The organism is Pseudophaeobacter sp., assembly GCF_048267565.1.
GTDB classification, from domain to species: Bacteria; Pseudomonadota; Alphaproteobacteria; order Rhodobacterales; family Rhodobacteraceae; genus Pseudophaeobacter; species Pseudophaeobacter profundi.
This window is the reverse complement of the sequence record NZ_JBLWXG010000001.1, coordinates 1,136,754-1,192,116: the sequence shown is the minus strand read 5'-3', so window position 1 is coordinate 1,192,116 and position 55,363 is coordinate 1,136,754. Positions and strand designations below refer to the sequence as shown.

57 protein-coding genes and 1 tRNA gene (2 of these 58 only partly in view) are annotated in these 55,363 nt (G+C 60.5%); 24 read left to right on the top strand and 34 right to left on the bottom strand.

All coding sequences use genetic code 11. From position 1 onward, the window contains the following. Together ACN0VH_RS05610 and ACN0VH_RS05605 are read right to left on the bottom strand one after the other, a co-directional pair. Positions 1-670, bottom strand: the 5' portion of a protein-coding gene (locus ACN0VH_RS05610; protein WP_278921145.1) for an O-acetylhomoserine aminocarboxypropyltransferase/cysteine synthase family protein. It extends 623 nt beyond the left edge of the window; the window shows 670 of its 1,293 coding nt (coding positions 1-670); it begins with the start codon at positions 668-670; its stop codon lies off the left edge, out of view. 194 nt (positions 671-864) lie between these two features. Further along, positions 865-1,854, bottom strand: a complete 990-nt coding sequence (locus tag ACN0VH_RS05605; RefSeq protein ID WP_417699841.1) for a GT-B fold glycosyltransferase domain-containing protein — start codon at positions 1,852-1,854, stop codon at positions 865-867. A 158-nt stretch (positions 1,855-2,012) separates the two neighbouring features. Between ACN0VH_RS05605 and ACN0VH_RS05600 the strand changes: the two genes are divergently transcribed. After that, complete coding sequence (locus ACN0VH_RS05600; RefSeq protein WP_278921143.1) at positions 2,013-2,438, top strand: hypothetical protein; 426 nt, start codon at positions 2,013-2,015, stop codon at positions 2,436-2,438. An 18-nt stretch (positions 2,439-2,456) separates the two neighbouring features. Here ACN0VH_RS05600 and ACN0VH_RS05595 read toward each other — a convergent pair whose 3' ends face one another. Then, on the bottom strand, positions 2,457-3,332 hold the full coding sequence (locus ACN0VH_RS05595; protein ID WP_278921142.1) for a hypothetical protein: 876 nt from the start codon (positions 3,330-3,332) through the stop codon (positions 2,457-2,459). Between the two features lie 280 nt (positions 3,333-3,612). On the opposite strand from ACN0VH_RS05595, the gene ACN0VH_RS05590 reads away from it, so the two are divergent. Then, positions 3,613-3,688 (top strand) — tRNA-Thr (locus tag ACN0VH_RS05590). 80 nt (positions 3,689-3,768) lie between these two features. Here the strand turns inward: ACN0VH_RS05590 and ACN0VH_RS05585 are convergent. The 12 genes from ACN0VH_RS05585 to ACN0VH_RS05530 all read right to left on the bottom strand — a co-directional run bounded on the left by ACN0VH_RS05585 (position 3,769) and on the right by ACN0VH_RS05530 (position 13,542). Then, positions 3,769-3,963 carry a hypothetical protein gene (locus ACN0VH_RS05585; RefSeq protein WP_417699840.1) on the bottom strand — a complete coding sequence of 65 codons (195 nt, stop codon included), beginning with the start codon at positions 3,961-3,963 and terminating at the stop codon, positions 3,769-3,771. Between the two features lie 289 nt (positions 3,964-4,252). Beyond that, positions 4,253-5,098 (bottom strand): DUF4394 domain-containing protein, encoded by an 846-nt coding sequence (locus ACN0VH_RS05580; RefSeq protein ID WP_417699839.1) that lies wholly within the window; start codon positions 5,096-5,098, stop codon positions 4,253-4,255. A 64-nt stretch (positions 5,099-5,162) separates the two neighbouring features. Continuing rightward, on the bottom strand, positions 5,163-5,618 hold the full coding sequence (gene msrB / locus ACN0VH_RS05575; RefSeq protein ID WP_417699838.1) for a peptide-methionine (R)-S-oxide reductase MsrB: 456 nt from the start codon (positions 5,616-5,618) through the stop codon (positions 5,163-5,165). A 71-nt stretch (positions 5,619-5,689) separates the two neighbouring features. After that, positions 5,690-6,241: a fasciclin domain-containing protein gene (locus ACN0VH_RS05570; RefSeq protein ID WP_417699837.1), complete on the bottom strand. Its 552-nt coding sequence runs from the start codon at positions 6,239-6,241 to the stop codon at positions 5,690-5,692. A 121-nt stretch (positions 6,242-6,362) separates the two neighbouring features. Continuing rightward, a complete protein-coding gene (locus ACN0VH_RS05565) occupies positions 6,363-7,049 on the bottom strand; it encodes an anti-sigma factor (protein WP_417699836.1) in 687 nt (228 codons plus the stop codon). Then, positions 7,046-7,561: a sigma-70 family RNA polymerase sigma factor gene (locus tag ACN0VH_RS05560; protein ID WP_278921448.1), complete on the bottom strand. Its 516-nt coding sequence runs from the start codon at positions 7,559-7,561 to the stop codon at positions 7,046-7,048. Before ACN0VH_RS05560 ends, ACN0VH_RS05565 begins: the two co-directional genes overlap by 4 nt. A 291-nt stretch (positions 7,562-7,852) precedes the next feature. Then, complete coding sequence (queF, locus tag ACN0VH_RS05555) at positions 7,853-8,320, bottom strand: preQ(1) synthase (RefSeq protein WP_278921138.1); 468 nt, start codon at positions 8,318-8,320, stop codon at positions 7,853-7,855. A gap of 12 nt (positions 8,321-8,332) precedes the next feature. Then, on the bottom strand, positions 8,333-9,052 hold the full coding sequence (queE, locus tag ACN0VH_RS05550) for a 7-carboxy-7-deazaguanine synthase QueE (protein WP_417699834.1): 720 nt from the start codon (positions 9,050-9,052) through the stop codon (positions 8,333-8,335). After that, the gene (locus ACN0VH_RS05545; RefSeq protein ID WP_278921136.1) at positions 9,049-9,405 is read right to left on the bottom strand and encodes a 6-pyruvoyl trahydropterin synthase family protein; all 357 of its coding nucleotides are present in this window, start codon (positions 9,403-9,405) and stop codon (positions 9,049-9,051) included. The genes queE and ACN0VH_RS05545 overlap by 4 nt, the downstream gene beginning before the upstream one ends. Next, positions 9,405-10,097, bottom strand: coding sequence for a 7-cyano-7-deazaguanine synthase QueC (queC, locus tag ACN0VH_RS05540; protein WP_278921135.1), 693 nt, complete (start codon positions 10,095-10,097; stop codon positions 9,405-9,407). Before queC ends, ACN0VH_RS05545 begins: the two co-directional genes overlap by 1 nt. Positions 10,098-10,313: 216 nt before the next feature. Further along, entirely contained in the window at positions 10,314-12,812 is a 2,499-nt protein-coding gene (locus tag ACN0VH_RS05535) for an ATP-binding protein (protein ID WP_417699832.1), read from the bottom strand. Between the two features lie 7 nt (positions 12,813-12,819). Then, entirely contained in the window at positions 12,820-13,542 is a 723-nt protein-coding gene (locus ACN0VH_RS05530; protein WP_417699830.1) for a response regulator, read from the bottom strand. 278 nt (positions 13,543-13,820) lie between these two features. On the opposite strand from ACN0VH_RS05530, the gene phnD reads away from it, so the two are divergent. The 5 genes from phnD to ACN0VH_RS05505 all read left to right on the top strand — a co-directional run bounded on the left by phnD (position 13,821) and on the right by ACN0VH_RS05505 (position 18,399). After that, a complete protein-coding gene (gene phnD, locus ACN0VH_RS05525) occupies positions 13,821-14,804 on the top strand; it encodes a phosphate/phosphite/phosphonate ABC transporter substrate-binding protein (protein WP_417699829.1) in 984 nt (327 codons plus the stop codon). Positions 14,805-14,960: 156 nt separating this feature from the next. Next, entirely contained in the window at positions 14,961-15,746 is a 786-nt protein-coding gene (gene phnC, locus ACN0VH_RS05520; RefSeq protein ID WP_278921131.1) for a phosphonate ABC transporter ATP-binding protein, read from the top strand. Then, the gene (gene phnE, locus ACN0VH_RS05515) at positions 15,743-16,537 is read left to right on the top strand and encodes a phosphonate ABC transporter, permease protein PhnE (RefSeq protein WP_417699827.1); all 795 of its coding nucleotides are present in this window, start codon (positions 15,743-15,745) and stop codon (positions 16,535-16,537) included. Before phnC ends, phnE (ACN0VH_RS05515) begins: the two co-directional genes overlap by 4 nt. Continuing rightward, the gene (gene phnE / locus ACN0VH_RS05510; RefSeq protein WP_417699826.1) at positions 16,534-17,346 is read left to right on the top strand and encodes a phosphonate ABC transporter, permease protein PhnE; all 813 of its coding nucleotides are present in this window, start codon (positions 16,534-16,536) and stop codon (positions 17,344-17,346) included. The genes phnE (ACN0VH_RS05515) and phnE (ACN0VH_RS05510) overlap by 4 nt, the downstream gene beginning before the upstream one ends. Before the next feature lie 150 nt (positions 17,347-17,496). Further along, positions 17,497-18,399 (top strand): HAD-IIA family hydrolase, encoded by a 903-nt coding sequence (locus ACN0VH_RS05505; protein WP_417700002.1) that lies wholly within the window; start codon positions 17,497-17,499, stop codon positions 18,397-18,399. 29 nt (positions 18,400-18,428) lie between these two features. On the opposite strand, the gene ACN0VH_RS05500 is transcribed toward ACN0VH_RS05505, so the two are convergent. Continuing rightward, positions 18,429-20,207 (bottom strand): carboxyl transferase domain-containing protein, encoded by a 1,779-nt coding sequence (locus ACN0VH_RS05500; RefSeq protein WP_417699825.1) that lies wholly within the window; start codon positions 20,205-20,207, stop codon positions 18,429-18,431. A gap of 185 nt (positions 20,208-20,392) precedes the next feature. Between ACN0VH_RS05500 and ACN0VH_RS05495 the strand changes: the two genes are divergently transcribed. Both ACN0VH_RS05495 and ACN0VH_RS05490 read left to right on the top strand, forming a co-directional pair. After that, positions 20,393-21,952: an acyl-CoA synthetase gene (locus ACN0VH_RS05495; RefSeq protein ID WP_417699823.1), complete on the top strand. Its 1,560-nt coding sequence runs from the start codon at positions 20,393-20,395 to the stop codon at positions 21,950-21,952. Between the two features lie 185 nt (positions 21,953-22,137). Next, on the top strand, positions 22,138-24,237 hold the full coding sequence (locus ACN0VH_RS05490) for a TonB-dependent siderophore receptor (RefSeq protein ID WP_278921127.1): 2,100 nt from the start codon (positions 22,138-22,140) through the stop codon (positions 24,235-24,237). A 204-nt stretch (positions 24,238-24,441) separates the two neighbouring features. Here ACN0VH_RS05490 and ACN0VH_RS05485 read toward each other — a convergent pair whose 3' ends face one another. The 17 genes from ACN0VH_RS05485 to ACN0VH_RS05405 all read right to left on the bottom strand — a co-directional run bounded on the left by ACN0VH_RS05485 (position 24,442) and on the right by ACN0VH_RS05405 (position 37,919). After that, the gene (locus tag ACN0VH_RS05485; protein ID WP_417699821.1) at positions 24,442-25,293 is read right to left on the bottom strand and encodes an energy transducer TonB; all 852 of its coding nucleotides are present in this window, start codon (positions 25,291-25,293) and stop codon (positions 24,442-24,444) included. Continuing rightward, complete coding sequence (locus tag ACN0VH_RS05480; protein WP_417699819.1) at positions 25,290-25,673, bottom strand: ExbD/TolR family protein; 384 nt, start codon at positions 25,671-25,673, stop codon at positions 25,290-25,292. The genes ACN0VH_RS05485 and ACN0VH_RS05480 overlap by 4 nt, the downstream gene beginning before the upstream one ends. Positions 25,674-25,681: 8 nt before the next feature. Beyond that, positions 25,682-26,059, bottom strand: coding sequence for an ExbD/TolR family protein (locus ACN0VH_RS05475; RefSeq protein ID WP_278921124.1), 378 nt, complete (start codon positions 26,057-26,059; stop codon positions 25,682-25,684). Between the two features lie 4 nt (positions 26,060-26,063). Beyond that, the gene (locus ACN0VH_RS05470) at positions 26,064-27,068 is read right to left on the bottom strand and encodes a MotA/TolQ/ExbB proton channel family protein (protein WP_417699817.1); all 1,005 of its coding nucleotides are present in this window, start codon (positions 27,066-27,068) and stop codon (positions 26,064-26,066) included. Beyond that, positions 27,065-28,165 (bottom strand): siderophore-interacting protein, encoded by a 1,101-nt coding sequence (locus tag ACN0VH_RS05465; RefSeq protein ID WP_417699815.1) that lies wholly within the window; start codon positions 28,163-28,165, stop codon positions 27,065-27,067. The genes ACN0VH_RS05470 and ACN0VH_RS05465 overlap by 4 nt, the downstream gene beginning before the upstream one ends. Before the next feature lie 9 nt (positions 28,166-28,174). Next, positions 28,175-29,005 (bottom strand): ABC transporter ATP-binding protein, encoded by an 831-nt coding sequence (locus tag ACN0VH_RS05460; RefSeq protein ID WP_417699813.1) that lies wholly within the window; start codon positions 29,003-29,005, stop codon positions 28,175-28,177. Continuing rightward, positions 29,006-30,040 carry a FecCD family ABC transporter permease gene (locus ACN0VH_RS05455; RefSeq protein ID WP_278921120.1) on the bottom strand — a complete coding sequence of 345 codons (1,035 nt, stop codon included), beginning with the start codon at positions 30,038-30,040 and terminating at the stop codon, positions 29,006-29,008. It abuts the gene before it with no gap. Then, a complete protein-coding gene (locus ACN0VH_RS05450; RefSeq protein WP_417699811.1) occupies positions 30,037-31,071 on the bottom strand; it encodes a FecCD family ABC transporter permease in 1,035 nt (344 codons plus the stop codon). Before ACN0VH_RS05450 ends, ACN0VH_RS05455 begins: the two co-directional genes overlap by 4 nt. Position 31,072: 1 nt before the next feature. Next, positions 31,073-32,062, bottom strand: a complete 990-nt coding sequence (locus tag ACN0VH_RS05445; RefSeq protein WP_313790313.1) for an ABC transporter substrate-binding protein — start codon at positions 32,060-32,062, stop codon at positions 31,073-31,075. Between the two features lie 267 nt (positions 32,063-32,329). Further along, positions 32,330-32,953 (bottom strand): urease accessory protein UreG, encoded by a 624-nt coding sequence (gene ureG, locus ACN0VH_RS05440; protein WP_278921118.1) that lies wholly within the window; start codon positions 32,951-32,953, stop codon positions 32,330-32,332. Further along, entirely contained in the window at positions 32,950-33,630 is a 681-nt protein-coding gene (locus tag ACN0VH_RS05435) for an urease accessory protein UreF (protein WP_417699808.1), read from the bottom strand. The genes ureG and ACN0VH_RS05435 overlap by 4 nt, the downstream gene beginning before the upstream one ends. Further along, on the bottom strand, positions 33,614-34,051 hold the full coding sequence (locus tag ACN0VH_RS05430; RefSeq protein ID WP_232400312.1) for an urease accessory protein UreE: 438 nt from the start codon (positions 34,049-34,051) through the stop codon (positions 33,614-33,616). The genes ACN0VH_RS05435 and ACN0VH_RS05430 overlap by 17 nt, the downstream gene beginning before the upstream one ends. 10 nt (positions 34,052-34,061) lie before the next feature. Next, positions 34,062-35,774, bottom strand: coding sequence for an urease subunit alpha (gene ureC / locus ACN0VH_RS05425; protein WP_417699806.1), 1,713 nt, complete (start codon positions 35,772-35,774; stop codon positions 34,062-34,064). 110 nt (positions 35,775-35,884) lie between these two features. Continuing rightward, a complete protein-coding gene (locus ACN0VH_RS05420; protein WP_417699804.1) occupies positions 35,885-36,190 on the bottom strand; it encodes an urease subunit beta in 306 nt (101 codons plus the stop codon). A gap of 13 nt (positions 36,191-36,203) precedes the next feature. Beyond that, positions 36,204-36,791, bottom strand: a complete 588-nt coding sequence (locus ACN0VH_RS05415) for a HupE/UreJ family protein (RefSeq protein ID WP_417699802.1) — start codon at positions 36,789-36,791, stop codon at positions 36,204-36,206. A gap of 23 nt (positions 36,792-36,814) precedes the next feature. Continuing rightward, the gene (locus tag ACN0VH_RS05410) at positions 36,815-37,117 is read right to left on the bottom strand and encodes an urease subunit gamma (protein ID WP_278921113.1); all 303 of its coding nucleotides are present in this window, start codon (positions 37,115-37,117) and stop codon (positions 36,815-36,817) included. Position 37,118: 1 nt separating this feature from the next. Continuing rightward, positions 37,119-37,919, bottom strand: a complete 801-nt coding sequence (locus ACN0VH_RS05405) for an urease accessory protein UreD (protein WP_490362982.1) — start codon at positions 37,917-37,919, stop codon at positions 37,119-37,121. 441 nt (positions 37,920-38,360) lie between these two features. Between ACN0VH_RS05405 and urtA the strand changes: the two genes are divergently transcribed. The 12 genes from urtA to ACN0VH_RS05345 all read left to right on the top strand — a co-directional run bounded on the left by urtA (position 38,361) and on the right by ACN0VH_RS05345 (position 51,302). Continuing rightward, positions 38,361-39,641: an urea ABC transporter substrate-binding protein gene (urtA, locus tag ACN0VH_RS05400; RefSeq protein WP_417699799.1), complete on the top strand. Its 1,281-nt coding sequence runs from the start codon at positions 38,361-38,363 to the stop codon at positions 39,639-39,641. Between the two features lie 54 nt (positions 39,642-39,695). Beyond that, complete coding sequence (urtB, locus tag ACN0VH_RS05395) at positions 39,696-41,663, top strand: urea ABC transporter permease subunit UrtB (RefSeq protein ID WP_417699798.1); 1,968 nt, start codon at positions 39,696-39,698, stop codon at positions 41,661-41,663. Between the two features lie 4 nt (positions 41,664-41,667). Next, positions 41,668-42,900, top strand: a complete 1,233-nt coding sequence (urtC, locus tag ACN0VH_RS05390) for an urea ABC transporter permease subunit UrtC (RefSeq protein ID WP_417699797.1) — start codon at positions 41,668-41,670, stop codon at positions 42,898-42,900. Then, entirely contained in the window at positions 42,897-43,637 is a 741-nt protein-coding gene (gene urtD, locus ACN0VH_RS05385; protein ID WP_417699796.1) for an urea ABC transporter ATP-binding protein UrtD, read from the top strand. Before urtC ends, urtD begins: the two co-directional genes overlap by 4 nt. 3 nt (positions 43,638-43,640) lie before the next feature. Then, on the top strand, positions 43,641-44,336 hold the full coding sequence (urtE, locus tag ACN0VH_RS05380; protein ID WP_417699794.1) for an urea ABC transporter ATP-binding subunit UrtE: 696 nt from the start codon (positions 43,641-43,643) through the stop codon (positions 44,334-44,336). A gap of 48 nt (positions 44,337-44,384) precedes the next feature. Then, the gene (locus ACN0VH_RS05375; RefSeq protein WP_417699792.1) at positions 44,385-44,585 is read left to right on the top strand and encodes a hypothetical protein; all 201 of its coding nucleotides are present in this window, start codon (positions 44,385-44,387) and stop codon (positions 44,583-44,585) included. A gap of 50 nt (positions 44,586-44,635) precedes the next feature. After that, the gene (locus ACN0VH_RS05370) at positions 44,636-46,192 is read left to right on the top strand and encodes an ABC transporter substrate-binding protein (protein ID WP_278921107.1); all 1,557 of its coding nucleotides are present in this window, start codon (positions 44,636-44,638) and stop codon (positions 46,190-46,192) included. A 205-nt stretch (positions 46,193-46,397) separates the two neighbouring features. Continuing rightward, a complete protein-coding gene (locus ACN0VH_RS05365) occupies positions 46,398-47,378 on the top strand; it encodes an ABC transporter permease (RefSeq protein ID WP_278921106.1) in 981 nt (326 codons plus the stop codon). Further along, positions 47,375-48,319 carry an ABC transporter permease gene (locus ACN0VH_RS05360; protein WP_278921105.1) on the top strand — a complete coding sequence of 315 codons (945 nt, stop codon included), beginning with the start codon at positions 47,375-47,377 and terminating at the stop codon, positions 48,317-48,319. The genes ACN0VH_RS05365 and ACN0VH_RS05360 overlap by 4 nt, the downstream gene beginning before the upstream one ends. 5 nt (positions 48,320-48,324) lie before the next feature. Beyond that, positions 48,325-49,317, top strand: coding sequence for an ABC transporter ATP-binding protein (locus ACN0VH_RS05355; RefSeq protein ID WP_278921104.1), 993 nt, complete (start codon positions 48,325-48,327; stop codon positions 49,315-49,317). Next, positions 49,314-50,336 carry an ABC transporter ATP-binding protein gene (locus ACN0VH_RS05350; RefSeq protein ID WP_417699789.1) on the top strand — a complete coding sequence of 341 codons (1,023 nt, stop codon included), beginning with the start codon at positions 49,314-49,316 and terminating at the stop codon, positions 50,334-50,336. Before ACN0VH_RS05355 ends, ACN0VH_RS05350 begins: the two co-directional genes overlap by 4 nt. Before the next feature lie 30 nt (positions 50,337-50,366). Continuing rightward, positions 50,367-51,302, top strand: a complete 936-nt coding sequence (locus tag ACN0VH_RS05345) for a LysR family transcriptional regulator (protein ID WP_417699787.1) — start codon at positions 50,367-50,369, stop codon at positions 51,300-51,302. Here the strand turns inward: ACN0VH_RS05345 and ACN0VH_RS05340 are convergent. Beyond that, complete coding sequence (locus tag ACN0VH_RS05340) at positions 51,299-52,216, bottom strand: LysR substrate-binding domain-containing protein (RefSeq protein WP_278921101.1); 918 nt, start codon at positions 52,214-52,216, stop codon at positions 51,299-51,301. The two genes, ACN0VH_RS05345 and ACN0VH_RS05340, sit on opposite strands and share 4 nt — an antisense overlap. 135 nt (positions 52,217-52,351) lie before the next feature. Between ACN0VH_RS05340 and ugpB the strand changes: the two genes are divergently transcribed. The 3 genes from ugpB to ugpE all read left to right on the top strand — a co-directional run. Next, positions 52,352-53,653, top strand: a complete 1,302-nt coding sequence (gene ugpB / locus ACN0VH_RS05335; protein ID WP_278921100.1) for a sn-glycerol-3-phosphate ABC transporter substrate-binding protein UgpB — start codon at positions 52,352-52,354, stop codon at positions 53,651-53,653. A gap of 81 nt (positions 53,654-53,734) precedes the next feature. Next, a complete protein-coding gene (ugpA, locus tag ACN0VH_RS05330; protein WP_417699785.1) occupies positions 53,735-54,616 on the top strand; it encodes a sn-glycerol-3-phosphate ABC transporter permease UgpA in 882 nt (293 codons plus the stop codon). Then, positions 54,616-55,363 carry the 5' portion of a sn-glycerol-3-phosphate ABC transporter permease UgpE gene (gene ugpE, locus ACN0VH_RS05325; RefSeq protein WP_278921098.1) on the top strand. It continues 104 nt past the right edge of the window, so only the first 748 of its 852 coding nucleotides appear in the window; the start codon lies at positions 54,616-54,618; its stop codon lies beyond the right edge, outside the window. Before ugpA ends, ugpE begins: the two co-directional genes overlap by 1 nt.

Genomic DNA, 55,363 nt, shown 5'->3' with positions numbered 1-55,363 from the left:
TCACTGCGCCACCGGTCACTGTGCCATTGCCGGTCAGATATTTGGTGGTTGAATGCACCACCAAGGTCGCGCCCTGGGCAATGGGGTTGCACAGGTAGGGTGTGGCGGTGGTGTTGTCGACAATCAGCGGCACACCTGCGGCATCAGCCACATCGGCAATGGCGCGTACATCGGTGACATAGCCGCCGGGGTTGGCGATTGATTCGCAGAATACCGCGCGGGTGTTTTCATCAATTGCCGCCGCAACCGCGGCTAGATCATCGGTATCAACAAATTTGGCCGACCAGCCAAAGCGTTTGATTGTTTGGCTGAACTGGGTAACCGTGCCGCCATAAAGACGGGTCGAGGCAATGACATTGCAGCCTGGGGCCATCAACGGGAATAGCGCCATGATCTGCGCTGCGTGACCAGAAGAGCAGCATACCGCCCCAACGCCGCCCTCAAGCGTCGCCAGGCGTTCTTGCAACACCGCAACCGTGGGGTTGGTCAGACGGGAATAGATGAAGCCGACTTCCTGCAGATTGAACAGGGCAGCGGCATGATCGGCATCGCGAAAGACATAGCCGGTTGTCTGGTAGATTGGTGTCTGCCGGGCCCCGGTTGCCGGGTCGGGCTTGGCGCCTGCATGGATCTGCAAGGTATCAAAGCCATAGGCTGGTGCATCGCTCATTCTGGTCTCTCCCTGATCAATACTGTTGGCGAATGTCTAGGACAGCTTGCCGCGTAGTACAACGCAGGCGTTGCAGTTTGGAACGCTTCGGCGTCTTTTGCTGCCACAGGAAGAATATTGTTCCAGGACCCTGCCTGGGTGCCCGATGGCTGCTGTAAAACCCGCATGGCGCGGCTGCTGCGGGGCAGCCGACCTTAGCGCAGCCAGTGCCCTGCAGATTTGATCTTGTTGCGGATGGCCTGTTCGCGCCGGGGCAGGTTGTCCTGATCAAACAGGGCCCGCACCCTTGCGCCCCGGTTTTGATAGACCAGCCGCTTGATCGGCTCATAGGTTTTCAGCACTTTTTTCAACCAGTTTGGCGCTGCGATCTCTTCGAGCAGCGCAATGACCGCATCGCTTTCACGGGCATAGAGCAGCGGGAAAAGGCGGTAGTGGCAGCTGGTGTCCCCATCAAGATAACCCACAGGCAGCGTGTCGCGCCCACCACCAAAGGAGTGGATCACCAGTGGCAGAGCCACCTGATCCAGCCAGGGATCCAGCGACTGGCCAACCAGTTCGATGGGCGGATCAGTCAGGATAGACTGCGCGTAGCTGGCAAACCTTGCGCCAAAGGCCTGGGGGCAGGCACCATAAAAGAACCCGGCATTGAAATAGAGATAGCGTTTCCAATATTCATCAGGTTGGCTGTGATCCAGCGTTGGTTCGATATCAAGATCAAAACGCCGATACAGGGCGCGCCAGATCGCATCATAGCCAGGCCCGTACAGGGTTGGCTTGGGCCAGGTGCCTTCGCGCCGCAAAGACGCCGATGGGCGGCAAAAATCGAACGGCACTGCCTGCAGGTCGCCGGTGATCAGGGTGTCGCTGTCAAAGAAGACAAAGGGCTCTCCCTCGGGCATGGCCTGCAGGGCCTCGATCTTGTTGCCATAGGGGTAACTTTCGCCAAAGAGCTTGCTCTCAAACGGGAGCAATTCAACATCCAGACGGGTCAGCGCCGCCAGCACCGCCGCATTGCGCAGGCTGGGGTCTTTCTGCCAGAGCGGGCCGGGCTGCGGCACGGCGACAAACAGGCGTCCCGAAAAATCAGGGCAGCTGTGGCGCAGAGAGGCGGCAAAAAGCAGTGCCTCATATTGCAAACGGCCGGACTGGCCGATGATCATGACGTTGAAAGATTGCTGCGCCATCGCTGTTCCTGTCTGCTGCATGCTGTGCGCGGTTGGGGAGTGGGGGTCTTTTGCTCTATAGTGCAACTTGGACCTGGCCAAAACCCACTCTGCGAAGGGGGGCGTCTCATGGTGCCGGTCCGCGACTTGTTTGTATCAGTTTCAGCGAGGGATTGAGAATGTTGAGAGGTTTATTTGCGGCACCTATCTGCCTGGTCCTGGGCATGGTGCCAGCCCTGGCGCAGGCAGCGCCCTTTACCACTGCCGCCGAAGTAAAACCGATACTGGCGGCAACCAAGGCAAACTGGATCTCTGTACGGGAATTTCAGGGGCAGGATCTGCTCTATGTGACGCATCTGTGGTCCTGGCGCTGTGGGCTGTCGGGGATCCGCATCAGCATCAATGGCGCGGCGCCTGAAAACTGGCCCTTGCCGCCATGCCACGAAGACCAGCCCGCACCCAATGCGATCCTGGAAGAAGACGGGATGCCCTATAAAAGCTATCCTTTACAATCGATCGAGCAGGTTTCTATTGATCTGTTTTACGATGACCAAACGGTAGAGAGCCTGACCGTTGACCGCGCAGGCCAGCCCATCGCGCGCTAGGGCCGCCAGACTGGGCCATCAGGGCGTGAGCAGAGTAACACCGGGAATGCCGCGAACTCTCTCCATGTCCGCTTCATATAGCGCAGTCACCTCCTCAACCAGGGTTTCGCTCCAGCCGGGCAGATCGATTTCCTCTACCAGCGCGTCTTCATCGACGTATTTGTCCAGAAAGGCAGCAAAGACGCGATGGCGCTGGGGCTGGGACAGGTCGGGATGCTGCGCCAGATATTGACGCAGGCGTCGCATGCCTTCGCGGTCCATGATCGCCGCGAGCAGATCCATGCCACCATTCAGGCGTTCATCCGCAGGTATTGCGGACATGTCGCGGATGATTTCGGCCCAGATAAGCGGCATGTCCTCAAAGCACCAGGTGGTGATCTTTACCTCGGGCACCGCCTGGCGCAGCCGATACAGCAGATCAGACCAGCGCAGGCCATAGGGATCTAGCGCCTGCAGCACCTGCGTCTTGCGATCCGGGTGGGCGTTTTCCAGTAGAACAGGCAGCAGTGTGGCGGGGTTGCGCAACCCGATGAACAGTTCAATCTGATCCTGTGCAAACAGCTGCTGCAGTGAGCGCAGGCGCTCCTCGGCCTCGGGGTAAAAGCGACTGCCGTCAATGGATTGCCGTTGCGAACCAAAGAAATGGGCATTCGACAGCAGGACACGCCTGGCCTCTTCCTCCTCCAGAATAGCGTCCCACAAAACATCGCGTGATCCTGGCGCGGCAGTGCCATCCTGCAGCGCGGCGATACAGTCCTTAAGCAGATAGCGATATTTCCCCGGCGCCGGCACAGCCGTCCCATGGGCGCGAAACCGTTCCTGGTTGCGCTGCAATGTCTTGACCAGGCGATCCTCTTCGGTGCCATGTGCTCCGCAGTGAAAAATGACCTGCATGTGGGGTCTCCGGGCGTCTTGGATGCGTCAGGCTTACTCTGCTAACCGACCTGGGTCAAACCAGCTGGATCGGGGCACCGGGTCCACCTTGGAATATTGCGCGCGCGGCACACCCTTTGTAGGCGCGCTCACTCCCGATATGGGGCCAAGCAGCAGCCGCAGAAATTCCGCGCATTTTCTTCCTCGGGGGTCTTGCAAACAGTTTCTGTTGGTGTAGAAGGACGCTGCAACCGCGAAGCACCGATCTGATCCGGTCTAAACGCGGTCCTGCAGTAAGAGTGCCCCTATAGCTCAGCTGGTAGAGCAACTGATTTGTAATCAGTAGGTCCGCGGTTCGAGTCCGTGTGGGGGCACCATTTAAATCAATCACTTAGAAGAAATGGTGTTTGAAGTTGGAAAGTTGTTGGAACATGTTTTCCAGCGAATGTTCCAACTGTCAGCGGTTTTGCCTCAAGTTGACCACTGTATTCGCCCCTTCTGAGCGCGCGCGAGAGTAGTCCTGAACCTCGGAGCGGACTTCCTTTTCGATCAGACCGATTGCCTCTTCGATCCCTTTGGGTTTGGCAAAGAGCGCAATAATCCCGTCTTTGTCGGGAAGGGTGGTCCGTTCTGTTGAGCTTGTTTCGGTCATTGGTTTCTCCATAGGGAAACCCTCTGTATGGAAATGCGCAAGGATTATGAATTCTATTAAAGGCATGGTCCTTGTGGCGTGCAAACTGCGGGGCCGGTCCCGTAAGGTTGCCGCAGTGCTAAAGGAAACCACTGATCTGCGAAATCAGCATGGCCGCCTGTCAAACGTGTTGCGGAATGCGCCTTGTTTTCGCATCCCGAAGCGTGAAACGCTGCTACTGCGTGGATGAATTGAAAAAGGCGGCACTCAAAAGAGCGCCGCCTGTTACTCATTACTCATGCTTGGTAGGTCACATCCCGGATGAGGCTGCGAAGCTGGAAACCTCAGCGGTTCCCAGGTCCGACAGAAGTGTTGCGGCACCCGTCAACAAGTCGATGGCATAAAGTCCCGCGCTGCCCTGTCCATCAATCTGAAGTACGGCATAGGCAGCATTGGTGCCTTCTTTGGGCGAGACAATGTCGAACCCGCCCAGGGGCAGGATATCGGCCGGTTCTCCATCGATGGTCACAAGACCGACCGTCTCAAGCGTCCCTGCGTTGTTCGCCAGGCTCACCAGCGCATTGGTGCGCGCATCCAGGGCGTATTGGAACGTACCGCTGGCCTTCGCACTGCTGATCGCGTTGGTGTAGGCATTGGCAAAGATCAAAGGCTTCTCGCCTTCGAACATGTCGCCTTCTGCGTAGAACAGATCGGTAAAGCGGCGAACGGAATTGGCCTTGTCATCGCCAAAGTCGGTTGGGAAGTAGACAAGGTTATCCCCCATCGAAGAGACGGCGCGCACGGCGTCGATCTTGTTGTTGAAATCGAAGGCAACCACCGCGCCGTCCGCGATCACGGCATCGTCCATGAAGGTTGCGCCCTGATCCATCGTTTCACCGGAAACCGTGTCGATGGTCACTATCATACCATCTGCATAGCCGATGAGGTCACCGGTAACAGGACGCCAGGCGATGGACCGGAGCGGCGTGGACAGCTCCACCATGCGCGCCTTTTCGGGGGTGGAGATGCTATCCATGATCGTCAGGCCTGTGCCATCGGCGGAGAGCATGTAGCCCATGGTACCTGCATGGCCATCCGCAAAGGCGGGGGCGGCGAGCAGGGCGATGGCGGCGGTGAGGGATGTAGATCGTAGCATGAGGTTTCCTTTCATGAATCCTGTTCGGGACCGCGCAGCGCTACGCGCACTGCGCATATTTGTTTCAGGGTTTGAATGTCAGGCTGACACCATTGAGACAGTGACGTTTGCCCGTGGGGTCCGGTCCGTCGTCGAAGATATGGCCCAGATGTGATCCGCAGCGCCTGCAATGGACCTCGGTGCGGGTGGCAAACAGGCTGTTGTCCGGCTTGGTGCGTACAGCCTCGGGCAAGCTTTTCCAAAAGCTGGGCCAGCCGGTTTCACTGTCGTATTTGTGCTTTGACGAATAGATTGGCAGATCGCAGCCCTTGCAATGGTATGTTCCCGCGCGCGTCAGGGTATGAAGCTGGCTGGAATAGGGCGGCTCGGTCTCTTCCTCGCGCATCACTGCGTATTCGACATCTGTCAGCATGGAGCGCCACTCGGCCTGCGTGCGGGTGATCTCAAAGGGGGCTTCCTGCGCGTAAAGACGCGTTCCGGCAAAAGCAATGAACCCGGTCAGAAACTTACGGCGTTTCATTTGGAAGTCTCCTCTACAAGTGGACGTGCCCCCTCCGCTAACGCGGAGGGGGAGGGGACGGTTGCGCAGAATTACTTGGGAACAAGCACGCTATTGACGACGTGGATCACGCCATTGGATTGATCGACATCCGCAACAATGACTTTGCTGGCATTGCCGTTTTCATCGATGAGGTAGACATTGCTGCCCTTCACCTGTGCCGAAAGCGCGTCACCGGATACGGCGTTGAAGTGATAGAACCCATCGCTGCTGGAGCGCGCTGCGGAAACGATATCGGCGGCAGACCAGTCACCGGCCACAACATGCGCCGTCAGGACCTTTTGCAGCATTCCCTTGTTTTCGGGCTTCAGCAGTGTTTCGACCGTGCCCGCAGGCAGCGCCGCGAATGCATCGTCAACCGGGGCGAATACCGTGAAGGGGCCTGCGCCCTGCAAGGTGTCCACCAGATCGGCGGCTTTCACAGCGGCGACAAGCGTCTTGTGGATGGGGGAGTTCACGGCATTTTCGATGATGTTGCGGTTTTCCAGCATCGGCGCGCCGCCAACGGTTGGGTTGTCAGCAAATGCAGCGGTGCCAAGCGCCAGAGCAGCAGTGGAAGAGGCAATGAATGTCTTGATCGTCATGGGTAGTCTCCTTCGTTGCGTTGGCCCTTTGTGGGCCGGCGATGAAGGAGACACGGGACGTTCCGAGAGAAAGTTTCAAAGTTTTTTGAGTTTTTTCGAAACTCTGTTTTGGGGCAGGTTTTTAGGCGTCTGCCACAGGTCCAACGGCAAGCACCGCACCTGTCGGTGCACCCGTTGGCGAGCCGCCGGCTGGTTCGTCACTGATGGCCAGTACTGCCTTGGCCATTTGCGTCGCCAGGGTGCTTGGCAGCTCGATACGTGCCTCGGGATCTTCGGGCAGAACACCCAGTGACACGGGCGCATCCGCGCCGTCCGCAATCAGCCACAGTTCCAGCACGCGTCCCGGCAGGGCGTTCCCGGTTTGGCGCGAGATCTGAAGTGTATTCGTTTCGGCAATGAAATGCGCTGTAACAATAAGCGAGCCGTCTTCAGCAGCAATACTTGCCGTGTATGTCGGGTCTAGGCCGATATCAGGGATAAGGTTGGGTGCCAACAGAATGGCGCCGATACCAATGCCGGCAGCAACGACACCGCCCACCAGCCATCCCCACCAGGGGCTGCGGCGCGCCGTGTTGTCCGGGAAGAGCGAGCTGTGCAGCCGGGCTTTTACAGCGGCTGGTGGCGTGACAGGAGCAATATCATGCGTCATGAGGGAAAACTGTTCGTCCCAATCGCGCACCAGATCGCGCAGGGCCGGCTCAACAGCCATACGCTGCTCGAACGCTGCGCGCTCGGCATCATCAAGAAGATGCAGCACATACTCGCCCGCAAGGGCGGTATCGTCGCTATGGTCTTCTTCCGGGCTCATCGGCTCAGGCATTCCCTTAGTTTCAGAAGGCTGCGTCGCAGCCATGTACGCATTGTATTAAGCGGCACCTCGTATCGTGCCGCCAGGTCCTGGTAGCTGTCACCGTCCAGATAAGCGCGACGCACAGCCTCTGATTTGTCCGCCTCTAGCTCTTGCAGGCATTGATTCAACTGCCTGCGCTCGGATGCGGCGACAGCCTCTGCCTCGGGCGTCGGCGCCCCGTCAGAGAGATCGTGGACATCATCGATATCCACATGGCCGTCCCGCCGGGTGCGTAGCTTGTCGATTGCCGTATTCCGCGCCAATGTAATCAGCCAGGTCATCGGGCTATATCCGTTCGCACTATAAAGTCGGGCCTTCTGCCAGACTTTCACAAATACGTTCTGGAGCGCGTCTTCGGCTTCGGCCCTATTATTCAATACACGTAGGCACACGCCAAAAAGTTTCGCAGAGGTTGCATCATAAAGCGCAGAAAATGCAGCACGGTCACCAAGACCCACCTGCAAGATCATGCTCTCAATGTCGCTCTTCTCGTCCACTTGGTGTTCAAACCTCAACTGATTTCAGGGGAACAATGCTCTGCTGAACTCCGAAAGACCAGTGGCAAAAGAATACCTAGGTCAGTGCAACGCGATGGGCAAGAAACTGTTGCCATACCGCATGTGGCAATATCGGTCTTTTTGACCTGGACTGAAAGCAGAGGATGCGCAGATGCACGCCGCCTGCGTTGCAGCAAGCGGCGTGGCCTTTTCCATTGTCCCAGTCGGTGCGTCAGTTGTGCAATATGGCTGCTTTGGCTGAAATCATCCGCGTCCACGATAGGTTGGGACGCCCTGATCCGGGATCCAGACAGTCGCAGGCTGCGCGCCCGTCTGGTAGAAAATATCAATGGGAATGCCACCACGCGGATACCAGTAGCCTCCGACACGCAGCCACTTGGGGCTCAGCAAGTCCACGAGCCGCTTGCCAATGGTGACGGTGCAGTCTTCGTGAAAGGCGCCATGATTGCGGAAGGCTCCAAGGAAGAGCTTCAGCGATTTGCTTTCCACTAGCCAGTCACCGGGCACGTAGTCCAGCACGATATGGGCAAAATCCGGTTGCCCGGTCATTGGGCAGAGGGAGGTAAATTCAGGCGCAGTGAAACGCACCGCGTAGTCGGTTCCCGCCTGCGGGTTGGGAACGCGTTCCAGCACCGCCTCTTCTGGCGAATTGGGCAGCTCGGTTTTACCACCAAGCTGGGTCAGATTTGCATAGATGTCTTCGTTAGCCATTGTTCTAGTCCTTCAGACGCCGCGTTTGTTGCCCCAGACGAGCACGTGCAGCTGTGGCAGGATGGTGGGGGTATACCAGCGATCCCCCAGAGTTTTGTCGATCAACCACTCGTAGCGGTCCATGATGCCGTCCATGTCGATTTCGGCATCTTCTGCCTCGGGGGGCGGAGGGGTATGATTGCCCGGCTGCAGATAGAGCGGCAGGTGGGGGTACTTTGCGGCGACGCCGCGTGCCCAGGCATAATCTGTTTCGTCAAAGACCACGATTTTCATCACGGTTTGCCGATGTTGCGCAGCTGCGATGCAGGCGTCGAACCTAGCCCAGTCGACCGTCTCACCCGAAGAGGGCGGCTTGGGGCTTAGGATCAATGTGGACAGCGCGCTGAACCAATCCTGGGCAATGGACCCCTGGGTTTCCATGACAAAGCTGTATCCCTTGGCCCGCCCCAGTTCGATCAGCGGAGCAAAGTCCTGAATTGCCGGGTTGCCACCGGACAGAGAAACGGCCAGCGGCACCCCGCCGGACAGGCGCTCTACTGCCGCAAAAACCTCTGATGGGGTCATGGCTGTCCAGTCATGGCGGAATCTGCTGTCCACCGCGTGCAGGCTGTCGCACCAGGTACAGCGATAGTCACATCCGCCGGCCCGCACAAAGACGGTCGGAACCCCGATGACGGCGCCTTCCCCCTGTATGGTGGGGCCAAATATTTCTGCGATACGTAGGGGCTTCATGGGCGGTACTCGGCCCAGGTTTTGGGGGTCTCGCTGATCCGCACAGCGCTGGTTTGGGGCCAGCGTGCCCGGCAGAAATCGAAGATCGCCTTGGCCAGATATTCCGAGGTGACCATGTCGTGATCAAAGACCTCGTTCAGATGGCGGTGATCCAGTGCATCGTCGATCCAGGTCTTCAGCGGTTTCAGCTCGCGGTAGTCCAGAACAAAGCCATGCGCATCCAGCTCTGGTGCTGCCAATTCCACCTCGGCAATATAGTTGTGCCCATGCAGGCGGGCGCAGGGGTGGTCCTGATGCAGGGCACAAAGCTGGTGGCTGGCGGAAAAGTGGAACTCTTTGGTGATCCGATACATCAAGCGGCCCCCACCACGGATTTCCAGTAGTCCGGGTCGCTGTAGCTGGTGGGATCCGTGATCCCGGCGATATGGAAGGCTTCGCGCCGCTCGACACAGGTGCCGCAACGCCCACAGTGATCGCTGCCGCCCTTGTAGCAGGACCAGGTTTCAGCAAAGGGCGTGCCGTGCCGGGCGCCTTCGGTGACGATGGCCGACTTGGGGACATGCACAAACGGCGTATAAAGTTTGACATCGGCATAGCCATCCAGCGCCTTGGCCTGCATCGCCTCAAAGGCCTCGGTGAAATCCGGGCGGCAATCGGGGTAGATAAAGTGATCGCCCCCGTGGACGGCGGTGGCCACCGCATCGGCCTGTTTGGCCGCCGCCACGCCAAAGGCAATGGCCAGCATGATGGCATTGCGGTTTGGCACCACGGTGGCCTTCATGGTTTCTTCGGCATAGTGTCCGTCGGGAACATCCACATCGTCGGTCAGGGCCGAGCCAGACAGATGGGCGCCGATATGGCGCATGTCGATCAAGTCAAAGGGGGCATCCAGACGTTTGGCGCAGAGCGCGGCAAAGTCGGTTTCCTTGCTGTGGCGCTGGCCATAATCAAAGGAAATCAGGCCTGCCAATTCGTGCTCTGCCGCAACCTTATGCGCCAAAGACACCGAATCGAGACCGCCTGAGCAGATAACGATTGTCTTCATTTTTCAGATCCATGTTTTGTTTGCCGGGTTGGCTACGACCGGCGCTCACACTGTGTGAACGCAGCCGTTCTAGCAGATATGGCTGGCGGGGAAAACCAACTTTCTCTGGGGGGATCGAATGCAGCCCGCCAGAAAGATAAGGGCATCGAGCGCGGCAATGGGGGCTCTTTGCTACTGATCTAGCGGGTGTTGTGACTTGGAAACAGCCGCCTGACCCTAGCGCGCAGCAACAAGATCACGCATCCGGGAGTCGCTTACAGGTTTGGTCAGCCGCGTCAGGTGCGGCGCAGTCGCCAGGGCCTTGGGGGTGCGGCTGGTTTCGCGGGTGGACATCAGCGCCAGCTGGCAGTCGGGAAACAGCTGATGGCCAAGCTGCAAAACCTCCCATCCCGAGGCACCGCTGTCGAGGTTGAGATCACTGATAATCAGATCCAGCTGATCCTGTTGGCGCAGCTGGGCGGTGCCCTCGGCAAAAGAGGTCGCGCGGAGCACCTGATAGCCGAGACGCTCTAGGGTGGTGGCGGTCGAGGCGAGATAGGCCTGATCGTCATCCACCACTAGGGCGCTGCGCTGTGTTGGCAGCGGATCTGCGCGCGGGGTTTCGTCGATCAGGGGCGGAAAGCACAGGGTGACGGTGGTGCCCTGTTCGGGCGGTGACGTGCGCGATGTCAGGGTCAGCTCACCGCCGGATTGATGCACAAAACCATCCACCATGGACAGCCCAAGCCCGGTGCCATTGCCGCCATCGCGATGGGTGAAAAACGGTTCTGTTGCGCGCCGCAGCACCTCTGGTGGCATGCCAGAACCGCTGTCGCGCATGGTGAGCCGCGCACCGCCGTCGGTGTTTTCATCCACTCGCAGGCTGATGGTTCCAGCCCCGCTGATCGCCTGGCCGGCATTGACGCAAAGGTTGAGCACCGCGCTTTCCAGCTGGCCCGGATCAATGCGGGCCAGAACCGGGCTGTTGCTAAGCTCTAGCTGGATGGTCACGGTGCTGGGCAGGGCGATTTCCAACAGATCAACCATGCCGTCGATCAGCAGGCCGATATCTGTCACCTGGGGTTCCAGATGCTGCTTGCGGGCAAAGGCCAGCAACCGTTCCGTCAGGGACACGCCCAGATCCACAGCTGATCGGATGCGGGTGCGGAAATGGCGCGCCTGTTGCGAATCCGCCCCCTCCAGCAGGTGTAGGTTACCAGAAATGCTGGATAGGATATTGCCAAAATCATGCGCGATTTCACCCGAAACCTTGCCCAGAGTTTCGATCCGGCGAATTTCTTCCAGCCGTTCCTCGACCTTCTTGCGTTCGGTGGTTTCCGACAGCAACCAGACCACGCCACCATCGGGCAGGGGGGAATGGCGCATCTCCAGCACATTGCCGGTGGGATCGACATATTCCTCAAAGCCGCCGCGCTCTCCGGCGCTGGCCTGGCGCACAAAGGACGACTGCGCGATCAGATCCTGCATCCGGTCCTGCGCATCGGGGGCTGCCTGTGCCAGCCGCAGCAATTGGCGCAGATTGTCGTTTTCCGCCTCAATCCAGCCCGTCGCCGAGGCAATCGCCACCCCATCTGTGATATTACGAAACACCCTTGAAAACAGGGCGTTCTGGTGGCGGATCTGGTTGGTGCGCCGATCCAGCTTACGGGCGTTTTCACGAAAGACGCGAAAGGCTGCAAACAGCTGGCCGATTTCATCTTCCGAGCTGGGGCCACGCGGCAGGGCGGCACTGTGGTTGCCAGCAGCCAACCGGCGCATGGCATCGGCAATGCGGTGCAGGTTGCGCGCCACATAGCGCGAGACATAGAGCGACGAGGTCACCGCCACCAGCAGGCTCATCAGGGTGAGGGCCAGAAAGGTATTCTTGGCGATCCCGAGGTTATCGGAGGTCTCGGCGCGGGCCTGTGACAGGCGGGCCTCTGCCTGGGCGACCTTGCCTTCGGCAAAACGGGTGATCCGGCTGGTCTCTTGGCGGATGCGAAACAACGCGTTTTCGGCATCAAGCCGGGCGGCGATTTCGCGATGTTTCAGGGCAAACAAGCTGTCGTTGCGCTGGATAACATCCTGAATTTCATCAAAGGTTACCTGGTGTGGCGCTCTCAGGCGCGGCGCAATATAGCCGCGGTCCTTGGTGTAGCGGCGATTGAAATCGCCCAGTTCGATCAGGGCGCTTGCCCGCCCGGCGCCCAGGGCGCTGGTGGCCATCTGTTGCAGCCCGGCCCAGACCTCGCGTTCTGCCAGTGGACGGGTTGCATCGCGGGCCAGGCGGCGGATGCGCTGGTTCAGCCGCACCAGATCGCGATCAATCGCGGTGAGTGCTGCCTTCCGCGCGGTCTGTGGCACAAGTGCCGTGGTCAGATCGTCAATCGCCAGCCGCAGCCGCGCCAGGGGCAGGGCCAATTCCGGGTCATCCCGCGCGTACTTTTCGATGTTTTCCAGGTTTTTCAACACGTTTTGGGCTTCTTGTTCCAGCTGGAAGGGCGGGAACAGCGCGTAGAGAAACGGGGCCGAGCTTGCCAGATCGGCCGAGATCCGCGATAGATCCAGCGCATCAGAGACCTCTGCCAGGGTGTCCTGATGCAGCACGTTCATCCAGAATTCCGTGCGGTTCAACACCCGGATGCCAATCAGGCTGACCAGCAGGATCAGGCCAAAAAGCACGGCAATCGCCGCAGAGAGGCGAAAGCGGACGCTAAGACGGGGGAAGGCGGGCATCATGGGATCAAACCGGCGAGAGCTGGAAGATATAGCCCTGGGCACGGCGGGTCTGCAGATGCACCGGCTTGGAAGGCACCGCCTCGATCTTGCGGCGCAGGCGCAGGATCAGCACATCAATGGTGCGGTCGACATAGCGCTGCATGTCAGAGCCCAGCTTTTCCAGCAATTCTGGCCGTGGGATGATGCGGTTGGGGTTCTGGGCAAAATATTCCAGCAGGCGGTATTCAGCATTGGTCAGGGGGATTTCTTCGCCCTGGCGATCCAGCAGGCGGCGCGATTGCACGTCCAGACGCATGGTGCCAAAGGCGATTTCCTGATCGGGGGCGGCGCTGGGCCTGGTGGTCCCATGGCCATAGCGGCGCAGCACGGCGCGGATGCGGGCAACCAGTTCGCGCGGGTTGAAAGGTTTTATCATATAGTCGTCGGCGCCGGTCTCCAGCCCGATGATCTTGTCGATCTCATCACCAACACCGGTCAGCATCACAATCGGGATCTCATAGCGTTCGCGGATATGGATCGCCAGGGTCAGGCCGCTTTCACCGCGCAGGCGCAGGTCAATCAGCGCCAGATCCACCTGCGGCGGATCACCAAGCGCCAGAAAGGCGGGGATATCCGGGCAGCAGACAGCATCAAAGCCGCTCTCGCGCATCAGGGCAGACAGCGTGTCGCGCACATTGGCGTCGTCATCGACAATGGCAATCAGCGGCTCGGCTCTGTCTGCCTGCATTGCGCGTTTCCTTTGTTGTTGCCGGCGTTCCTGTGATGGTGCGCCGCCTCTGGTGCCGCAGTAAACGGGCGCTTTCACCTGAGTGCCGTAAATCCAGCCAAATATTAAGAGCATCCGGCAACGATTGTAATACTGTTAACATGAAACCGCCGTTTCGGCTGTTCCATTAACAGAAGACGCCTCGCCTCTGCTGTGGCCGCGCTTCTATCGTGAGGCGTCAGCGCTGAATCCCGCTTGCTTAGTCGCAGGGCGGGCCCGGCGTATTAAGGGAGGACACCATGACGAAATTTATCACCCGTGCCGCAACGGCGCTGGGCATCCTGTCTGTGAGCGCAATGGCCGCAGCAGCTGCCGAAGACTGTGAAACCCGCGGTGCGCTTGATGTGCTGTATTGCGATGCCAATGGCGATCTGGTTGCGGATACCCCCACCGATCCCGCCAAGCTGAGCGACCCGGACACCCTGGTCTTTGCCTACACTCCGGTTGAAGACCCTGCGGTTTACGCCGATATCTGGGCGCCGTTCATCACCCATCTGGAAGAGACCACCGGCAAGGACGTGCAGTTCTTTGCGGTGCAGTCCAACTCTGCCGAGGTTGAGGCCATGCGCTCTGGCCGTCTGCATGTTGCAGGTTTCTCTACCGGGCCGACCCCCTTTGCCGTGAACCTTGCCGGCGCGGTTCCCTTTGCCATCATGGGCGCTGAAGACGGCCAGTTCGGCTATAAGCTGCAGGTCTTTACCCAGGCCGATAGCGACATCAAGACCGTCGCCGATCTGGCTGGCCGCCGTGTGGCGCATACCTCGCCCACCTCCAACTCGGGCAACCAGGCCCCACGTGCCCTGTTCCCCGATCTGGGTGTCGAACCCGACAAGGATTATGAAGTGGTCTATTCCGGCTCGCACGATCAGTCGATGCTGGGCGTGGTTGCTGGCGACTACGATGCGGCACCTGTTGCGTCGGAAGTCGTGGACCGCATGGCCGAGCGCGGTCTCTATGACACCGCAGATGTACGCAAGATCTGGGAAAGCGATCCCTTCCCAACGACCTCTTTCAACCTGGCGCATAACCTCGACCCCGCGCTGGCTGAAAAGATCAAGGAAGCCTTCTTCACCTTTGATTTTGCCGGCACCAAGCTGGGCGATGAGTTCGCAGGCGTCAGCAAGTTCATCCCGATCACCTACAAAGATCAGTGGGCTGTGATCCGTCAGATCCAGGGGTCCAATGGTGTGGAATACACACCACAGGGTCTTGCCGGGAAGTAATTCCGCCCAAACCATCCACCCGGTCGGCCAAGACAGCGCCGACCGGGTGACACTGCCCCAGGCCTGTTTCGCCCCTTTGTCCGCTATTGCCACTTCAACTCTGCGCCGCTTGGATCCCCCTTGCGGGGGCGGCTGGCTCTTGTCCGAAAGACCATCATGCTAAAAATCTCCAAATTGACCAAACGCTATGGATCCGGCGATCCCGTTCTGAAAGAGCTGGACCTGACCGTAGAGGGCGACCAGCTGACCTCTGTCATTGGCTCTTCCGGGGCGGGCAAAAGCACGCTGTTGCGTTGTATCAACCGGCTGGTTGAACCGACCTCTGGATCCATTGATCTGAACGGCACCGAATTCACCACCTTGAACCGCCGGGATCTGCGCGCCGCACGCCGCCGTATTGGTATGGTGTTCCAGGGCTTTAACCTGATTGATCGCCTCACGGTCATGGAAAATGTCCAGTCCGGCCGACTGGGCTATATCTCGACTTGGGCGGCGCTGACCCGGCGCTATCCGCGCGACGACATCCGCCACGCCTATGAGCTGATGGAGCGGGTCGGCATTGCCCATTACGCCAACAAGCGCGCGGATGAGCTGTCGGGCGGCGAACGTCAGCGGGTTGGCGTGGTACGCGCTTTGATGCAACGGCCGGAAATTCTGCTGGCGGATGAACCCACGGCTTCGCTTGATCCCAAGACATCTGAACAGATCATGTCGCTGCTGCGCGATCTGGCCAGCGAGCTGAAGCTGCCGGTGATCATCAACATCCACAACGTGACCGAGGCCAAGGAATACAGCGACCGCATCGTCGGGATGCGCTATGGCCGGATCATCTTTGATGATCTGCCAGCAAAGCTGACCACGGCAGAAATGGACGAAATCTATGCCGGGGTTCCGGCGATGGATCGCGCCGCTGTTGGGGCCGCGGCTGGAGCAGAGGCATGAGCGGAGCAAAAGACATCTGGCGCAAGCCGCCCTTTATCGCCAATCCGCTACTGCGCTATGGCCTGTATGGCGCGGTACTGATCTACTTTGTCGCCACCATGGCGACGCTGCCGATCGACTGGGACCGGGTCGCCGATGGCATGACCCGCGCGCAGCGGATTTTCAACGGTGCCTTTCCGCCCAATTTTGAACGCTCTGGCCTGCTGATCGACGGCTTTCTTGAGAGCCTGAAAATCGCCATTCTTGCCACGGTGGGCGGCGTTGCGCTGTCGGTGCCGCTGGCCTTTATGGCGGCGGGCAATATTGCCATCAAACCGGTCTATTTTCTGGGCCGTGCCATCATCATCGTGGCGCGCAGTTTCCACCCGGTGATCGTGGCGATCATCTTTGTGAAGGCGGTTGGCTTTGGTCCCTTTGCCGGGGCGCTGACGCTGGTGGTCTATTCCATTGGTTTTGTTGCCAAACTGCTGGCCGAACGGATCGAAGAGATCGACTTTGGCCAGGTGGAGGCGATGCGCTCTGCCGGGGCAGGCTTCATTGCGACGCTGGTCTATGCGGTGCTGCCGCAGATCATGCCGCGCCTTGTTGGCCTGGGGATCTATCAGCTGGACAGCAACCTGCGGGCTTCGGCTGTTGTGGGCATTGTGGGCGCGGGCGGCATCGGTGCCACGCTGGCCAATGCCTTTGGGCGCTATGACTACGATTTTGCCCTGGCGATCACCATGGTCATCGTTGGTGTAATCCTCATCTCTGAAGCGGTGAGCGGATTTGTCAGGAAGCGGATTGCATGATGAGCACTCAACCTTTGCAAAACACACTGGATCACTGGTCCCGTTTCACCCTGCGCCAGCGCATGATGCGCTATGGCGGTCTGGCCTTGACCCTGCTGTTGGTTGGCTGGGCACTGGGCAGCATTGATGTCATCTGGGAATGGGTCTGGGATTCCCCCCGGCAAATGGGCGATTTGTTTGGCCGCATGATGCCGCCAGACCCCAGCAATCTGCCCTCGATCCTGGAAGCGATCTGGCAGACCGTGAATATCGCCACCCTTGCGACCATGATCGCGGTGGTTGTGTCACTGCCAGTGGCCTATATTTCCGCGCAGAACACCACGCCCAACCGCGTCGCCCTGTGGATTGGCCGGTTTATCCTGGTGTCGTCCCGGTCGGTGAATACCATCATCTGGGCGCTGCTATTCGTGGCGATCTTTGGACCCGGCATCGTCGCGGGTATCGTGGCGATCATGTTCCGCTCTATCGGGTTCCTGGGCAAACTGTTGGGCGAAGCCATCGAGGAAATCGACCACAAGCCGGTTGAAGCCCTGGAGGCCTGCGGCGCGTCGCGGTTCAAGATCGTGCTTTATGCCATTGTGCCCCAGGTGATGCCTGCCTTCTTTGCGGTGGCCATTCTGCGCTGGGACATCAACCTGCGTGAATCTACCGTTCTTGGCCTGGTCGGTGCAGGTGGCATCGGCATGATCCTGCAAGGGGCGATTGATACCTTCAACTGGCCCGAGGTCTCTATGGTGCTTTTGACCATCCTGGCACTGGTGGTCTTTGGCGAGGTCGTGTCGTCCTATCTGCGCAAGAAAATCCTGTGAACCGGGGCAATATGACATGATCCAGGCCCGGCAGCTGCATCTCATGCACTGCCGGGCCTTTTTATTTTGCTGGGCTTGTGCATCCGGGTGAACCGGGGCAAATGGAGCCGCCAGCCCCAAGACCCGCAGCGACAGAAAGACATGGACAAGATGACCAACACCAACTGGGCTTTTGACCGATATGAAAGCGTGCGGGCATTGCTGCCGCAGGCCAGCTTCCCAGCCCAGAGTCGGCAGGGGCAGGATTTAGGCGATACCATTGCCGATTATGATGCCTATGTGCTGGATGCTTTTGGCGTGCTGAATCGGGGCGAAACCGCGATTGATGGCGCAGTTGAACGCATGGCCCAGCTGCGCGCATTGGGTAAACGGCTGCTGGTTCTGACCAATGCGGCCAGTTACACCCGCGCAGAGGTTCTGGCCAAGTATCATCGGCTTGGGTTCGATTTCACCGCTGATGAGGTGGTGTCGAGCCGCGATGTGGCCTTTGCCGGGCTGCCGCAACTGCCTGCGGGGCAGGTCTGGGGCGCTGCCGCCGCACCAGAGGATGATTTCAGCGATGCCCCTGCGGGGGTGCAGATTGAACATCTGGCGGATGATCCTGATTTGTTGCACCGGGCAGGTGGCATTCTACTATTGTCGAACGCCGGTTGGGGCGCGGATAATACCGCGATGCTGACACAGGCGCTGCGCGACAACCCGCGGCCGCTGGTGGTGGCCAATCCTGATCTTGTGGCCCCGCGTGAGGATGGTCTGTCGCTTGAACCGGGCCTGTTTGCCCATGATGTGACCGAGGCCACCGGCGGGCGGGCTGATTTTTTCGGCAAACCTTTTGGCAATGCCTTTGACAGGGCTCTGGCGCGGTTGGGCGATCTGCCGCGCGGGCGGATCGCCATGGTGGGGGACACCCTGCATACCGATGTTCTGGGCGGCGCAGCTGCGGGGATCGGCACCATCCTGATCACCGACCACGGGCTGTTTCGCGGCCATGATGTTGCCCCCTATATTGCCAAGTCGGGCATTCGCCCGAACTGGATTGTCGCCACCACCTAACGGCTGGCCCAGTGGCGATGCAGCGCGGTTCACCAGGCATCGACATAGCGGGCTGCGGGGGTGCTGGGCCCGGCGCAGGCCAGGGCGCGGCTGATTTCGGCCCGGCTTTCGCCCGGGTCGATCACGGCGTCGAATTCCAACAGGCTGGCGGCGTTCAGCGCCGCGCCGTTTTCATAAAGCGCATCAACCAGACGCCGGTATTCCGCCTCGCGGGCTACCGGATCCTGGATAGCCTCTAGCTGGGCACGCTGGCCCAGCTTTACCGCGCCCTCTAGCCCCATGGCCCCCACTTCGCCACTGGGCCAGGCACAGCAATAATGCGGTCGGTCAAACCCGCCGCCTGCCATGGCCATTGCCCCCAGCCCATAGGCCTTGCGCAGAATCAAGGTGACCAGCGGTTGCGAGAAATGCGCCCCGGCCAGAAACAGGCGCGACACATGCGCCACCTGGCCGGTGGCCTCGATCTCTGGGCCGACCATGAAACCGGGGGTGTCGCAAAGCGTCACAACCGGCAGCCCCCAACTATCGCAGAGCTGCAGGAACCGCGCGCCTTTGTCGGCGGCAGGGGCGTCGATGGCACCGCCCAGATGCAGTGGGTTATTGGCCAGGATGCCAACCGCGCGGCCATTGATGCGGCCAAAACCGGTGATCATCCCGGTGCCAAATCCGCGACGCAGTTCCAGCAAGGTGCCCGGATCAAGAAGCGCGCCAAGCGCGTTGCGCATATCATAGGCGCGGGTCCGGTCTGCTGGTACCACTGATCGCAGGGCCGCAACCGGCGCATCTGCCACCTGCGCTTTGGTCACGTTTGGCAGGGACAGCAGGGTCTTGGCCTGGGCGACGGCCTCGGCTTCATCGGCGGTCAGCAGATCGATTACGCCGTTTGCCGTCTGCACGTCGCAGGGGCCGATCTCTTGCGGTTTGAAAACGCCAAGGCCACCGCCTTCGATCATGGCTGGGCCGCCCATGCCGATCTGGCTGTTTCTGGTGGCGATCCGCAGATCGCAAACGCCAAATAGGGCGGCATTCCCGGCAAAGCACAGGCCCGAAGCGATGCCGATTTTTGGGCCGCGATGGGCGGCAAATTGACGAAAGGAGGGCACGTTCAACCCGGCGACTACCAGCTGCGCCACATCATGGTCATTGGGCCGCCCGCCGCCGCCTTCGGCAAACAGAACGATGGGCAGATTGTCCCGCCCGGCCAGCGCGATCAGACGATCCATCTTGCGGTGGTGGTTGTAACCCTGGGTGCCGGCCATGACCATGTAGTCAACCGCCATTGCAGCAACGGGGCGCCCCGCTACGGTACCGGTGCCGCAGATGATGCCATCGCCCTGGGTCCGCGCCTGCAAATCATCCAGCGGGCGGGTGCTGCGCTGCGCCGCCACTGCCAGGGCACCATATTCGGTGAACGAACCGGGATCGAACAGATCGGTGATGTTTTCGCGTGCGGTGCGGCCACCGCTGGCATGCCGCCGGGCCACGGCCTTGGGGCGGCTGTCATCGCGCAGTAGGGAGATACGCGCCTCAAAGGCGGAGAAATCTGCGCGCGGGCTGTTGTCCGGGCTGGGCCGTGGCGCGGCGCTGACCTCGGCGGGGGCAAGGCTGATCAGAGGTTCCGCGCCGCGCAGTTCATCGCCTGCGCTGACATGCACCTGGGTCACCACGCCGCTGCAGGGCGCACAGATATCCTGCTGCATCTTCATCAATTCAGTGACGAGCAACACCGTGCCCGCCGCAACTTCATCCCCCACCGCTACGCGCAGCTCCGAGACGATTGCGGCATTTTCGGCTGTGATCGTTTTCACCTGATCCCTCCCCAGGGTTGTGGTCGTTCGCAGGGGCAAGCATGCGCCAGTTGCGCGGGCTTGTGCAAAGGACGTGCCGTCACTTTGGCTGTGGCGCATTTTTGGGCCCCGCAAAGGCGTTGACGGGCCAGAGACCTCCGCCCAATCTGTCGCGAATATTGCATCACTAACCGAAAGTTCGCATCATGCAGATCTCCTCCATCCTCCGGCGCGCCGCGCAGATCAATCCAAACGGGATTGCCACGATATGTGGCGCGCGTCAGCAAAGCTGGAGCGAGATGTTGGAGCGGGTGCAGCGTCTGGCCGGGGCCTTGCAAGCCCAGGGGATGCAGCCGGGGGACCGGGTGGCGCTGATTTCGCTGAACTCTGACAGATTTATCGAGTATTATTTCGCTGTGGTCTGGGGCGGCGGCGCCATGATGCCGATGAACATCCGCTGGAGCGCCGCTGAATGTGCCTATGCGCTAAAGGATGCCGGGGCCGAAATTCTGATCTGTGACGAGGCCTTCAAGACACTGGCCGAAGAGATAAAGCCGCAGGTGGCTGGCTTGAAAACCCTGATCTATTGCGGCGATGCGGCAACGCCTGCGGGCATGGCAAACTATGAAGATCTGATCGCGGCAGCCGATCCTGTTGCCGATGCCGGGCGCGGTGGCGATGATCTGGCAGGGGTGTTTTATACCGGTGGCACAACCGGCTTTCCCAAGGGGGTAATGCTGTCGCATACCAATTTCTATGTGGGCGGCGTGTCCAACGCCCATGACATCAACATGACCGATGGCACCATCTATCTGCATGCGGCACCAATGTTCCATATCGCCGATCTGATCTGGTTCTCTGCGCTGACCTTTATGGGCGGCACGCATGTGGTGATCCCCGCCTTCACCCCAGATGCCACCCTGGAGGCGATCGAAAAACACCGCCCCGACCAGACCCTGCTGGTGCCGGTCATGTTGCAGATGATCCTGCAAAGCGACAAGCTGGCGCAGACCGATATTTCCTCACTGCGTCAGATCGCCTATGGGGCATCCCCCATCACCGAGGGGGTGCTGAAAGAGGCCTTTGAAAAATTCCCGAATGTGGCCTTCCTGCAGGCTTTTGGCCAGACAGAGCTGAGCCCGGTGGCGACGATCCTACCCACGGATTACCACGTCTTTGACGGGCCAAAGGCTGGCAAGCTGCGATCCGCTGGGCGGGCGACACGGGTCTGTGAAATCCGCATCGTTGATGACGCGCATCAGCCTCTGCCCAGTGGCGAGGTCGGGCAGATCGCGGTCAAGGGGCCGGTTACCATGCTCGGCTATTGGAACCAGCCAGAGGTGACGGCAAAGACCATCGTGGATGGCTGGGTGATGACGGGCGATGCCGGCTACATGGATGCAGACGGCTTTGTCTTCTTGATGGACCGGGTGAAGGACATGATCGTATCGGGCGGTGAAAATGTCTATTCCGCCGAGGTGGAAAACGCCCTGAGCCAGCACCCGGATGTGGCCACCAGCGCGGTCATCGGCATCCCCAGCGACCAATGGGGTGAAAGCGTGCATGCCATCGTCATCCTGCACCCCGGCGCAGGTGTCACCGCCGAGGAACTGCAGGCCCATTGTCATGGGCTGATTGCCGGCTACAAATGTCCGCGCAGCGTTGAATTTCGGCAAGAACCTTTCCCGCTGTCGGGGGCGAACAAGGTGCTCAAGACCGACCTGCGCAAACCCTACTGGCAGGATCAGGATCGCCAGATTTCCTGATCGGCCCCCTGCGCCCCCGAGGGCAGAACAGGCCGTCGCCGGGGGCGCGGTATAGGTGCGAAACGGCAACATAGCAACGCCTTGCGCGCGCTTGCCTTGACCCGGTCGGCGTCTGAAGGTAGCGCGCAGATACCCAGCGAAATGTCAGGCAAAATCGAAACCGCAAGAAGAGGCGGAAACCTGACATGTTTTTGCACCGAACCACTGTATCACTCTGGGCTTTGATGGCGGCGACGCCGGCCATTTCCCAGGTTGTTGCCCTCGAAGAAATCCTTGTTTCCGGCGGTAGCGCCGATGCCTATTTTGGCGAGAGTGTCGCGCTGGACACTGGCACCACCTCCAAGACAGGTGATGCGATTGTCGAAACGCCGCGCTCTGTTGCGGTCATCACCGCCCAGCAGATCGCTGAACGTGGTGCGCAAAACGTCGAACAGGCGCTGCAGTATTCGGCCGGCGTTCTGGGTGGGCAGTGGGGTCAGGATGCCCGCGCCAATTGGTCCCTGCTGCGCGGCTTTAGGCCCAGCACGCTGCATGACGGGCTGCCGTCGCGCTATGGCAATTACAATGACACCAGCCCCGAACCATTCTTGCTGAACAGTGTTGAAGTGCTGAAAGGTCCGGCCTCGGGGCTTTATGGCAGCGGCTCGGTGGGTGGGGTGGTCAATACCACCTCTAAAACCGCCGCACAGGATAGCGACAACATGATCCAGCTGCAGGCCGGATCGAACAGCCGCGCCCAACTGGGGGTTGATGTCAGCGGTGATCTGAACGCCGACGGCACGCTGCGCTATCGCTTTGTCGGTTTGCTGCGCGACGCGGATGGTCCGGTGGATTTTTCAACCGATGATGCCCTGGCGCTTGCGCCCTCCATCACCTGGCGTCCCACTGATGATACCGAACTGACCGTGCTGGCCAACTACCAGAAAAACGATGGCAGCCCGCTGATCCAGTTTGCCTCTCTCTACGGCTCGCTGTTGCCTGCCACCGGCTTTGGCAATGGCACCTTCCTGGACAGCGACACCTTTGTTGGCGAACCGGGTTTTGATCTGTACAATTCTGAGCAGCGTTCTTTGACCGCGATGTTCAAGCACCGCTTCAACGCAACATGGAGCATGAACGCCAGCGCGCGCTACCTGGAAGGTGAAGCGCTGTATCAGCACGCCTGGTGGGCCTATGATAACACTGGAACTGGCCGCTACAATCCCGATGGCACCATCAACCGCACCTTTTACCGGGCCGAGAATGAGCTGAAAACCTGGGGGCTGGACAGCTATGCCACCGCTGAATACGCGCTGGGCGGGGTCGAGATGCGCACTATCATCGGCGCCAGCTATACCCAAGGCTATTATGATAGCGATACGGCGTACGGCGCGCAGGTTGGGCCGATTGATCCCTTCAACCCGTCCTACACTGGCTACAACCCGATCACCGTGACCGACACGGCAGGCAATACCATCACCGAATGGGGCCTTTATGTGCAGCAGCGTGCGGTGTTCCAGGACCGTCTGTTTGTGGATCTGGGGCTGCGGTATGGCGATATCGAAACCGGAACCAGCAATGGCAGTTTTGGGGCGACAACTGTGGCCGCCACAGACAGCGCCTGGACCGGAAACGCGGCGGTTCTGTACCGCTTTGACAATGGTCTGGCGCCCTATCTCAGCTATGCGGAAAGCTTCCGCCAGGATGCTATCGGCGCGGATGTCAACGGCAAACCCTTTGAACCAACCCGTGGCGAACAGGTCGAACTGGGCCTTAAATATCAACCTGTTGGCACCGATACCCTGCTGACGGCTGCGGTTTTTGATCTGACCAAATCCAACATGACAGTTGCGGATGCCGCCAATCCTAACTTCCAGGTGCAGACCGGAGAGGCCAAGGCAACGGGCTTTGAATTTGAAGCCTTCCACCGCTTTGGCGATCTGTCCGTGAACCTGGCCTATACCTATCTCGATACCGAAGACGCCGATGGTGATCATATCGCGCAGGTGCCTCAGAACGCTGCCTCGCTCTGGCTGAGCTATGCACCCGTTGATGGGGCCTTGGCAGGTTGGAGCCTGGGCGCAGGTGCGCGCTATAATGGGGCCGCCTGGGGGGGATCCAACACCTATCTGACCCCGTCCTATACGCTGTATGATGCCGCCGTTTCTTATGGGCGGGACAACTGGCTGGTGGCGTTGAATGTCCGTAACCTCACGGATGAGCGCTATGTCTCCACCTGCCAGTCGGGGGCCTGCTATTTTGGCGAAGGGCGCAATCTGGCCCTGACCCTGACCTCCAAGTTCTGATCAAACAAGCAGATGTCCTGCGGAGGCGGATATCGAAGCCTGCCTCCGCAACCCCGCAAACCTTATAACGACTTATCCCTGTGCCCATGATTGATGGGCGCAGGGCTTTTTGTTGCCTGGGAAGGTATCTGTTTAGAGTAGCGCGCCCAGATCTGCGCAGCGCCGAAGCATAGGATCCGTCTCTCACAATCCCCAAGCGGGGGGCTATTTGCTAAAGCTTATCGGCAGGGAAAACTTGGCGTGACCACCGCCCAGTTGCTTTGGCATCTTGGGAAACTTGCCCGCCCGGCTGACCGCTTTCAGCGCCGCCCGGTCAAACGCGGCAGAGCCTGAGGATTTGACGACGCGCACATTGACCAGCGCGCCGCTGGCCGCAACGGTGATCTGAACAACTACCCGGCCATCGCCACGCCCATCCGAGGGGTAGCGCTTGCGCCGTTCAATACGAGAGCGGATCTTGGCCCCCCAAACGGCCCTCAGCTTTGCCTGCCGCCCGGCGGATAGTGTTGCTGTTTCACTGCTACCAGAAACCCCGGACTGCGCCCCGCCACCAGCCCCGGCTGCGCGCTGGGCAGCGCGATATTCCACCGTCTGATCCGAAATCGTGGCCTCGGTCTGTTTGGGCGGCGGCGTGGGCGCTGGTTTTGGCCTGGGCTTCGGCCTGTGTTCAGGTTCAGGCGGGGGGGCCAGTTCCGGCTCGGGTGGCGGCGGGGGTGTTGACAGATCAACCTGTATCTCGGTGGCGCTGCCAGGTTGGGGCAGGGCCATCTGCACCGCTACCTGCGGCGCCTCTGCCAGTTGAAATTCGGGCATTTCCGGCGCCTCTGGTGGCGTATCGGGGGTGACGAGATCTGCACTGGTCGCCGGAGGCCGTGGCGGGCGTTCCCAGGCTTCCACCATCTCGGCAACCGTGGCATTTGCAGCAGTGAGAGAGACCATGGCCTCGCCACCAGCACCGCTGGACTGGACGCCCGACTGCGGTGCCGTGGCAAAGAGGCTGACATGGATCAGGGCGGCAAGCCCGGCAAAGACGGTGACTTCGGCGCTGCGTTTCATTGGGGCGTCACCACCAGTTCAGCCCGGCCAAGCCCGGCGGCGGCCAGTTGGCGCAGAATGCCCGCCAGCGCCTTGGCCTCTAGTTTGGCATCGGCGCGCAGCAACACAACCGGGGCCTTGCCGCCAATCTGCGACAGGCGCACCAGCGCGGCCTCTCCTTCGCTGCCGTCAAAATGCATGCGCCCCGCAGCGTCGATATACAGCACCGGATCAGCCTCCGCTTCGGCTTCCAGCGCAGCACTGGGGGGCACGATCTCAAACGGGTCGGGCTGCGCCAGGCGCGATGTCATCAGAAAAAAGATCAGCAGCAGAAACACCACATTGATCATCGGTACGATGGATTCTGCGCGTGGCCGACGGGGGGGCGATGAAAAATCCATCTGCGTCCTTACTCTACCAAGACGACATTGCTGTAGCCGGCGGCGCGCAGCAGGGTCGTGATATCAATGATGCGCTGCACATCGGCAGCATCGCGACCGCGCAGGATCACCAGATCTTCGGGTTTGGCCATCAAGGGCGCCAGGGCTTCGCCCAGATGGGTTTCCGCAATGGGCACACCGTTGAGATCCAGGTTGTTGGCGCCGATACCCACCAGCCGAGGCGGACCACTATAGGTACCGCCTCTGCCCGCCAAAGGCAGCTCCAGTACGGCTTCTGTGCCAAAGCGCGAGGCCAGCATGAAGAAGACCAGCAGCAAAAAGACCACGTCGATCATCGGTGTCAGGCTTGGCTTGCGTCGGCGCCTTGGGGGATCGCTGAACTGCATCTGCTCACTCTGCCGCGGTCTTCAGCTCTGGCGGGTTTTGGGCGATGAACAGGCGGGTGGCGCTGTCTTCAATGTCCTGGCGGATGCGGGTCAGTACAGCCTCAAACCAGGTCAGCGCAGCCGAGGCGGGGATCGCCACCGCCATGCCGGCAGCCGTGGTCAAAAGCGCCTCCCAGATCCCGCCGGCCAGCAGCGCCGGATCGGCCTTGGACCCGGCCTGCTGCAGGGCCTGAAAGGCGGCGATCATGCCCAGAACCGTTCCCAGCAGACCAAGCAGCGGCGCGATGGTGGCAATCAGTTCCAACGCGCCAAGCCCGGTGGCCGCCTGGGCCAGATGCTTTTTGGCCACCCGCGCGACCTCTTCTCGGGCGCGTGCTTCGGGGCGTTGCTGCAGGGCGATCAATCCGGCGCTGACCACTTTGGAACGAATGCCCATGCGGCCCTTGACGATGGCCAGTGCCGCGTCGGGCTGGCCTGCCTCATAGGCGGCAAGGGCCTGTCTTGCCTTGCCCCTGGACCAGGCCCCAATGAGCACCAAGCGCCAGATCTTCCACAGGATCAGGGCAAGGGTAATCACCGAGAGCGCCGCAATCGCCCAGATGGAGGGGCCGCCATCACGCAGGAATTTCAGCGCTTTGTCAGAGCTTGCCTTGGCCAGTTGCACAAATGCCTGATCCTGGCCCAAGGGGGAGGTGTCGGGGGCGTTTGCAGCTGTCGCACCCGGCAGGGGGGCGCCCTGCGGGACAGGTGGTGCGGTGGTCGGGCTGGCGGGCGGTGCTTCTGAGACGGCCGTGGAACCTGGTGGCACGGCGACCGATGCGACCGGGGCGTCAGCCGCAGCTGTTGGGGCCGGTGGTGCCAGGCCCGCGCCGGTGCTGTCGACACTGGGCGCTGTCATGACGGGGGTCGGACTGGTGGCTGCGGGGGCAGGCTGCTGGGAGTCTTGCGCAGTGGCCAGGGTGCCCAGTGCAACTAGGCAGATGCAGGGCAGGGGAATATAGCGGGTCATGGCTGGCTCCAGTAGGCGGCGATATAGGTGGTTCCGGGGGCTGGGTCGCTCGCCTTGATGGCGGTACGTACCGGGGTGACGGTGCTTTTTTCACCGGCAAACCAGAAGAAGTGGTCGGGCAGGGCGGTGCGGGCCGTCAGGGCGCGTTCGGCAATGTCCCCGGCTTCGGACCGGGTCAGCCAGGTCACCTCTACCCCTTTGGGGGCCGCGATCGGATAGCCGCAGGCCGCGCCCTGCTCGGCCACAAGGGTGATTTGCCCCTGGCTGTCTGCAGAAAGGTTTTCCAGAATGCGCGCCGCTGCAGGAAAAGCGGTTTCATCGGCAAACAGTACAATTTTGTTGCTCTGCACCAACCCGCCGCCGCCGGGGCCTGCGATGGCCAGTTGATCGCCAACCGCTGCAGCGCGCACCCAATTGGTGGCGCGCCCGCCCGCGTGCAAAAAGATGTCAAACGCCATCAGCCCGGCTGCCCGGTCGATCCAGCGGGTGGTATAGACCGGGCGATGCAGCGCCTTGTCCCCCTTTGGCCAGAGGGTCGCACCACTGGCGGAAACGCTTGGCCATTCTGGCGCGCTGCAACCTTCCGGTGGCAGGACCAGCCGGAAGTGTATCGCATCGTCCTGAAAGCTGCTGAGGTCATCGGCTTTCACCTGCACCCTCAGGAAGGCTGTGCCGATGGGGGTGATGGATTGGACAGTAGTGAAATGCAGGTTTGGCGGCAGTTGGGGCTGCGGCGGTTGCCCCGGCTGGCGGGGCGCCGACACCTCTGTCTGCGAGGGGCTGGCGCTCTGTGTCCAGCGAAGGCTTTCAGCGGCTTCTGGCAGCAGCTGTGCCAACGTATCGCAGAACCCATCCTTCAGCATGAACAATCGATCCGGCAGGGCGGCAGTAATGGTCACGACAGTGCCACTGCCGCGCGCCGCCAAGCGGTACTGGCCAAAGGCGGTGACCTCGATGCTGACCGCGCTGTCGCTGTCCTCCAGGATCTTAAGTTCATGCGCCTGTGCCTGCTGCAGCATGACCGCACGCAGCTGGGAAAAACCAACATCACAGAGCTCGGCTCTGGCCTCTAGGGGGAAAGCTGTGGATATCGACATGCTGCGGTCCTATTCTGGAATGACATGGGGGGTGGCGTGCACCGGGTCGGAAATGATCTGGCATTTCAGGCCAAAGACCTCGGCCATGTTTTCGCGGGTTACCACCTGCTCTGGTCGGCCCTTGGCAAAGACCTCTCCGGAGCGCAGGGCGATCATGTGGCTGGCAAAGCGGGCCGCCAGATTGATGTCATGCAGCACCATCGCCACGGTCTGCCCGCTGTCCTGGTTCAGCGATTGCACCAGGGTCAGCAGTTCGATCTGATGTGGCAGATCCAGATAGGTCGTTGGCTCGTCCAGCAGCAGGATATCGGTCTCTTGTGCCAAGGCCATGGCAATCCAGGCGCGCTGGCGTTGGCCACCAGACAGGGCTTCCAGGCTGCGTTGGGCAAGGGGGGCCATGCCGGTGCGTTCAAGCGCCTGCTCTACGGCGCGGGCGTCCTGGCGCGACCACTGCTGCAGGGCGGATTGATGCGGGGTGCGGCCACGGCTGACCAGATCATGCACCGTCAGGCCTTCAGGCGCGGTGGGGGATTGTGGCAAGATCGCCAGCCGCTGCGCCACTCCCCGGCTGCGCTGGTGGTGAATACTCTTGCCATCCAGCAGAACCTGCCCGCCCGAGAGCCGCTGCAGCCGCGCCAGAGAGCGCAGCAGGGTGGATTTTCCACAGGCATTTGGCCCGACAATCACGGTGATTTCCCCATCGGGAATGTCGAGCGTCAGATCGCTGAGGATGGAGGCCTGTGCATAGGCGACCGACAGCGTCCGGGCGCGCAGGCGTGCATCCTGGGGCGCATCCTGGCGGGTCGGTTGGTCGGCGGACAGGCTGGCAGGCTGGGTCATTCAGAGTTTTCCTTTGCGAAGCTGGGTGACAAGCAGCCAGATCATCACCGGGCCGCCAATCAAGGCGGTGAAGACGCCGGCGGGCAGGTGAAGGGTCACGATCATGCGGGCAGCCGTATCTGCGGCCAGCACCAGCAGGGCGCCAATCGCAGCCGCGCCCAGCAGGGCAGGCTGGCCATTGCGTAGCAGGGCGCGGGCAATCGGGCCGGCGGCAAAGGCCACAAAGGGCAGCGGCCCGGCGCTGCAGACTGCCAGGGTCGCCAGGACAATGCCCAGGGCGGTGATAGTCAGTCGCAGTTGTGACAGCCGCAGCCCCAGCCCGCCGGCCAGATCCTCTGGCAGCCCCAGGCGCGCCAGCGGGAAATGCAGCCAGACAAGCATCGGTGACAGCAGCGCAAGCCCGGCCCAGACCAGGGTGACATCCTGCCAGTCGCGGGCGTTCAGGGTGCCGATCAGCCATTTGGTCATATCGGCGGCGGTGCGCGCATCCGTGCGGCTCAGCAACAGGTCGGACAGGGCGGCAAGGGCAAAGCCCACGCCCAGCCCGATCAGCACCAGCCGCTCAGCCTGCAGCCCGTTGCGCCAGGCCAGCCCGGTCACCAGTACTGCGGTGCAAAAGGCCCCCAGCAGCGCCCCCAGCAATATCGTGCCCCCGGTTGCTGCGCTGCCTGCGGCAATGATCGCCACCAGGGCACCACAGCTGGCACCAGCGTTGAAACCAATCACATCCGGCGAGGCCAGCGGGTTGCGCAACATGGTCTGGAACATGGCGCCGGACAGGCCAAAACAGGCTCCGGCGCCAAGCGCGGTCAGAATGCGGGGCAGGCGGTGATCCAGCAGGATCATCTGTTCGATATCGCTGCCAGCGCCGCCCAGGATTGCCCCCCAGGTTCCCGGTGCCAGCGGATAGCTGCCAAGGCGCAGCGCCAGCAGCGCTCCGGCTGCGATCATCAGTGCCAGTGCAAGCGCAATCGCACTGCCCCGCGCAGACAGGCGGAGCGATACAAAGGGCAGGCGCAGGGTCCAGTGGGTCATCGCAGGCCCCTCTCGTTGCGGCGCAACAACCAGACAAAGGCGGGGCCGCCAATCAGGGCTACCATGACGCCAGCCTGCATATTGCCGCCAAAGAAAGGCAGGCGTCCGACAAGATCCGCAAGCATCACAAGACCAGCCCCCAGCAGGGCGGAAAACAGGGTGCACCAGCGCATATCCGCGCCAGCAAAGCGCCGCGCCATATGCGGCACCACAAGGCCGACAAAGGCAATCGGCCCGGCCATGGAAACCGTGGCGGCACAGAGACACAGGATAGCCGCCACCGTCAGGGTTCGGGTGCCGCCGGTGCGCAGCCCCAGCCCGCGGGCGGTGTCTTCGCCCAGGATCATCGCGTTCAGATGAAAGGCGCTGACCAGCGCCAACGCCGCGCCAAGGCCAAAGATGGGGAGCAGGGCAAAAATGCTCTGCATCTCGATACCGTCCAGCCCGCCCAGAACCCAGAACCGATAGACATCCAGACTGCGCTGGCTGACCAGCAGCAGGCTGCGCCCCAAGGCGAGGAACAGCGCGCCAAGTGCCGCCCCGGCCAGGATCAGGCGCAGGTTGGACCCGCGTTGCCCACCGCCAAGCAGAAAGACCAGAATGGTGCTCAGCAGCCCGCCCGCCATGGCTACCCAGACAAATGCGGCAGGGTCAGAGATGCCCAACAGAAAGATACACAGGATCACGCCCAGAGCCGCGCCGACGTTGATGCCCAGCAAGCCGGGATCGGCCAGCGGATTGCGGGTCAACCCCTGGATCAGCACCCCCGAGGTCGCCAGTGCCGCCCCAGCCAGCCAGGCCGCCAGCAGCCGTGGCAGCCGCATTTTCTGAATGACGATGTGATCCGCGTTCTCTGGCGAATAGGCCACAAAAGAGTCCCAGATTTCGCTCCAGCCAATCGGGCGCAGCCCCAGCCGCAACGACAGGCCAGACAGGAGCGCCAGGCCCACCAGCGCCAGCAGCAGCCAGAGATGCCGGTCCGGGATGCGCCTGCGCTGTGGCCGCGAGGTGGTGGTTGTGATCAGGGTCATGTTAGCGCGCCTTTGGCAAGAGATCAGCGGCGGCCATGCTGGGCACCGGCGTGGCAGGATCGCCGTCCATCGCCGCCTCGATCAGCGGCACCAGCCGATCAAGCGCATAGCCGAGGCTGAGCGGGCTTGAATGGGACAGCGCTGCCGAAAGCAGCAGGTCGGCGTAAATTTCGCGCCCTTCGGCATAGGCCTGCAGGGTCGGGCGCAGCGGCATGCGCTGCAACCGGCTGACAGAACCGCCTGCGTCCAGCCAGATCAGTGCATCCACATCAATCGGTGACAGGTCTTCTGCCGGGATCAGGGCGTAATAGCTGTTTAGCGCGGCGCTGGTGTTGATGACCTCTGGCACCTTGAAGCCGAGGGCTTCGATGAATTGCCCGCGAATGTCACGGGCGGTATAGGCCCCTGTTTGCCCGCCCCAGACCATGACGGCGCTAGCGCCCTGCCAGGTGGGATGGCTGGCGCGCAGCGTGTCAAAGCGGCTTTCCAGATCGGCAATGATCTGCTGCGCCAGCTGGTGTTTACCGGTGGCCCGCCCAAGAACACGCAGCATCTCTTGCCAGGGGGTGCCATAGGCGCCGTACTTGTCCTGCGCCGGGATGGTGGGGGCTATGCGTGACAGCAGTCGGTATTCGGCCTGCGTCATGCCGGACCATTGGCCGACGATCAGATCGGGGGCCATGGCGGCGATGGATTCGATGTCGATTTCGCCCTGCATGACGATGGGTTTTGCCGTGCCCAGGGCCGCTTGCGCCCAGGGCCAAACCCCATAGGGATAGGCGCCGAACCACTTGCGTAGCGCATAGGGTGGCTCTCCCAGCGCTAGCAGAAAGTCATGACCGATATAGCTCAGAGAGACGATGCGGCGCGGCTTGGCCGGGATCAGGCTGCTGCCATATTGGTGATCGATTGTAACCGGGAAAGCAGCTGTCTCTGCAGCGGCCCTGCCTGACAGCAAGAGCAGCAGGACCAGCGCTACCTGTGCCGTCACCAGCAGTGGCCCGGCCAGTCGGCCCGTATGGGACCGGAACCAGGGCCTGCACCATACGGATATTAGCTGTCCCCAAGAGGGAGAGACACGTAAAACCAGACTCTTCGCCACCATATTGCTCCACTGCACTGTCGCAGGCAGAGACCTGAACAGGGCTTAAAGATATGGCTGGGCAAAGAGAGGAGGGAGCTCTCTGAAACCTTGCTGGAATTCAATGTGAAGGACCCATATTTATCCCTACCAGTTTTGTCAACAATAGGGTGGGCGCTAATCTGTGCTGGGCAGGCCACCGATTTCACGGATCCGGTTCCAGATCTGATCAACCCCGGTCCGGGCCTTGAGATTGGTGAAATAGCTGGGCAGGTCCGGCCGCATCCGGGCGGCATCGCGCGCCATGACATCCAGGCTGGCCCCGACATGGGGCGCCAGGTCTGTTTTGTTGATGACCAGAATATCTGACCGGGTCACGGCCGGCCCGCCCTTGCGGGGGATTTCCTCGCCGGCGGCCACGTCAATCACATAGATTGTCAGGTCTGCCAGCTCGGGGCTGAAGGTGGCAGACAGATTGTCGCCGCCGCTTTCGATCAGCACGATTTCAACCTCGGGGTGGCGGCTGACCATTTCCGCCACGGCCGCCAGATTGATCGAGGCATCTTCGCGGATGGCCGTGTGGGGGCAGCCACCCGTTTCAACCCCGATGATCCGATCCGAGGGCAGTACCTGCATGCGCACCAGTGCTTCGGCGTCTTCCTGGGTGTAGATGTCATTGGTGATGACCCCTATCGAATGACGCCCGCGCAGGGTTTCGGCCAGGGCGGCGGTCAGCGTGGTCTTGCCGGCACCAACCGGTCCACCGATGCCAATACGAAGGGGGCCATTGGGGCTCATCATGTGCGAAAAATCCTTGAACGTTGGGTTTCATGTTTCATTGCGGCAATATCGCCAAGAAAGGCGGTGGCCGACAGTCGCGTCAGATCACCATCCGCGCTCTGTGCCGCGATTTCGGGCAGACGCAGAGCGAGCCTGTGCAAGATCTCTTGACCTGCTGTCTGGCCAACCGGCAACAGCCGCTGGCCAGCGGCGATCAGATTGGACACAAAGGCCTGCAGATACATCGACAGGGTCAAGTCCAGTGGCAGGGCCTCGGCGGCGGCCGCCGCCCCCAGCGCAACCGGATAGGTCAGCCCAGTCGGGTTGGTCGGGCCAGGCAGGTTGGTCAGCTCGCCCCCCCAGATCGCCTGGGTTACCCTGGAAAAACTGCCACCCTGCTGGCAGGTTTCAAACAGGCGCTCTTTGCTGGCGGCAAAGGCGCAGGCGGTGGTGTCTGTTTCAATCAGGGTCTCGCGCGTTTCGGCGTGCCAGGCGGCGGCCAGCAACAGCGCATCCGCGCGCCCGGCACCATGTTCCAGCAGGTCCTCAAGCCAGTCTTGCAGATCTCTGCCATCGCGGACCCAGCCTTGATCCACTGCCGCTTCCAGCCCATGGCTATAGGCAAAGGCCCCAACCGGATAGGCGGGGCTGAGCCATTGGCTCAGCAGCAGGATCTGGGCATTAGTGGCTGTGGCCATGGGTGCGTCCGTGCCCATAGGCACCGCCTTCGGGGCAAAAGGGGGCTTCTACCTCATGCAGGTCGGCCCCAAGTTTCTGCAACATATCGCGCAGCACATGGTCGCGCTGGATCAGCAGGCGGGTGTCTTCGATCTGGCAGGGGGTGTGGCGGTTGCCGATGTGCCAGGCCAGCCGCACCAGATCGCCGGTGACCTCTAGCAGGGCCTCGCTGGCGGGGACCACCGCGACCAGCCGCCCATCCGACAATTTGAAGGCATCGCCCCCCGAGACTGAGGTGGTCTGCGCCAGATCCACCAGGAACTGGGCACCGCTGGTGGTGGTCAGCACCTTGCGGCGCAGGAAGCGGGCGTCATAGGTCAGCGTGACCTCATCGTCGCTGTGATGACTGTGCAGAATTTCGCGGGCAGTTGGCAGTTCCATGCGGGTCTCCTCAGAACAGGAAATAGCGTTGCGCCATGGGCAGAACCTCGGCGGGCTGACAGGTGAGCAGCTCTCCATCGGCGCGCACCTCATAGGTTTCGGGATTCACCTCCATCGCCGGGGTGGCGGTGTTCAGGCGCAGATCTTTCTTGCCGATGTTGCGGGTATTTTGCACCGCCAGGGTCTGTTTGGCCAATCCTAGCCTCGCGCCGATGCCAGCGGCCTGCGCCGCCTCAGACACAAAGGTGACGGCAGAGTTTTCCACCGCCCGGCCAAAGGCACCGAACATGGGGCGGGAATAGACTGGCTGTGGCGTCGGGATTGACGCGTTGGGGTCACCCATCTGTGCCATCACGATAGAGCCCCCCAGCAGCACCATTTCCGGTTTGACGCCAAAAAACGCCGGATCCCACAGCACCAGATCAGCGCGCTTGCCTTCGGTGATGCTGCCGATTTCATGGGATATCCCATGGGCAATCGCCGGGTTGATGGTATATTTGGCAATATAGCGCCGCACCCGGTAATTGTCGTTGTTGCCGGTTTCCTCGGCCAGCCGTCCGCGCTGTTTCTTCATCTTGTCGGCGGTTTGCCAGGTGCGGATCAGCACTTCGCCCACCCGGCCCATGGCCTGGCTGTCGCTGGCGATGATGCTGAATGCGCCCATGTCGTGCAGGATGTCCTCGGCGGCGATGGTTTCGCGGCGGATGCGGCTTTCGGCAAAGGCGACGTCTTCGGGAATGGATTTGTCCAGGTGGTGGCAGACCATCAGCATATCCAGATGTTCTTCCAGCGTGTTCACGGTGAAGGGCCGCGTCGGGTTGGTCGAAGAGGGCAGCACATGCTCCTCGCCGCAGATCTTGATGATGTCCGGCGCGTGGCCACCGCCGGCGCCCTCGGTGTGGAAGGCATGGATGGTGCGGCCCTTGATGGCGCCCAGGGTATGTTCGACAAAGCCGCTTTCATTCAGGGTGTCTGTATGGATCATCACCTGCACATCCATGGCGTCTGCCACCGACAGGCAGCAGTCGATGGCGGCCGGGGTTGAGCCCCAATCTTCATGCAGTTTCAAAGCGCAGGCGCCGCCCAGAACCTGCTCTTCCAGGGCGGCAGGCAGTGATGCGTTGCCCTTGCCGGCAAAGGCCAGGTTCATCGGAAACGCATCCGCCGCCTGCAACATGCGGCCAATGTGCCAGGCACCGGGGGTGCAGGTGGTGGCCAAAGTCCCATGGGCTGGCCCGGTGCCTCCGCCCAGCATGGTGGTCAGGCCGGAATGCAGCGCGTCTTCGATCTGCTGCGGGCAGATGAAATGGATATGGCTGTCAAATCCCCCTGCGGTCAGGATGCGCCCCTCGCCGGCGATCACCTCGGTGCCGGGGCCAACAATGACATCAACGCCGGGCTGGGTATCAGGGTTGCCTGCCTTGCCGATCTTGGTAATGCGCCCGTTCCGCAGACCCACATCGGCCTTATAGATGCCAGAGTGATCGACAATCAGCGCATTGGTGACCACCGTGTCCACGGCGCCAGCGGCGCGGGTGGCCTGCGATTGCCCCATGCCGTCGCGGATCACCTTGCCGCCGCCGAATTTGACCTCTTCGCCATAGGGACCGGTGAGGTCACGCTCCACCTCGATGATCAGATCGGTATCGGCCAGCCGCAGCTTGTCGCCGGTGGTGGGGCCATACATGGCGGCATAATCGGCGCGGGAAATTTTTGCGGGCATCAGCTGTCTCCGATGGCATGTGTCAATTACGGGAGCCTTCTTTCGGGGCCGCAGCCCCGGATCGCGCCCGACCCGCCCCCCAGGGCGGGCGCGATCCTCAGCGGATCCGTCTAGAGATCCCCCATCACCTGCCCATTAAAGCCATAAACCTTGCGCGCGCCGTTGATCGGGATCAGCTGCACTTCGCGGCGCTGGCCGGGCTCAAACCGCACGGCGGTGCCGGCCGCGATATCCAGGCGGCAGCCATGTGCGGCGGTGCGGTCGAAGTCCAGCGCCGGGTTGGTCTCGGCGAAATGATAGTGGCTGCCGACCTGCACCGGGCGGTCGCCGGTATTGGCGACCATCAGCGTCACCGCCTCGGCGCCCTCGTTCAGCACCAATTCGCCTGCGGCAGGGATGATTTCTCCGGGGATCATGGCTTTTTCCTCCTTAGCTAGCGATTATCAGCGCGGAGCCGGCAAGCGCGACCAGCCCACCCAGCGCACGGGTGACGAAGGGAGCGCGCTGCGCGATACCGAGGCCGCCCAAAACACCCGCCGCATGCAACAGCGTAGTCGCAAGCGCAAAGCCTGCCAGATAAGGCAGTGCCTCAGCGCTCCCGAGTTCCGCGCCGTGCGCATGGCCATGGAACAGGCCGAACAGTGCGGTCAGACCGGCGGCAGTCATCAACGGCAGGTGCAGCGCCAGGGCGCAAAGCCCGCCCAGAACCAGCACCGAGGCCAGAATCATCGGCTCCACGAATGGCAGGCCAACACCCGCCATCGCCAGCAGGAAGCCCGCCGCCATCGCCCCGACAAAGGCAACCGGCAGCGCTGCCAAGGCGCGACGATCATTAGACCGGCCAGCCATGGTCACCGCCCACAGCCCAACGGCGACCATGGCAAGGATATGGTCTGCGCCAAACACCGGGTGGCTCACCCCCGCAACAAAGGAGCCATGCTCGGTTGGATCCAAATGGGCCAGCGCAGGACCAGCGGTGAGGGTAAGGGCAGGGGCGAGAGCGAGCAGTCGTTTCATCTTGGGCGTCTCCAGATAGGACATTAGCGAATGGGGTTATGCACGGTCACCAGCTTGGTGCCGTCGGGAAAGGTGGCTTCGACCTGGACGTCATGGATCATCTCGGCGATGCCCTCCATGCACTGGTCGCGGCTGATGACCTCGGCGCCGGCCTCCATCATGTCAGCGACGGAACGGCCATCGCGGGCGCCCTCCACCACGGCATCGGTGATCAGGGCGATGGCCTCGGGATGGTTCAGCTTGACGCCGCGCGCCAGACGGCGGCGGGCCACTTCGGCGGCCATGGCGATCAGCAGTTTGTCTTTTTCTCGGGGGGTTAGGTTCATGTCAGATCATCCAGCATCGGGGAAGGGTGCCCTGTGTCAGGCGGTTCAAAACAGGGATCAGGCTCAGGCGCAGATCATGGGCGTCAGCGGCAAGAATGCGCAGCAGCAACAGATCATCTCCAATCACCGAAGCACCGGCCTGTACGGGCAGCATGGCGCGCAGCGGGGCCAACTGGCCGCCGGCATCCGGGGCCACATAGATCACGGAGACCAGCGCGCGCGCCCCTGCCGCCACATGCGGGCGGTCCAGTTGCGCCTGCATGTCACCGTCAAAGCGCATGGCATCGCGGTAGAGCTCGGTGCCATTGCGGCGCAGCATAATGCGGTCATGAAAGCGCCCCTGCGTCACCACTTCGCCCATGGCCAGGCGGCCAAAGACCAGCGGCTCCACCAGCAGGGCGGTGGCATCCGGGGCGAGATCCACATCAAGCCGACGCGACAGGGCGCAGCCTTGGAACAGAATGGTTTCCTGCGGCAGCCAGTTTACATGGCCACCTGCGGCAACAGTCAGTTTGGTCTGCAACCGCCCGACTTCACCGGGCTGGGCGCGATAGGCGCGCTCGGCCGTCTGTGTGGTGAGGGTCAGGGCGGCATTGGCACCGACCGCGGCGTTGATACGCATATCGTCGCCGCCAGTGATGCCGCCGGCTGTGTTGATCAGCACCGCCTCTAGCGTTGTGGTCTTGGGGCGCGGAAACAGGCACCTGAACGAGCCGGACTGGCGCAGCCCCTGCAGCGCCGTGCCCCGTGCCGTCAGTTTCGCAGACAGGCTGACCGTCCCGCGTGCGCGGGGCTGGCCCAGGTGAACCGGCTGGGCAGTTTGCTGCGATATGTCGGCAGTCAGGGTGATGCCGGTCTCCTCATGGGCAAAGTGGTGGGTTGCAATTCAGGTGCCACTTTTTTCGGCAGTTCCGGCCTGAGGCTCTACAAAAACCTGCAAAAAACAGGCCGGGAAAATCCAACTGCCTATTTTTTGGGTCTTGGGTGGGATGGATGCGCAAGTTTTGATCAATTCTGAGCATGGCATCGGGTTTCTCTGCCCTGTGCGTTGCTTCAAATGCCGCAATGCAGAAGCACTATAGAGGCCCGAGGCGAGTGGATGCTCTGGATTGGGTGTGTGACGACCAGACGAATTGCAGCTCTGAACGGCCGCCACACGGGTGCAACAAAGGTTGCGGGGACTGGGTACGGAAAGATGCGCATTGACGCAAGCACCCCCGACCCCCTCCGCCGGGAGATATACATGATTGATCTAAAAACCACATTGGCAGCCACTGCTGCTGTCGCCGCCCTGAGCGCACCGGCATTCGCCGATGACTGTTCCATCAAGGTTGGCGTCCTGCATTCGCTATCCGGGACCATGGCGATTTCCGAGACCACGCTGAAAGACACCATGTTGATGCTGATCGACCAGCAGAACGCCGCCGGTGGTGTTCTGGGCTGTGAGCTGGAAGCGGTTGTTGTCGATCCGGCCTCTGACTGGCCGCTGTTTGCCGAAAAGGCGCGTGAATTGCTGACCGTACATGATGTCGATGTGATCTTTGGCAACTGGACCAGCGTCAGCCGCAAATCGGTGCTGCCGGTGATCGAAGAGCTGAACGGCCTGCTGTTCTACCCGGTGCAATATGAGGGCGAAGAAAGCTCCAAGAACGTGTTCTACACCGGTGCGGCCCCCAACCAGCAGGCAATCCCGGCGACAGATTACTTTCTCGAAGAGCTGGGCGTTGAAAAATTCGCGCTGCTCGGCACCGATTATGTCTATCCCCGCACCACCAACAACATCCTGGAAAGCTACCTGCAGTCCAAGGGCATCGCGGGCGAAGATATCTTTGTGAACTACACCCCCTTTGGTCACTCTGACTGGTCCAAGATCGTGGCAGATGTTGTTGCGCTGGCGGCAGATGGCAAAAAGGTTGGGGTGATTTCCACCATCAATGGCGATGCCAACATCGGTTTCTACAAAGAGCTGGCCGCAGCGGGCATTTCGGCCGATGACATCCCCGTGGTTGCCTTCTCGGTGGGCGAAGAAGAGCTGTCGGGTCTGGATACCTCCAACCTGGTGGGCCACCTGGCGGCCTGGAACTACTTCCAGTCGGCTGAAAGCGAGGTCAACACCGCCTTTATTGACGCCTGGAAAACCACCATGGGCGATGAGCGCGTCACCAACGACCCGATGGAGGCCCATTACATCGGCTTCAACATGTGGGTGAACGCGGTGGAAGCGGCAAAAACGGCTGATGTGGATGCGGTGCGCAGCGCCATGTATGGCCAGGAGTTCCCCAACCTGACCGGCGGCACCGCCGTGATGCTGCCCAACCACCACCTGGCCAAGCCGGTGCTGATTGGCGAAATTCAGGAAGACGGCCAGTTTGACATCATCAGCCAGACCACCGAAGTCCCCGGCGACGCCTGGACTGACTTCCTGCCCGAAAGTGCGGTCTTGATGTCCGATTGGAAAGACATTGGCTGCGGCATGTACAACACCGAAACCAAATCCTGCGTTCAGCTGAACTCCAATTACTGATCGTAACAGTCCCGCAGGGCCGTGTCTCTGCGGGACATTGAAGGCACCAGCATCATGAGAACTACCCTTTTGGCGGGCCTTATGGTCCTTCTGTCCAGCCTTGCTGCCCTTGCTCAACAGGTGCCTGAACCAGCCCCGGTGCAAAGCATCCTGCAAGAGCAAAGCGCGCTGATCCAGAAAAGCTCACGCAAGACAATTGCCCCGGCCATCGCCGCCCTGGCCGAGAGCGGCTTGCCCCAGGCCCAGGCCGTGCTGGAGGCCTGGCAGGTCAAGGCCCTGTGGATGCGCATATCTGACGGGATGTTCTTTCGCGGCGAAAAGCTGGAAGGCCAAACCTATCGCCTGTTTGATTTTGATACCGGGCAGGCGGTTGGTGATCTGGCCAAATCGGACCTGAAGCAGATCAAACCCAACAGCGGCATTCGGGCGTTGATCGCCACCGCGCTGGTGCAGTTTCAGCTATCCGACCCGGACCCTGCCCGCCGCGAGGAGGCGCTGCTGGCGATTGAACGCGCCCCCGCTGGTGCGCTGCTGGCGCCGCTGCGCGCCTCGATCCCGGGCGAGACAGATCCGGTGCTGAAGGTGCGAAAGATGCGCATCGAGCAGCTGCTGACCATCGCCCATGGCACGGATGAGGCCCGCCGCGTTGCCACTATTCAATCCCTCTCCGGGGATCTGGGGCTGGACGTCCGGGCGACGCTCAACCCGCTGGTTTCGACCCAGCTGCGGGCCTTTGCAGGCGAGATCCCGGCGGGTTTGAACGTCGCGCGCAGGGTGGCGCCGGGGGCGGGCGCGCTGTCGCCGGATGCGGCCTATGACCTCCTGGTTGCGGCCAAACTGGCCCCGGTGCGGCTCTCCAGCGATGAGATCCGCACGACGTTGGCTGCCCATATCGAAGGTGGCCGGGTCGGAGGTGTTCCGCTGGCGCAGCTAAACAAGGAAGACGCCCGTACACGCGCTTATGCTGCGCTGGTCGAGGCCGGACAGGCCCGGGCGCGGGTCAGCGCTGAGCAAATTACCCAGAGCCTGAACGCGCATGTGTTTGCCGAAATCTACGATGAACCCTCGGCGGTCATGACCCGTGCTGCGCAGGCGGCGCTCACATCCATTGCCACCCAGGTGGCCGTTGGTCAGGCGGTAGATCTGACCCTGGATGCGCTGTCGCTGGCCTCGATCTATTTCCTCGCCGCCATTGGCCTGGCCATCACCTTTGGGGTGATGGGGGTGATCAATATGGCGCATGGCGAATTCATCATGATGGGGGCCTATACCGGCTATGTGGTGCAGCAGGTGATCCCCAACCACACGGTGTCGATCCTGGTGGCGGTGCCGCTGGCCTTTGCGGTGACCTTTGCCGCCGGAGTGGCGATGGAGCGGCTGGTCATTCGCTGGCTGTATAACCGCCCGCTTGAGACCCTGCTGGCCACCTTTGGCATCTCGATTGCGCTGCAACAGCTGGCCAAGAACATCTTTGGCACCCAGGCGCGTCCGCTGACCGCGCCGGGCTGGCTGGATGGCGCCTGGATCATCAACGATGTGGTCTCGATCAGCTATATTCGCATCGCGATCTTCATGCTGGCGCTGATCTTTCTGGGCGTGTTCCTGTACATCATGCGCCGCACCCGGCTGGGGCTGGAAACCCGTGCGGTGACGCAGAACCGGGCCATGGCCGGGTCCATGGGGATCAACCCGGAGCGGGTGAATATGCTGACCTTTGGTCTGGGGTCTGGCATCGCGGGGATTGCCGGCGTTGCCATCGGGCTGTTTGCCAAGGTCACCTCAGAGCTTGGCTCTGACTACATCGTCCAGAGCTTCATGACCGTGGTTGTCGGTGGGGTTGGCAATATCTGGGGCACCCTGGCAGGGGCCACCATGATTGGCTTTTTCCAAAAGGGCGTCGAGTGGCTGAACCCGTCGAACACCCTGGCGGCGCAGACCTATATGATCGTCTTTATCATCGTCTTCATTCAATTTCGCCCACGAGGGATCATCGCCCTCAAAGGCCGGGCGGCAGGAGACTGAACCCATGTCCGACACATTCCTTACACGAAACCCGTCGACGCTGGTGTTTCTGGCGGCGCTGGCGCTGTTTGTGCTGGGCGTGACCCTGTTGGCCGAAGGCGCAGGCGTCGGGGTGATCTCGACCAGTTTTGTCAAAACCTTGGGCAAGACGTTGTGCCTGGCGCTGGTGGCGCTGGCGATGGATCTGGTCTGGGGCTACACTGGCATCCTGTCGCTGGGCCATTTTGCCTTCTTTGGTCTGGGCGGCTATATGATCGGCATGTGGCTGATGTATGCGCGCACGCAGGCGATTGTTGTCTCGTCGCTGTCTGAGGCACCGATCCCCGCAACCGATAGCGAAATTGTCGATGCCATTGGCAATCAGATCTTTGGCGTGGTGGGATCCAGCGAGTTTCCCCTGATCTGGATGTTTGCGGACAGTCTGCTGCTGCAGCTGATGCTGGTGGTGGCGGTTCCGGGTGTGCTGGCGCTGGTCTTTGGCTGGCTGGCCTTCCGCTCGCGGGTGACGGGCGTTTACCTGTCGATCCTGACCCAGGCGATGACACTGGGGCTGGCGCTCTATCTGTTTCAAAACGACAGTGGCTTGCGCGGCAACAACGGGCTGTCGGGGCTGCAGAACCTGCCAGGCATGGATCATGTGCCACAGGCGACCCTGTCGATCTGGTTCTTCTGGGCCTCGGCTGCGGCGCTGGCGCTGGGCTATCTGTTTGCGGCCTGGATTGTGGCGGGCAAGTTTGGCTCGGTGCTGCGTGGCATTCGCGACAACGAGGCCCGCGTGCGCTTTCTTGGCTACTCGGTCGAGGGCTACAAGCTGTTCATTTTTACTGTCACGGCCATTATCGCAGGTATCGCCGGGGCGCTGTATTATCCGCAGGCGGGGATTATCAACCCGGCGGAAATTGCCCCGGTGGCCTCGATCTATCTGGCGGTCTGGGTGGCCATTGGTGGGCGCGGGCGGCTGTATGGCGCAGTGATCGGCGCCATCTTTGTCAGCCTGGTGTCGTCTTGGTTTACTGGCGGCCAGGCCCCGGATCTGGACCTTGGCTTTTACACTCTGAAATGGGTGGATTGGTGGCTGATTGTGCTGGGGCTGAGCTTTGTTCTGGTGACGCTTTTTGCGCCGCGTGGCATTGGCGGGCTGGTGGATCTGTGGAGCGACCGCCGCCAGCCCGACCGCCACGGTGCCGATCTGGGGCCGGGTGCGGGCGCACTGCGCGAAAAGGAGGCGGAGCAATGAGCATGCTTCTTGAAGTCTCGGGTGTCTCTGTCAGCTTTGATGGGTTCAAGGCGATCAACAACCTCAGCTTTGCTATTGGTCAGGCGGAAATGCGGGCGATCATCGGCCCCAATGGCGCGGGCAAGACCACCTTTATGGATATCGTCACCGGCAAGACCAAACCGGACGCGGGCCGGGTGATCTGGGGTGAACGAAATATTTCTCTCTTGGGGATGAGCGAAGCGCGCATCGCCCGCGAGGGCGTTGGGCGCAAGTTCCAGAAACCCACAGTGTTTGAGGATCAGACGGTGCTGGAAAACCTGCTGATGGCGCTGCGCTCAAACCGCAGTCCTTTTGCGGTGATGTTCTATCGCGCCACCGCCGCCGATCTGGCGCGGGTAGATGAGCTGGCCAGTGAGATTGGCCTGGCAGAGGCGCTGGGGCGCAAATCCGGCGAGCTGAGCCATGGCCAGAAACAGTGGCTGGAAATCGGCATGCTACTGGCACAAGAGCCGCGTCTGTTGCTGGTGGATGAACCCGCAGCTGGCATGACCCCGGCCGAGCGTGAGCACACCACCGCCATTCTGGTCGAGGCCGCCAAGACCCGCGCGGTTGTGGTGGTGGAACATGACATGGAGTTTGTGCGCAGGCTGGGTTGCCGCGTCACGGTGCTGCACGAGGGGGCGGTTCTGGCTGAAGGTTCCCTGGATCACGTGACTGCAAACAGCCAGGTCATTGACGTTTATCTGGGGCGCTGACAGATGCTGACACTTGACGATTTCACCCTGCACTATGGTCATTCGCAAATCCTGCATGGCGTCTCGCTTGCAGCCAAGGCAGGGGCTGTGACCTGCGTGATGGGCACCAATGGGGTGGGCAAAACCAGCCTGATCCGGGCGATCTGCGGCCAGCATCTGCGCTCGGGCGGGCGCATGGTTCTGGACGGTGAAGAGCTGCCGGTGATGGCCGCGCACAGGCTGGCGCAAAAGGGCGTCGCGGTGGTGCCGCAGGGGCGCGAGATCTTTCCGCAACTGACCGTGCGCGAAAACATGGAAACCGGGTTTTCCTGCCTGCCCAGATCCGAACACCATATCCCGGATGAGCTGTTTGATTTGTTCCCGGTGCTGAAGGATTTTATCGACCGGCGCGGCGGTGATCTGTCGGGCGGGCAACAGCAGCAGCTGGCCATTGCGCGGGCGCTGATCACCCGACCCAAATTGCTGCTGCTGGATGAGCCAACCGAGGGCATTCAGCCCAATGTCATCCAGCAGATCGGCGAGGTCATCCGCCTGCTGCGTGGCCGTGGCGAGATGGCGATTGTACTGGTCGAACAGTATTTTGATTTTGCCTATGATCTGGCAGATCACATCGTGGTGTTGCGCCGGGGCGAGGTGATCTTTGACGGTGCCAGGGCCGATAGTCCGCGCGCCGAAGTGCTGCCGCTGGTCTCTGTATAGGGTCATATTTGGCGGCGCTGCCCTAGGCGTCGCAGGGTAAACTTGGGCATGTTTGAGCGCGCCGCCACAGGGCAGGGCGGTGCTGCAGTTTGGGGCGTATTTTCGAAAATGACCATATTACAGCGGCTTGCAGGCGTTCTGCGGGGCGTTGTTTTTGTTTATGCGCGGATCGTTATCCGCTCTATTCCTGATTTGCATGGGCAATTTGAAATTGGCATTGGCCGCTGGTCGGCGCGATGCATTAGGTAGCTTGCACAGATGTATAAGGGGGCCACCAAGGTCCCTGACAAGGAGGGAAAATGAATAATTTTATCCGCATCGCTGCGGCTGGCGTGATGTCGCTCACCTTTGGTGCAGTGGCGCAGGCCGAAGTCACGGTGAAGGTTGCCTATGACGCCGACCCGGTGTCTTTGGACCCGCATGAGCAACTGTCCGGCGGCACGCTGCAGTTTTCGCATATGGCCTTTGACCCGCTGGTTCGCTGGACCCAGGACCTGCAGTTTGAACCCCGCCTGGCCACCAGCTGGGAACAGATCGACGCGACCACCACCCGTTTCCATCTGCGCGAAGGTGTGAGCTTTCATTCCGGCAACATGCTGACTGCGGCCGATGTCGACTGGACCTTTGACCGCCTGAAAGAAAGCCCCGATTTCAAGGGCATCTTCAGCCTGTTCACCGATGTGAAGGTGGTTGACGATCACACCTTTGACCTGATCACCTCGGAACCCTATCCGCTGGTGTTGCACACCGCGACCTATATCTTCCCGATGGACAGCCAGTTCTATTCCGGCACCACCGAAGACGGCAAGGATCGCGCCGAGCTGGTAAAGCACGGCGACAGCTTTGCCTCGCGCAATGTCTCCGGCACCGGCCCCTTTGTTGTGACCGAGCGTGAGCAGGGCGTGAAAATGGTCTTTGACCGTTTTGATGGCTACTGGGACACCGAAACCGCCGGGAACGTTGACCAGATCATCCTGACCCCGATCAAGGAAAGCCCCACCCGTGTGGCCGCCCTGCTGTCCGGTGACGTTGATTTCATCGCCCCCGTGCCCCCCACCGATCTGGCCCGCGTTGACGAAAACGAAGGCACCAATCTGATCACAATGCCCGGCACCCGGATCATCACGTTCCAGATGAACCAGAACCGTGTCGAAGCGCTGAAAGATGCCCGTGTCCGCAAGGCCATCGACTATGCCGTCAACAATGCCGGTATCGTGGATCGTATCATGCGTGGCTTTGGCACCGTTGGCGCCCAGGCAAGCCCGGCTGGCTATCTTGGTCACAGCGCTGATCTGACGCCGCGTTTTGACGTTGCAAAAGCCAAGGAACTGATGGCTGAAGCAGGCTATGCCGACGGGTTTGAGCTGACCATGATGGCACCAAACAATCGCTATGTGAACGATGACAAGATCGCGCAGGCGGTTGCCTCGATGCTGGCAAAAATCAACATCAAGGTTGACCTGCAGACCATGCCAAAGGCCCAGTACTGGCCCGCCTTTGACGAGCGCGCAGCAGACATGATGATGATCGGCTGGCATTCGGATACCGAAGATTCGGCAAACTTCCACCAGTTCCTGAGCCACTGCCCAGATGAGGCAACCGGCAATGGTCAGTATAATTCGGGCAACTTCTGCAACCCGGAAGCCGATAAGCTGATGGCCCAAGCCAATGCTGAAACCGATGCCGACAAGCGCGCAGCCCTGCTGACGCAGATGGAAACCATCCTCTATGACGAGGCGGCTTTCATTCCGCTGCACTGGCAGAACCTGGCTTGGGGTGCCCGTAAAGGTGTCCATGCCGAAGCCATCGTGAACGCGCTGAACTTCCCTTACTTTGGTGACCTCGTCGTCGACTAAGGGGCGTCCTCGCTTGCGGCCGGAGCGGGTCATGTCTGACCCGCTCCGGCTCTTATTTTCTGCAAAGCCTTGAGGGGTGTGCTTCCCGCGCTGGGGAGGGCAGATCCGGCACCCGCCAAGATCCATTGCTGAAATCGGCCGCAGGCCATCTCTCTCTTCTCTACTCCCCCAGGCCCATTTACTTGCCCCAGGAAGGTGTAAAAGCATGTTTGCTTACCTTGTGAAACGCGTGTTTCAAGCGATCGCGGTGATGTTCGTCATCTCGCTGATCGGTTTTGCCATTCAGGACAATCTCGGCGATCCGCTGCGCGAGCTTGTCGGACAATCCGTCAGCGAAGAAGTCAGACAGGAGCTGCGCGATGAGCTGGGGCTGAATGACAGTTTTGTTACCCAGTATCTGCGCTTTGCGGGGAATGCCCTGCAGGGAGATCTGGGCACCAGCTATTTCTTCAAGGAACCCGCGTTGGATGTGATCCTGAAGAAACTGCCCGCCACGATGGAGCTGGTCTTTGGCGCCACCATCATCATTGTCGGCCTGTCGATCCCGGTGGGCGTTTATACCGCCATCTATCCCAACACGATCCTGAGCCGCCTGGTCATGGGGATTTCGATCATTGGCATTTCGGTGCCGGTGTTCCTGACCGCGATCCTGATGATCTTTGTCTTTTCCGTTGAATACGGCTGGTTCCCCTCTTACGGGCGCGGCGATGTGGTACATGTCTTTGGCCCCTGGGAGACCAATTTTGCCACCGTGGATGGCTGGATGCATATCCTGCTGCCCTCTATCGCGCTGGCCTCTATCATGTTGCCGCTGTTTGTCCGCCTGATCCGGGCGGAAATGATGGAAGTGCTGCAGAGCGAATATGTCAAATACGCCAAAGCCAAGGGCATCCGGCCCTGGCGGATCTATTTTGTCCATGCGTTGAAGAACACGCTTTTGCCGGTGATCACCGTGGGCGGCGTGCAGATCGGCACCATGGTGGCCTATACGATCCTGACTGAAACCGTGTTTCAGTGGCCGGGCATGGGCTTTATGTTCCTGGAGGCTGTGAACCGCGTCGATACCCCATTGATCGTGGCCTATCTGATCGTGGTTGGCTTTATCTTTGTTGTCACCAATACAATCGTTGATCTGATCTACGGGCTGGTCAATCCCACCGTCAATCTTGCGAGGATGGGCGCATGAGCAGCCTGAGCACCAATTCCGAACCCAGCCGCTGGTCGCAGATCTGGAATTCCAACATCGGCTATAGCTTCCGGAAAAATCCGGTTGCCATCGTGTCGCTGGTGATTTTCCTGGTCATCGCGGTCATGTCATTCTGCGCGCCGCTGATCGCGCCGTTTGATCCCTATGATCCGGGGCAGATCGACATCATGAACAGCGAATACCCGCCGCTCTGGGTTGATGGCGCTGATGCGCAGTTCATGCTGGGCACCGACGATCAGGGCCGCGATCTGTGGTCCACCATTCTCTATGGTACACGGCTGTCGCTGTTGATCGGCATCTGTGCCGTGGGGCTGCAGGCCATCCTGGGGATCTCGATCGGGCTGATCGCTGGCTATGTCGGCGGCCGGATTGACAGCCTGCTGATGCGGATGGCCGATATCCAGCTGTCCTTTTCCACCCTGATGGTGGCGATCATCTTTCTGGCGGTAACCCAGGCGATGTTTGGATCTGAAACCTTCAACCAGTATGCGATCTATTTCCTGATCGCGGTGATTGGCGTGGCCGAGTGGCCGCAATATGCCCGCACCGTGCGCGCCACCGTTCTGGCCGAGAAAAAGAAGGAATATGTCGACAGTGCCCGGGTGCTGGGCTTTGGCCCGATGCGCATCATGGTGCGCCATATCCTGCCCAATTCGCTGTCACCAATCTTTGTGATCTCCACCGTGCAGGTGGCCAATGCGATCATTTCCGAGGCCTCGCTGTCGTTTCTGGGCTTGGGCATGCCGCCCAGCCAGCCGTCGCTGGGGTCGCTGATCTCATCGGGGTTTGACTATATCTTTTCGGGAAGCTGGTGGATCACCGCCATTCCCGGCATCGTGCTGGTGGTTCTGGTGCTGGTGATCAATCTGTTGGGCGACTGGCTACGCGATGCCCTGAACCCCAAACTGTATAAGGGATAAGCACAATGTCTTTGCTTTCCGTGCGCGATCTCAGCGTGAAATTTGCCATGCGCGACAATACCGTCACCGCCCTCAACCAGATCAGCTTTGATCTGGCCAAGGGGGAACGCCTTGGCATCGTTGGGGAATCCGGTGCTGGTAAATCCATTACCGGTTTTGCCCTGATGAACCTGCTCAGCCGCCCTGGTTTTGTGGATAGTGGCAAGATCCTGTTTCAGGGCGATGATATTGCCCAGATGTCGGATGCCCAGATGCGCCGCATTCGTGGCAACCAGATGGCGATGATCTTTCAGGATCCCATGGTCACGCTGAATCCGGTTCTGACCATTGGCCAGCAGATGGTGGAAACCCTGATGGCCCATCGCAAGCTGAGCAAATCCGAGGCCGAGCAGATCGCCATCGTCAAGCTGCGCGAGGTCTATATCCCCTCGCCGGCAGAACGGCTGAATCAATATCCGCATGAACTCTCTGGTGGGATGCGGCAGCGGATTATCATCGCGATTGCCCTGCTGCTGGACCCGCAGCTGATCATCGCGGATGAACCCACCACGGCACTGGATGTGACCATTCAGGCTGACATCATGGAACTCTTGCTGGAGCTGTGCGAAACCAACAAGGTTGGCCTGATTTTGATTACCCACGATCTGGGCGTGGTCAGCCAGATGACCGAACGCACACTGGTTATGTATGCCGGGCGCATCATCGAGGCCGGGCGCACGCGGGAAATTATCAATGACCCGCAGCACCCCTATACCCAGGGGCTGATCAATGCGCTGCCGCAACAGACGGCACCGGGCCAGCGGCTGAAGCAGATTCCGGGCAATATGCCCTCGCTGACCGCCATTCCCAATGGCTGCCCCTTTAGCCCGCGCTGTGAATATGTGCAGGACCACTGCCGCACCGAGGCGCCCAAAACTGTGCAATACACCCATGTCGAAGTGGCCTGCCATGAGGTCCACCGCCTGCATAGCGACAAAGCCGAGGAGATGAACCGATGACTGCGCCTCAGCCCTTGTTGGACATTCGCAATCTTGAAAAACGGTTTGAACTGGATCGCGGGTTTCTGGAAACCCTGAAACTGCGCGGCGGCAAGCTGGTGCAGGAAAAGCGCGAAGTGCATGCCGTCAACGATATTTCGCTGCAGGTCGCCCCGGGAGAGGCGCTTTGTGTGGTGGGCGAAAGCGGCTGTGGCAAATCCACGGTTGCGCGGCTGATCGCTGGCCTTTTGACGCCGAGCAGTGGGGAAATCCACTACGGCGGCGAACGCATCGACAATCGCTCGCGCCGGGCCATGATGCCGCTGCGCAAAAAGATGCAGATGATCTTTCAAAACCCCTATGCATCGCTGAACCCGCGCATGACCATCCAGCAGGCGCTGGAAGAACCGGTGCGCTACCACAACCCAAACCTGTCGCAGGGCGAGATCCGCGACAAGGTGGCGGGTGTGATGCGCGCAGTTGGCGTCGATCCCAGCTGGGGCGGACGTTACCCGCATGAATTTTCTGGTGGTCAGCGCCAGCGGATCGCCATTGCGCGCGCCCTGACGGTGGACCCGGAATTCATCATCGCGGATGAACCGATTTCGGCACTGGATGTGTCGATCCAGGCGCAGGTGCTGAATCTGATGCTAGAGGCCAAGGAAGAGCGCGGCCTTACCTATCTGTTCATTACTCATGATCTGAGCGTGGTGCAGCACTTTGGCACCAAGGTGGCAGTGCTTTATCTTGGGTCGGTCTGTGAACTGTCTGACACCGCAACCCTGTTTGAAAATCCGAAACACCCCTATACGCGGGCCTTGTTGTCGGCGGTGCCGCAGTTGAAGGATGATCACCCCAATCATATCCGCCTACGTGGAGAGATCCCGACGCCGATCAACCTGCCCCCGGGCTGCCCGTTTGAAAGCCGCTGCGCCCATGCCAACAGCCGCTGCCAAAGCGAACAGCCCCGTCCGCAACTGCAACCTGATGGCGCGCTGGTTGCCTGCCATGCGGTTGAAGAGGGGCGCCTGGACGGGTAACCTCGGCCAGGTTGTGATTGGATTGACACAGTGGACATAGCCTGGCTCCGAGATTTTGAGGCTTTGGTCGCGCAGAAGAATTTCTCGCGCGCGGCCGAAGACCGTAATGTTAGCCAACCGGCCTTTTCCCGGCGCATTCGTGCGCTGGAGGAAGAGTTCGGCGTCAAGCTGATCAATCGTCAGACCCTGCCGCTGTCACTGACCCCGGCAGGAGAGGTGTTTCTGGCACAGTCCCGCGTCATGCTGCGCACCTATGATGAAACGCTGGAACGCTGCCAGATCATTGATGCGGCAGGCGAAAACGTTATTCGCTTTGCCACGTCACAGTCACTTTATATGACGCATTACAAAACTCATATCGCCCCCTTGGTCACCGAGGGCGGTCTAGAGATCGACCTGAATTCCACAGGCTGGGCCGCGGATCAGTTTGTGTCGGCCCTGCAGCAGCGCTATTGCGATGTGATCCTGACCTATTGGCACCCGGCGATGGATGCCCTGGCGCCGCTGGAACTGGGAAACTGCGAGTATATTACCCTGACCACAGACCGATTGGTGCCAGTGTCCAAGACCGGCGCGGACGGGCCGCTGTACCGGCTGGAGAGCGGCAGCAAAAAGCCGGTCTCGCTGCTGTCCTATGGCACGGTGTCGGCGCTGCGCCCGGTGGTGGACTACGCCCTGCGGCTGGATCCTGCGGGGCCAAAGATTCTGGTGGTCAACCAAAGCGCCCTGGCCAGTTCGGTCAAGGCGATGGTGATGGAGGGGTTCGGCCTGGGCTGGCTGCCACATAAGCTGTGCAAAACAGAGCTGTCCGACGGGCGGATGCAGATCGTGGGCGGGCAGGGCTATCAGCAGGATCTACAGGTCCGGTTGTACCGCGACAAGGATAACAGCAAGCCCAGCCTGAACAAGCTTTGGGATGATATGCAGGCCCATTCACAAGACGCTCGACAGGTGGCCGATCGCTAGCTGTGTTGCTGCGGCGGCGGTTCTACGGCGTAGGGCTGCAGACTTTCCAGAAAGGTATCGACAAAATCCAGCGAGAGCAGCGAACGGCTGCCAGAGGCAGGCCGCAGGATTGACAGCCAGTGAGAGATCTCCGGCTCAAAGGGGCGCATCTCAAAGCCCTGTGACTTGAAATGATCCGCATCCAGGGCGCTGACCACCGACACCCCCTGGCCCTGGGCCACCATGATGCAGGCCGTAGAAAACTGCCGCACCTCGACCCAGGAATTCAGCAAGACACCATAGTCAGAAAACGCCTGCGACAGGCTGTTGAAAAACGGGCTGCCCTTGCGGGTGTGGATGATCTTTTCATCCACCAGATCCAGCGGCGACACTGTTCCCTGTTTTGACAACCGATGGCCGCGTGGGAAGATGCAGACGGTTTTGACAGCAATATCAATGTGTTCAACCGCCGGATGACCGGAAAACCCATCTGTTATACCACAGTCATATTGCTCTCCTATGATCCACTCAAGGATCCGCTCCGGGCGGTCCGGCTCAAGTGTGAGGTTTACCCCCGGACGCTGTTGGAGGAACTGAGCAAGCAGTTGCGGCAAGTGGGAACTTGCAAAACCCGGCAGGCAAGCAATACGCAGATGGCCGGCCGTCCGATCCGTCAAGTCCCGGTTGAGCTCTTCCAGATGGCGCAGGCTGTCAAAGACCCGGCCAACCTCTGACAACAGATAGCGGGCTTCGCTGGTGGGAATCAGCATGCCATCCTTGCGGCGAAACAACTCAATCGCGACAGAATTGGAAAAGTCCGACAAGAGCCGACTGGTGGCTGGTTGCGAAATGCCCAGTGTTTTTGCCGCCCGCGTGACCGATCCGGTTTGTGCAACGGCCTGAAAGGCTTCCAACTGTCTCAGCTTGAATTTCAATGGCTTAGCCCCGGTTTTGCATGGAATTCGCAGCACTTCATAACATTGTGTTATGCGACATGTCAAAAAACTTTCACTTGCATTATATTATCTTCTGCTCATTCTTTGGGCATCAAATGAACGGGGAAAACTCATATGTCTATCAAATCACTTTTGTGCACATCGGCCATGCTGGCGACCACCGTGTCGATGGCCTACGCCGAAACCGAGGTTCAGTGGTGGCACGCCATGGGCGGTGCCAATGGCGAACGCGTCAACAAGATCGCCGAAGATTTCAACGCTACGCAGAGCGACTACAAGGTCGTTCCTGTCTACAAGGGCAACTATACCGAAACCATGACCGCCGCGATTGCGGCTTTCCGCGCCAAAGAGCACCCGCAGATCGTGCAGGTTTTTGAAGTTGGCACCGCCACCATGATGGCCGCCAAGGGTGCGATCTATCCAGTTGAACAACTGATGAAAGACGCCGGCGAGCCTTTTGATGGCGACGCCTTCCTGCCTGCGGTTGTGTCCTACTATGAAACCCCCGAAGGTGAGCTGCTGTCGATGCCTTTCAACAGCTCGACCCCGGTCATGTGGTACAACAAAGACGCGCTGGACGCGGCTGGTGCATCGATTCCAGAAACCTGGGATGATGTGAAGGTTGCGGCGCAAAAACTGGTCGACAACGGCATGGAATGCGGTGTGTCCTTTGGCTGGCAGTCCTGGGTCATGATCGAGAACTTCTCGGCTTGGCACAACATGGAAATGGGCACCAAGGAAAACGGCTTTGCCGGTTTCGACACTGAGCTCAGCTTTAACACCCCTGCGGTTGCGGCCCGTTTGGACGACATTGCCTCGATGACCGAAGGCAACCTGTTCAAATATGGCGGTCGTCGCGGTGACAGCCTGCCAATGTTCACCAATGGCGAATGCGGCATGTGGATGAACTCTTCCGCCTATTACGGTTCGATGAAAGAGCAGGCTGATTTTGAATTTGGTCAGACCATGCTGCCGCTGGATACCGCCCTGGCGGATGCACCGCAAAACTCTGTTATCGGTGGCGCAACCCTCTGGGTTCTGGCCGGTCATGAGGACGAAGAATACAAGGGCACCGCACAGTTCCTGAGCTATCTGTCTTCGCCAGAAGTACAGGCCTGGTGGCACCAGGAAACCGGCTATGTGCCAATCACCACAGCGGCCTATGAGCTGTCCAAGGAGCAGGGTTTCTATGATGCAAACCCCGGCACCGACACCGCCATCAAACAGCTGAGCCTGAACACACCAACGCCAAACAGCCGTGGTCTGCGCTTTGGTAACTTTGTGCAGGTGCGTGACGTGATCAACGAAGAGCTGGAAGCGCTCTGGGCTGGTGACAAGACCGCAACTGAAGCACTGGATGCAGCGGTCGAGCGCGGCAACACCCTGCTGCGTAAATTCGAACGCTCAGTGAAATAAGCCACCCTTACATGATGTGAACCATGCCGCCTGTCTTGGCGGCATGGTTTCGTTTTACACGCGGCACGAACGGGGCACTACATGCTGAAACGCGTCCACTTTCCTTCCTCTCCCTTGCCATATCTGCTGGTCGCACCGCAGCTGGCCATCACCCTGGTCTTTTTCATCTGGCCCGCCAGCCAGGCCATGTACCAGTCGTTCCTGATCGAAGATGCCTTTGGGCTTGGGTCTGAATTTGTCTGGTTTGAAAACTTTCAGGCCCTCTGGGCGGATCAGCACTATCTGGATGCCTTTCTGCGCACGGCGGTGTTTTCGCTCTTGGTGGCGGCGCTGTCGATGGGCGTGGCCCTGCTTCTGGCGGGGTTTGCGCAACGGGTGGTGCGCGGTGCCATGTTCTACCGGACCCTGTTGATCTGGCCCTATGCGGTGGCACCGGTTCTGGCAGGTGCGCTTTGGGTGTTCATGTTCAACCCAACGCTGGGGATCTTTCCCTACTTCCTCGATTTTTTTGGCATTGACTGGAATCATTACCTGAATGGCAATCAGGCCATGGCGCTGGTTATTCTGGCGGCGGCCTGGAAACAGGTTGCCTATAACTTTTTGTTCTATCTGGCAGCGATGCAGTCGATCCCCAACAGTGTGATCGAAGCCGCCGCCATTGATGGGGCCGGGCCGGGGCGTCGGTTCTTTTCGATCATTCTGCCGCTGATCTCGCCGACGACGTTCTTCCTGCTGGTGATCAATATGGTCTACGCCTTTTTTGAGACCTTCGGGATCATCCATGCGGTGACCCAGGGGGGGCCAGGGTCCTCGACCACCATTCTGGTCTACAAGGTGTTCAATGACGGTTTTGTCGGGCTCGACCTTGGCGGCTCTGCGGCGCAGTCGGTGGTCCTGATGGTGCTGGTGATTGCCATGACCATTGTCCAATTCCGCTATGTTGAAAGAAAGGTGGAATACTGATGGTTGAAAATCGACCTCTCACCGCGATCCTGACCCATTTCATGCTGGTGCTGGGGGTGATCGCCATCGCCTTGCCGATCTGGATCACCTTTGTTGCCGCCACCCATGATGCGGCACGCATGACCCAGGTGCCGCTGCCGCTCTGGCCGGGGACGCACCTGTGGGACAATCTGAAACAGACGCTGTTTGGCTCTGGCCTCAGCGGCACCGAAGGGGCACCGGTCTGGCTGATGCTGTTCAACAGCCTGGCCATGGCGATGATGATATCGCTGGGCAAGATCGCCATTTCGCTGCTCTCGGCCTTTGCCATTGTCTATTTCCGCTTTCCCTTCCGCATGACCTGCTTCTGGATGATCTTCATCACCCTGATGCTGCCGGTAGAGGTGCGGATCCTGCCGACCTTCGAGGTGGTTGCCAATCTGGGAATGCTGAACAGCTATTGGGGGCTATCGATCCCGCTGATTGCCTCGGCCACCGCGACATTCATGTTCCGCCAGGTCTTTCTGACGGTTCCGGATGAAATGCTGGAAAGTGCCCGTATTGACGGGGCAGGGCCGATGCGGTTCTTCTTTGACATCCTGCTGCCGCTGTCGCGCACCAATATCGCGGCGCTGTTTGTGATCCTCTTCATCTTTGGCTGGAACCAATACCTTTGGCCGCTGCTGATCACCACCGACACCTCGATGACCACCATCGTCATGTCGATCAAGCAGATGCTGGAGGCAGCCGAGCAAAGCCCACAATGGA

Bases quoted from the DNA above. Each gene is read 5' to 3' on its own strand.
- ACN0VH_RS05605 (WP_417699841.1), bottom strand. From the start codon at position 1,854: ATGGCGCAGCAATCTTTCAACGTCATGATCATCGGCCAGTCCGGCCGT.
- ACN0VH_RS05600 (WP_278921143.1), top strand. From the start codon at position 2,013: ATGTTGAGAGGTTTATTTGCGGCACCTATCTGCCTGGTCCTGGGCATG.
- ACN0VH_RS05595 (WP_278921142.1), bottom strand. From the start codon at position 3,332: ATGCAGGTCATTTTTCACTGCGGAGCACATGGCACCGAAGAGGATCGC.
- ACN0VH_RS05585 (WP_417699840.1), bottom strand. From the start codon at position 3,963: ATGACCGAAACAAGCTCAACAGAACGGACCACCCTTCCCGACAAAGAC.
- ACN0VH_RS05580 (WP_417699839.1), bottom strand. From the start codon at position 5,098: ATGCTACGATCTACATCCCTCACCGCCGCCATCGCCCTGCTCGCCGCC.
- msrB (WP_417699838.1), bottom strand. From the start codon at position 5,618: ATGAAACGCCGTAAGTTTCTGACCGGGTTCATTGCTTTTGCCGGAACG.
- ACN0VH_RS05570 (WP_417699837.1), bottom strand. From the start codon at position 6,241: ATGACGATCAAGACATTCATTGCCTCTTCCACTGCTGCTCTGGCGCTT.
- ACN0VH_RS05565 (WP_417699836.1), bottom strand. From the start codon at position 7,049: ATGAGCCCGGAAGAAGACCATAGCGACGATACCGCCCTTGCGGGCGAG.
- ACN0VH_RS05560 (WP_278921448.1), bottom strand. From the start codon at position 7,561: ATGATCTTGCAGGTGGGTCTTGGTGACCGTGCTGCATTTTCTGCGCTT.
- queF (WP_278921138.1), bottom strand. From the start codon at position 8,320: ATGGCTAACGAAGACATCTATGCAAATCTGACCCAGCTTGGTGGTAAA.
- queE (WP_417699834.1), bottom strand. From the start codon at position 9,052: ATGAAGCCCCTACGTATCGCAGAAATATTTGGCCCCACCATACAGGGG.
- ACN0VH_RS05545 (WP_278921136.1), bottom strand. From the start codon at position 9,405: ATGTATCGGATCACCAAAGAGTTCCACTTTTCCGCCAGCCACCAGCTT.
- queC (WP_278921135.1), bottom strand. From the start codon at position 10,097: ATGAAGACAATCGTTATCTGCTCAGGCGGTCTCGATTCGGTGTCTTTG.
- ACN0VH_RS05535 (WP_417699832.1), bottom strand. From the start codon at position 12,812: ATGCCCGCCTTCCCCCGTCTTAGCGTCCGCTTTCGCCTCTCTGCGGCG.
- ACN0VH_RS05530 (WP_417699830.1), bottom strand. From the start codon at position 13,542: ATGCAGGCAGACAGAGCCGAGCCGCTGATTGCCATTGTCGATGACGAC.
- phnD (WP_417699829.1), top strand. From the start codon at position 13,821: ATGACGAAATTTATCACCCGTGCCGCAACGGCGCTGGGCATCCTGTCT.
- phnC (WP_278921131.1), top strand. From the start codon at position 14,961: ATGCTAAAAATCTCCAAATTGACCAAACGCTATGGATCCGGCGATCCC.
- phnE (WP_417699827.1), top strand. From the start codon at position 15,743: ATGAGCGGAGCAAAAGACATCTGGCGCAAGCCGCCCTTTATCGCCAAT.
- phnE (WP_417699826.1), top strand. From the start codon at position 16,534: ATGATGAGCACTCAACCTTTGCAAAACACACTGGATCACTGGTCCCGT.
- ACN0VH_RS05505 (WP_417700002.1), top strand. From the start codon at position 17,497: ATGACCAACACCAACTGGGCTTTTGACCGATATGAAAGCGTGCGGGCA.
- ACN0VH_RS05495 (WP_417699823.1), top strand. From the start codon at position 20,393: ATGCAGATCTCCTCCATCCTCCGGCGCGCCGCGCAGATCAATCCAAAC.
- ACN0VH_RS05490 (WP_278921127.1), top strand. From the start codon at position 22,138: ATGTTTTTGCACCGAACCACTGTATCACTCTGGGCTTTGATGGCGGCG.
- ACN0VH_RS05485 (WP_417699821.1), bottom strand. From the start codon at position 25,293: ATGAAACGCAGCGCCGAAGTCACCGTCTTTGCCGGGCTTGCCGCCCTG.
- ACN0VH_RS05480 (WP_417699819.1), bottom strand. From the start codon at position 25,673: ATGGATTTTTCATCGCCCCCCCGTCGGCCACGCGCAGAATCCATCGTA.
- ACN0VH_RS05475 (WP_278921124.1), bottom strand. From the start codon at position 26,059: ATGCAGTTCAGCGATCCCCCAAGGCGCCGACGCAAGCCAAGCCTGACA.
- ACN0VH_RS05470 (WP_417699817.1), bottom strand. From the start codon at position 27,068: ATGACCCGCTATATTCCCCTGCCCTGCATCTGCCTAGTTGCACTGGGC.
- ACN0VH_RS05465 (WP_417699815.1), bottom strand. From the start codon at position 28,165: ATGTCGATATCCACAGCTTTCCCCCTAGAGGCCAGAGCCGAGCTCTGT.
- ACN0VH_RS05460 (WP_417699813.1), bottom strand. From the start codon at position 29,005: ATGACCCAGCCTGCCAGCCTGTCCGCCGACCAACCGACCCGCCAGGAT.
- ACN0VH_RS05455 (WP_278921120.1), bottom strand. From the start codon at position 30,040: ATGACCCACTGGACCCTGCGCCTGCCCTTTGTATCGCTCCGCCTGTCT.
- ACN0VH_RS05450 (WP_417699811.1), bottom strand. From the start codon at position 31,071: ATGACCCTGATCACAACCACCACCTCGCGGCCACAGCGCAGGCGCATC.
- ureG (WP_278921118.1), bottom strand. From the start codon at position 32,953: ATGATGAGCCCCAATGGCCCCCTTCGTATTGGCATCGGTGGACCGGTT.
- ACN0VH_RS05435 (WP_417699808.1), bottom strand. From the start codon at position 33,630: ATGGCCACAGCCACTAATGCCCAGATCCTGCTGCTGAGCCAATGGCTC.
- ACN0VH_RS05430 (WP_232400312.1), bottom strand. From the start codon at position 34,051: ATGGAACTGCCAACTGCCCGCGAAATTCTGCACAGTCATCACAGCGAC.
- ureC (WP_417699806.1), bottom strand. From the start codon at position 35,774: ATGCCCGCAAAAATTTCCCGCGCCGATTATGCCGCCATGTATGGCCCC.
- ACN0VH_RS05420 (WP_417699804.1), bottom strand. From the start codon at position 36,190: ATGATCCCCGGAGAAATCATCCCTGCCGCAGGCGAATTGGTGCTGAAC.
- ACN0VH_RS05415 (WP_417699802.1), bottom strand. From the start codon at position 36,791: ATGAAACGACTGCTCGCTCTCGCCCCTGCCCTTACCCTCACCGCTGGT.
- ACN0VH_RS05410 (WP_278921113.1), bottom strand. From the start codon at position 37,117: ATGAACCTAACCCCCCGAGAAAAAGACAAACTGCTGATCGCCATGGCC.
- urtA (WP_417699799.1), top strand. From the start codon at position 38,361: ATGATTGATCTAAAAACCACATTGGCAGCCACTGCTGCTGTCGCCGCC.
- urtB (WP_417699798.1), top strand. From the start codon at position 39,696: ATGAGAACTACCCTTTTGGCGGGCCTTATGGTCCTTCTGTCCAGCCTT.
- urtC (WP_417699797.1), top strand. From the start codon at position 41,668: ATGTCCGACACATTCCTTACACGAAACCCGTCGACGCTGGTGTTTCTG.
- urtD (WP_417699796.1), top strand. From the start codon at position 42,897: ATGAGCATGCTTCTTGAAGTCTCGGGTGTCTCTGTCAGCTTTGATGGG.
- urtE (WP_417699794.1), top strand. From the start codon at position 43,641: ATGCTGACACTTGACGATTTCACCCTGCACTATGGTCATTCGCAAATC.
- ACN0VH_RS05375 (WP_417699792.1), top strand. From the start codon at position 44,385: ATGTTTGAGCGCGCCGCCACAGGGCAGGGCGGTGCTGCAGTTTGGGGC.
- ACN0VH_RS05370 (WP_278921107.1), top strand. From the start codon at position 44,636: ATGAATAATTTTATCCGCATCGCTGCGGCTGGCGTGATGTCGCTCACC.
- ACN0VH_RS05365 (WP_278921106.1), top strand. From the start codon at position 46,398: ATGTTTGCTTACCTTGTGAAACGCGTGTTTCAAGCGATCGCGGTGATG.
- ACN0VH_RS05360 (WP_278921105.1), top strand. From the start codon at position 47,375: ATGAGCAGCCTGAGCACCAATTCCGAACCCAGCCGCTGGTCGCAGATC.
- ACN0VH_RS05355 (WP_278921104.1), top strand. From the start codon at position 48,325: ATGTCTTTGCTTTCCGTGCGCGATCTCAGCGTGAAATTTGCCATGCGC.
- ACN0VH_RS05350 (WP_417699789.1), top strand. From the start codon at position 49,314: ATGACTGCGCCTCAGCCCTTGTTGGACATTCGCAATCTTGAAAAACGG.
- ugpB (WP_278921100.1), top strand. From the start codon at position 52,352: ATGTCTATCAAATCACTTTTGTGCACATCGGCCATGCTGGCGACCACC.
- ugpA (WP_417699785.1), top strand. From the start codon at position 53,735: ATGCTGAAACGCGTCCACTTTCCTTCCTCTCCCTTGCCATATCTGCTG.